Source organism: Aquabacterium sp. (assembly GCF_036273115.1).
In the GTDB taxonomy this organism is placed as follows: Bacteria; Pseudomonadota; Gammaproteobacteria; order Burkholderiales; family Burkholderiaceae_C; genus Aquabacterium.
Genome location: NZ_DASUIN010000004.1, coordinates 1 through 49,924, shown reverse-complemented (window position 1 = coordinate 49,924; position 49,924 = coordinate 1). Strand labels below are relative to the sequence as shown.

The 49,924-nt window shown below is 58.5% G+C and carries 49 protein-coding genes and 1 pseudogene; 42 read left to right on the top strand and 8 right to left on the bottom strand.

Going from position 1 to position 49,924, the window contains the following annotated elements:
• The 28 genes from VFW72_RS03290 to VFW72_RS03155 all read left to right on the top strand — a co-directional run.
• Nucleotides 1-381: hypothetical protein (locus VFW72_RS03290; protein WP_329672844.1), on the top strand; the 381-nt coding region annotated here is incomplete at its 5' end.
• A 290-nt stretch (nt 382-671) separates the two neighbouring features.
• The gene (locus VFW72_RS03285; RefSeq protein WP_329672843.1) at nt 672-1,052 is read left to right on the top strand and encodes a DUF805 domain-containing protein; all 381 of its coding nucleotides are present in this window, start codon (nt 672-674) and stop codon (nt 1,050-1,052) included.
• Between the two features lie 166 nt (nt 1,053-1,218).
• Nucleotides 1,219-1,959 carry a hypothetical protein gene (locus VFW72_RS03280; protein ID WP_329672842.1) on the top strand — a complete coding sequence of 247 codons (741 nt, stop codon included), beginning with the start codon at nt 1,219-1,221 and terminating at the stop codon, nt 1,957-1,959.
• 234 nt (nt 1,960-2,193) lie between these two features.
• Complete coding sequence (locus tag VFW72_RS03275) at nt 2,194-2,883, top strand: hypothetical protein (RefSeq protein WP_329672841.1); 690 nt, start codon at nt 2,194-2,196, stop codon at nt 2,881-2,883.
• Between the two features lie 86 nt (nt 2,884-2,969).
• Nucleotides 2,970-3,557 (top strand): DUF3592 domain-containing protein, encoded by a 588-nt coding sequence (locus VFW72_RS03270; RefSeq protein ID WP_329672840.1) that lies wholly within the window; start codon nt 2,970-2,972, stop codon nt 3,555-3,557.
• A 220-nt stretch (nt 3,558-3,777) separates the two neighbouring features.
• On the top strand, nt 3,778-4,671 hold the full coding sequence (locus VFW72_RS03265) for an energy transducer TonB (RefSeq protein ID WP_329672839.1): 894 nt from the start codon (nt 3,778-3,780) through the stop codon (nt 4,669-4,671).
• A 348-nt stretch (nt 4,672-5,019) separates the two neighbouring features.
• Complete coding sequence (locus VFW72_RS03260; protein WP_329672838.1) at nt 5,020-5,655, top strand: hypothetical protein; 636 nt, start codon at nt 5,020-5,022, stop codon at nt 5,653-5,655.
• A gap of 138 nt (nt 5,656-5,793) precedes the next feature.
• Nucleotides 5,794-6,381: a GNAT family protein gene (locus tag VFW72_RS03255; protein ID WP_329672837.1), complete on the top strand. Its 588-nt coding sequence runs from the start codon at nt 5,794-5,796 to the stop codon at nt 6,379-6,381.
• A gap of 212 nt (nt 6,382-6,593) precedes the next feature.
• Nucleotides 6,594-7,418 carry an MBL fold metallo-hydrolase gene (locus VFW72_RS03250; RefSeq protein ID WP_329672836.1) on the top strand — a complete coding sequence of 275 codons (825 nt, stop codon included), beginning with the start codon at nt 6,594-6,596 and terminating at the stop codon, nt 7,416-7,418.
• A 246-nt stretch (nt 7,419-7,664) separates the two neighbouring features.
• Nucleotides 7,665-8,171: a hypothetical protein gene (locus tag VFW72_RS03245; protein WP_329672835.1), complete on the top strand. Its 507-nt coding sequence runs from the start codon at nt 7,665-7,667 to the stop codon at nt 8,169-8,171.
• Nucleotides 8,172-8,830: 659 nt separating this feature from the next.
• Nucleotides 8,831-9,487, top strand: a complete 657-nt coding sequence (locus tag VFW72_RS03240) for a hypothetical protein (RefSeq protein WP_329672834.1) — start codon at nt 8,831-8,833, stop codon at nt 9,485-9,487.
• Nucleotides 9,488-9,498: 11 nt separating this feature from the next.
• Complete coding sequence (locus VFW72_RS03235; protein WP_329672833.1) at nt 9,499-10,095, top strand: GNAT family N-acetyltransferase; 597 nt, start codon at nt 9,499-9,501, stop codon at nt 10,093-10,095.
• A gap of 187 nt (nt 10,096-10,282) precedes the next feature.
• Nucleotides 10,283-10,945 carry a PEP-CTERM sorting domain-containing protein gene (locus VFW72_RS03230; protein WP_329672832.1) on the top strand — a complete coding sequence of 221 codons (663 nt, stop codon included), beginning with the start codon at nt 10,283-10,285 and terminating at the stop codon, nt 10,943-10,945.
• Nucleotides 10,946-11,216: 271 nt separating this feature from the next.
• The gene (locus tag VFW72_RS03225; RefSeq protein ID WP_329672831.1) at nt 11,217-11,630 is read left to right on the top strand and encodes a VOC family protein; all 414 of its coding nucleotides are present in this window, start codon (nt 11,217-11,219) and stop codon (nt 11,628-11,630) included.
• 123 nt (nt 11,631-11,753) lie between these two features.
• Nucleotides 11,754-11,906, top strand: coding sequence for a hypothetical protein (locus VFW72_RS03220; protein WP_329672830.1), 153 nt, complete (start codon nt 11,754-11,756; stop codon nt 11,904-11,906).
• A gap of 295 nt (nt 11,907-12,201) precedes the next feature.
• Complete coding sequence (locus VFW72_RS03215; protein ID WP_329672829.1) at nt 12,202-12,639, top strand: hypothetical protein; 438 nt, start codon at nt 12,202-12,204, stop codon at nt 12,637-12,639.
• 49 nt (nt 12,640-12,688) lie between these two features.
• Nucleotides 12,689-13,108 (top strand): VOC family protein, encoded by a 420-nt coding sequence (locus VFW72_RS03210; protein ID WP_329672828.1) that lies wholly within the window; start codon nt 12,689-12,691, stop codon nt 13,106-13,108.
• A 101-nt stretch (nt 13,109-13,209) separates the two neighbouring features.
• Nucleotides 13,210-13,563 carry a nuclear transport factor 2 family protein gene (locus VFW72_RS03205; protein WP_329672827.1) on the top strand — a complete coding sequence of 118 codons (354 nt, stop codon included), beginning with the start codon at nt 13,210-13,212 and terminating at the stop codon, nt 13,561-13,563.
• A 77-nt stretch (nt 13,564-13,640) separates the two neighbouring features.
• Nucleotides 13,641-14,033 carry a hypothetical protein gene (locus VFW72_RS03200; RefSeq protein ID WP_329672826.1) on the top strand — a complete coding sequence of 131 codons (393 nt, stop codon included), beginning with the start codon at nt 13,641-13,643 and terminating at the stop codon, nt 14,031-14,033.
• Between the two features lie 90 nt (nt 14,034-14,123).
• Nucleotides 14,124-14,675: a hypothetical protein gene (locus tag VFW72_RS03195; RefSeq protein WP_329672825.1), complete on the top strand. Its 552-nt coding sequence runs from the start codon at nt 14,124-14,126 to the stop codon at nt 14,673-14,675.
• 58 nt (nt 14,676-14,733) lie between these two features.
• Nucleotides 14,734-15,141, top strand: coding sequence for a hypothetical protein (locus VFW72_RS03190; protein WP_329672824.1), 408 nt, complete (start codon nt 14,734-14,736; stop codon nt 15,139-15,141).
• A gap of 71 nt (nt 15,142-15,212) precedes the next feature.
• Nucleotides 15,213-15,749, top strand: a complete 537-nt coding sequence (locus tag VFW72_RS03185) for a DinB family protein (RefSeq protein WP_329672823.1) — start codon at nt 15,213-15,215, stop codon at nt 15,747-15,749.
• A gap of 177 nt (nt 15,750-15,926) precedes the next feature.
• On the top strand, nt 15,927-16,403 hold the full coding sequence (locus VFW72_RS03180) for a GNAT family N-acetyltransferase (RefSeq protein WP_329672822.1): 477 nt from the start codon (nt 15,927-15,929) through the stop codon (nt 16,401-16,403).
• Nucleotides 16,404-16,435: 32 nt separating this feature from the next.
• Nucleotides 16,436-16,858, top strand: coding sequence for a hypothetical protein (locus tag VFW72_RS03175; RefSeq protein WP_329672821.1), 423 nt, complete (start codon nt 16,436-16,438; stop codon nt 16,856-16,858).
• Between the two features lie 17 nt (nt 16,859-16,875).
• Nucleotides 16,876-17,706 (top strand): alpha/beta family hydrolase, encoded by an 831-nt coding sequence (locus VFW72_RS03170; protein WP_329672820.1) that lies wholly within the window; start codon nt 16,876-16,878, stop codon nt 17,704-17,706.
• The gene (locus VFW72_RS03165; protein ID WP_329672819.1) at nt 17,657-17,881 is read left to right on the top strand and encodes a cysteine-rich CWC family protein; all 225 of its coding nucleotides are present in this window, start codon (nt 17,657-17,659) and stop codon (nt 17,879-17,881) included. Before VFW72_RS03170 ends, VFW72_RS03165 begins: the two co-directional genes overlap by 50 nt.
• Nucleotides 17,868-18,671, top strand: a complete 804-nt coding sequence (locus VFW72_RS03160) for a class I SAM-dependent methyltransferase (protein WP_329672818.1) — start codon at nt 17,868-17,870, stop codon at nt 18,669-18,671. The genes VFW72_RS03165 and VFW72_RS03160 overlap by 14 nt, the downstream gene beginning before the upstream one ends.
• Nucleotides 18,662-19,417 (top strand): class I SAM-dependent methyltransferase, encoded by a 756-nt coding sequence (locus tag VFW72_RS03155; RefSeq protein WP_329672817.1) that lies wholly within the window; start codon nt 18,662-18,664, stop codon nt 19,415-19,417. Before VFW72_RS03160 ends, VFW72_RS03155 begins: the two co-directional genes overlap by 10 nt.
• A gap of 22 nt (nt 19,418-19,439) precedes the next feature.
• On the opposite strand, the gene lpdA is transcribed toward VFW72_RS03155, so the two are convergent.
• From lpdA to aceE, 3 genes are read right to left on the bottom strand one after another with little or no spacing between them, the layout of a single operon-like run.
• On the bottom strand, nt 19,440-21,290 hold the full coding sequence (lpdA, locus tag VFW72_RS03150) for a dihydrolipoyl dehydrogenase (protein ID WP_329672816.1): 1,851 nt from the start codon (nt 21,288-21,290) through the stop codon (nt 19,440-19,442).
• Between the two features lie 2 nt (nt 21,291-21,292).
• Entirely contained in the window at nt 21,293-22,645 is a 1,353-nt protein-coding gene (gene aceF / locus VFW72_RS03145; protein ID WP_329672815.1) for a dihydrolipoyllysine-residue acetyltransferase, read from the bottom strand.
• An 11-nt stretch (nt 22,646-22,656) separates the two neighbouring features.
• Nucleotides 22,657-25,350, bottom strand: a complete 2,694-nt coding sequence (gene aceE / locus VFW72_RS03140; RefSeq protein WP_329672814.1) for a pyruvate dehydrogenase (acetyl-transferring), homodimeric type — start codon at nt 25,348-25,350, stop codon at nt 22,657-22,659.
• 151 nt (nt 25,351-25,501) lie between these two features.
• Here aceE and VFW72_RS03135 point away from each other — a divergent pair, with 151 nt between their 5' ends.
• The 6 genes from VFW72_RS03135 (at nt 25,502) to VFW72_RS03110 (ending at nt 33,681) form a co-directional block, all read left to right on the top strand.
• The gene (locus tag VFW72_RS03135) at nt 25,502-28,075 is read left to right on the top strand and encodes a PAS domain S-box protein (RefSeq protein WP_329672813.1); all 2,574 of its coding nucleotides are present in this window, start codon (nt 25,502-25,504) and stop codon (nt 28,073-28,075) included.
• Complete coding sequence (locus tag VFW72_RS03130; RefSeq protein WP_329672812.1) at nt 28,072-28,716, top strand: response regulator transcription factor; 645 nt, start codon at nt 28,072-28,074, stop codon at nt 28,714-28,716. Before VFW72_RS03135 ends, VFW72_RS03130 begins: the two co-directional genes overlap by 4 nt.
• A 64-nt stretch (nt 28,717-28,780) precedes the next feature.
• Nucleotides 28,781-29,641, top strand: coding sequence for a bifunctional methylenetetrahydrofolate dehydrogenase/methenyltetrahydrofolate cyclohydrolase FolD (folD, locus tag VFW72_RS03125; protein WP_329672811.1), 861 nt, complete (start codon nt 28,781-28,783; stop codon nt 29,639-29,641).
• Nucleotides 29,642-29,681: 40 nt separating this feature from the next.
• Nucleotides 29,682-31,721 (top strand): M3 family metallopeptidase, encoded by a 2,040-nt coding sequence (locus VFW72_RS03120; RefSeq protein WP_329672810.1) that lies wholly within the window; start codon nt 29,682-29,684, stop codon nt 31,719-31,721.
• A gap of 11 nt (nt 31,722-31,732) precedes the next feature.
• The gene (locus VFW72_RS03115; protein ID WP_329672809.1) at nt 31,733-32,404 is read left to right on the top strand and encodes a glutaredoxin family protein; all 672 of its coding nucleotides are present in this window, start codon (nt 31,733-31,735) and stop codon (nt 32,402-32,404) included.
• Nucleotides 32,401-33,681 carry a TIGR03862 family flavoprotein gene (locus VFW72_RS03110; RefSeq protein WP_329672808.1) on the top strand — a complete coding sequence of 427 codons (1,281 nt, stop codon included), beginning with the start codon at nt 32,401-32,403 and terminating at the stop codon, nt 33,679-33,681. The genes VFW72_RS03115 and VFW72_RS03110 overlap by 4 nt, the downstream gene beginning before the upstream one ends.
• Before the next feature lies 1 nt (nt 33,682).
• Here VFW72_RS03110 and rpiA read toward each other — a convergent pair whose 3' ends face one another.
• Together rpiA and VFW72_RS03100 are read right to left on the bottom strand one after the other, a co-directional pair.
• Nucleotides 33,683-34,354, bottom strand: a complete 672-nt coding sequence (gene rpiA / locus VFW72_RS03105; RefSeq protein ID WP_329672845.1) for a ribose-5-phosphate isomerase RpiA — start codon at nt 34,352-34,354, stop codon at nt 33,683-33,685.
• Nucleotides 34,355-34,420: 66 nt separating this feature from the next.
• On the bottom strand, nt 34,421-35,185 hold the full coding sequence (locus VFW72_RS03100; protein WP_329672807.1) for a heparan-alpha-glucosaminide N-acetyltransferase: 765 nt from the start codon (nt 35,183-35,185) through the stop codon (nt 34,421-34,423).
• A 92-nt stretch (nt 35,186-35,277) separates the two neighbouring features.
• On the opposite strand from VFW72_RS03100, the gene VFW72_RS03095 reads away from it, so the two are divergent.
• Nucleotides 35,278-37,260 carry a U32 family peptidase gene (locus VFW72_RS03095; protein ID WP_329672806.1) on the top strand — a complete coding sequence of 661 codons (1,983 nt, stop codon included), beginning with the start codon at nt 35,278-35,280 and terminating at the stop codon, nt 37,258-37,260.
• A gap of 17 nt (nt 37,261-37,277) precedes the next feature.
• Here the strand turns inward: VFW72_RS03095 and VFW72_RS03090 are convergent, their stop codons facing one another.
• Together VFW72_RS03090 and VFW72_RS03085 are read right to left on the bottom strand one after the other, a co-directional pair.
• A complete protein-coding gene (locus VFW72_RS03090) occupies nt 37,278-38,213 on the bottom strand; it encodes an alpha/beta fold hydrolase (RefSeq protein ID WP_329672805.1) in 936 nt (311 codons plus the stop codon).
• 103 nt (nt 38,214-38,316) lie between these two features.
• The gene (locus VFW72_RS03085; RefSeq protein ID WP_329672804.1) at nt 38,317-39,495 is read right to left on the bottom strand and encodes a hypothetical protein; all 1,179 of its coding nucleotides are present in this window, start codon (nt 39,493-39,495) and stop codon (nt 38,317-38,319) included.
• A gap of 215 nt (nt 39,496-39,710) precedes the next feature.
• On the opposite strand from VFW72_RS03085, the gene VFW72_RS03080 reads away from it, so the two are divergent.
• The 6 genes from VFW72_RS03080 to VFW72_RS03055 all read left to right on the top strand — a co-directional run bounded on the left by VFW72_RS03080 (nt 39,711) and on the right by VFW72_RS03055 (nt 46,656).
• Nucleotides 39,711-41,282 carry a thymidine phosphorylase family protein gene (locus VFW72_RS03080; RefSeq protein WP_329672803.1) on the top strand — a complete coding sequence of 524 codons (1,572 nt, stop codon included), beginning with the start codon at nt 39,711-39,713 and terminating at the stop codon, nt 41,280-41,282.
• A gap of 2 nt (nt 41,283-41,284) precedes the next feature.
• Nucleotides 41,285-42,208, top strand: a complete 924-nt coding sequence (locus VFW72_RS03075; RefSeq protein ID WP_329672802.1) for a ribose-phosphate pyrophosphokinase — start codon at nt 41,285-41,287, stop codon at nt 42,206-42,208.
• A gap of 49 nt (nt 42,209-42,257) precedes the next feature.
• Nucleotides 42,258-42,569, top strand: a complete 312-nt coding sequence (locus VFW72_RS03070; protein ID WP_329672801.1) for a DUF2322 family protein — start codon at nt 42,258-42,260, stop codon at nt 42,567-42,569.
• 120 nt (nt 42,570-42,689) lie between these two features.
• Nucleotides 42,690-43,970, top strand: coding sequence for a hypothetical protein (locus VFW72_RS03065; protein WP_329672800.1), 1,281 nt, complete (start codon nt 42,690-42,692; stop codon nt 43,968-43,970).
• A gap of 14 nt (nt 43,971-43,984) precedes the next feature.
• On the top strand, nt 43,985-44,422 hold the full coding sequence (locus VFW72_RS03060) for a phosphate ABC transporter substrate-binding protein (RefSeq protein ID WP_329672799.1): 438 nt from the start codon (nt 43,985-43,987) through the stop codon (nt 44,420-44,422).
• Nucleotides 44,423-44,424: 2 nt separating this feature from the next.
• Nucleotides 44,425-46,656 carry a hybrid sensor histidine kinase/response regulator gene (locus tag VFW72_RS03055; protein WP_329672798.1) on the top strand — a complete coding sequence of 744 codons (2,232 nt, stop codon included), beginning with the start codon at nt 44,425-44,427 and terminating at the stop codon, nt 46,654-46,656.
• Between the two features lie 14 nt (nt 46,657-46,670).
• Here VFW72_RS03055 and purL read toward each other — a convergent pair.
• A pseudogene (gene purL, locus VFW72_RS03050) lies at nt 46,671-49,580 on the bottom strand (phosphoribosylformylglycinamidine synthase); the annotation flags it as partial.
• Between purL and VFW72_RS03045 the strand changes: the two are divergent.
• The coding region (locus VFW72_RS03045; protein ID WP_414638770.1) for a hypothetical protein at nt 49,540-49,924 on the top strand (385 nt) is incomplete at its 3' end. The pseudogene purL and the gene VFW72_RS03045 sit on opposite strands and share 41 nt — an antisense overlap.

Below are 49,924 nucleotides of genomic sequence, written 5' to 3'. Positions count from 1 at the left end.
GTTAGGCTCTTCTCTTGCAACCGTCACACCCAGGTCGAAAGGTCGAACTTGCCAAAGAGCACTACTGGAAAATTTGCTTTCGTTCTTTGGCTTGTCGCCGCAATTGCACTTTTGACTTTTGCCTTCGTTCAACGCGCGATTCATGACATGCCGGAGGCATTCATTTGGCTGCTTGTTCTTCTGAACTTCCCGCTGGGCCTCGTAGGTGCCGCAACGGTTGGCCTTACATGGCCCGCAATTTCCGCTTTCCTTGGGCTAGGGTATCAACCCCTCATTGATCTAATCCCCTATTGGGTGCTTGTGACTGCCATTGGCTATTTCCAATGGTTCAAATTGCTACCAGCCATCATCAGGCGCCTGTCTGGCAGCAAAACACAGTGAGAAGGGAACTATGGAAACGCCATTCGTCGTTCAACATATGCGGTCAGGCTCACGTGGCTCAACCCGCTTCCACTACGCGCCCCAGCCTAACTGTGGGTTCAACGCGGACGCCAACATAGGCCATCGCTTCGCGATTTTCATGGCCTATGTTGGTGCCCTCCAGCCTTCGGCTTCCGGCGCCGGTTAACCAGGGCGTTAGGCTCACGCAAACACAAGCTGTAGCGAATTGTTCTACTCTTTCAATGTCACGACCGTTAGTCCCACAACACGACAAATAAAAAGAAAAAGGTATGCACAACCCTATCTTCTGGATCTCCAAAGCAATGAAGCAGTACGCGTCATTCAAAGGGCGAGCACAAAGGGCAGAGTATTGGTACTTCACTCTCTTCTATGCGTTGACATACCTAGCGGCTCGATTCATAGACGAAGCCCTTGGAACAACAAGTCGCCACGAGGGCGGAACCGGTCTCATCACATTCCTTACGAGCTTTGGCCTATTCATCCCGGCTATAGCTGTTAGTGCCCGTCGCTTGCACGACATCGGAAAGTCCGGTTGGTGGCAGCTTATTGCGGTCGTTCCCGTCATCGGGTTTCTTGTCATAGTTGCTTTTGCAATTCGCGATAGCGACCTTGGCTCAAATAAGTACGGACCGAACCCGAAGACAGAATGACGTGCTAGCCAAATCAGCTCGAACGCCCCTCCACTTCGCGCCCCAGCCTAACTGGGGGTTCAACGCGGACGCCAACATGGGCCATGCCTTCGGCATTTTCATGGCCCATGTCGGTACCCTCCGCACTTCGTGCTCCGGCGCCGGTTAACCAAGGCGTTAGGCTTTTATGAAGACCGCTTGGAACGTCAAAGAAGCTCGAGAGCTAATCGCTGAGGCGCACGGACGCGATCAACTCGAACTCGCCCGAACCACGATAGATTCACTTGCCGAAAGGCAAACCTACGCTAGTTATCACTTCCATGAATACCGACGGATACTCCATGAAGCGATTGACGCAAAATTGGCAGAAAAGTCTCTCCTGGAACTGACGCTGCCAATCGAATTGGAAGAACATTGGCGCATCGATAACGCGCTAACGCAGGCCAGCGCAAATGCCATCGCATGCATTCAAAGCTTACATGCGATTATGGATACATTAGCTCATACAGTTTGTTATGCAGCTGGTCTAAATCTAGGCTCAACTCCGATCAAAGAGCGAGATGTTTCGTTGGGTAAAGTCATAAAGGCTTTAGCTGCTGATACCGACTTCCACGGGGTTTGGGATCAACTCAACTTGCTGAACACAGATCAAGTTCTACAGCACCTCTCGGCATTGGTGAATCATAGTAAGCATCGTCGAGTTCTTCGCCCATCACTAAATGTTGACCTACGAACCCCCTCACAACAGACTTATGAGCTTGAGTTCCCCGGGTTTTCACACAATGGATGCAAGTACCCTGCCGTGAACGCGGACAAGATGATGGAGGAGGCTTACTCTGTTTTGTCCCCTACCGTCGTTGCATGTGGAAATGAACTGAATGAGGCCCTTCGCTCAATTGTCTATCGCACGAGGAGTCTCACTGCATGAGTGTGCCTACGCTCTCTAGCCGAGCTTCAAGCATCAAGTGCAACACCTAGAAAATGCAGGCCATACCAGCTACAAAGCCCTTCCACTCCGCGCCCCAGCCTAACTGTGGGTTCAACGCGGACGCCAACATAGGCCATGCCTTCGGCATTTTCATGGCCTATGTCGGTACCCTCCAGCCTTCGGCTTCCGGCGCCGGTTAACCAGGGCGTTAGGCTTTTCACGCGAAAAATGAGAATGACAAAGCGATATACATACATTGGCGTAATTGCTACCCTTGCCTATGTGGTGGCTCTTTCGCTATTTCTCTCCGATCGATTCCTCCAATTAAAGGCCATGCCATTGAATGAGGTCGGAGATTTTCTAGCTGGCGTGTTTGGCCCTGTAGCCTTTCTTTGGCTTGTTCTCGGATACTTCCAACAGGGCATTGAGCTCAAACAAAACACACGGGCACTTGAGCTTCAAGCCGAGGAATTGAAAAACTCAGTTGAACAGCAGAGAGAAATGGTAGAAGTGTCTCGGCAGCAGTTCCAAGCCGAAATCGAGGCAATGCAATTCGAACGTAGTCGAATTGAGGAGGCATACCTACCCCGCTTTGTCTCGGAAGGATTTGGCGGCATGCATCGTGGCGATGGCCACTCACAATTCACCGCAACAATTAAAAACCTAGGAGCAGCAGTAACGAACGTTTCAATCGAGTTCTCAGCCCCAATGGAAAAAGTTATTCCTCAGCAACTTCCTCACTGGATAAATCATCATCAAGTTCGGCTCGAATTTGTATTCGAGAAGCAACGTGTTATCGACTGTGAGTTAAGGCTAACGTACCTAGATGGTGCCGGTCGCCCAGGGTCTTGCACCTTTGCAATAACCGCAGACCTATCTGGTCAACATCCTGCACTGTCTGCAGGTCTAGCACGTTACGGATAGTTTGTGCGACTTAGCTCATATACATTGAGGGCTCAGCACTGTGCCTACGCGCCCCAGCCTAACTGGGCGGTCAAGCGGACGCCAACATGGGCCATGGCTTCGCCATTGTCCTGGCCCATGTTGGTACCCTTCAGTCGCTGCGCTCCTTACGGCGCCGCTTACCTTGGGCGTTAGGCTCTCCAGAGCATTTACCAATGAATCGACGAATCGCCCTTAACCTCACCTGCCTTGTCGCAGGGTCACTGCAATTTGGTTGCTATAACCAGGCGCAAGATCAGCAACACCTGATTGAGCGCGGGACAACCGTTACCGGCTCCGTCTATAAGCTCAACTGCGGTCAACATGGCCAGTTCTGGTACGAGTTCACCTGGAACGGCAAAAGACGTATCGGCAGCAACCCCTATTACGCTGGGTTCAATTGCAACGATGTGCGAGTAGGCGATTCAGTGGTCGTACATGTCGACCCCATGAATCCTAGTGTTCATACGATTGCCGATCCACGAGCCGTTTTTGAACATGAACGCGGGTTTTATTTCCCCGTATGGGCCTACCCACTACTAGGACTACCCTTGATGTTCATGTTCTACTTTCTATCCAGCTTACCCAACCGAAAAGAACCATTGCCCGCCCCAACAAATGAAGGCCATCAAGGCCCCAAATCAGATGGACGTTAACCGCAGGGCACCAGGAGAAACTAGGCCCCAACCTTCAATGCAGACCATATACGTCAAACCGCTCTTCCACTACGCGCCCCAGCCTAACTGTGGGTTCAACGCGGACGCCAACATCAGCCATGCCTTCGGCATCTTCATGGCTTATGTTGGTGCCCTCCAGCCTTCGGCTTCCGGCGCCGGTTAAACAAAGCGTTAGGCTTAATTCGTTACGGATACGGCAGTGACTATTCGATCCCTCTACTGGCATATCGTGCCGCTTCTATGTATCCTAGCCGCATGCCACGTCAATGCTCAGCTCCCAACCGCAGTAAAGCCGCAAACTAGCGAATTGCGGCAAGCAGAAGAAGCTCTTTCGAGGGCACTAACTTACACACCTTCTAAACGTCCAGGCGCATCTCCGACTACAACCATCGAAGTTGTGCAAACAGATGGCGGGAATCTTCAGCAAGCTAGGATTGCCAGCCCATCCACCGATCCCAATTGGGACTCTGCAGCCCTTAAGGCCACGCAGAACACGAAGCTACCGATCGCACCAGAGAAGACGCTCTTCATAAGATTTACAGCTGAAGATGAACCATTGAATTTTGTTAAAGCCCCCGTAGTCGTTGCGCCACCGGCAGCGCTCATTCAAACCCCTATGGGCAAAGTGCGAATCGAAGTCACAGCGACATTGGATGGAACAATTCAAGCAGCCAGAGTTGACAGATCATCCGGCAACAATGAACTTGATGCGGCGTGCCTCGAAGGCGTCAAAGCTGCAAAACTTGCACCACGTAGGCCTTCGACAGTTGGACGTGAAACATTCACTGCTTACGTTCCGTTCGATTTCTCGTTCTATACCCGGCCTAGCCCTGCAGCCATATACGGCCCGCTTGATCCGTCACGAGTTCCGAGAATGTCATGTACCGAAGTGGCTGAACTGGCACGAGCTTTCAACGAAAAATCACCAAATAAGCCGTTTTCTGAGATGGCACTATTCGGTGTCACAAAAGAGTTTCTTCAGCTCATCGCAGCACCACCGTTGACTGAGAAAATTTTCAACAGCGCTTTGGTTCAATGCATCACGTCGCCCGAGAACCTATATCTAAGCACTCTTTCCCAGGGAGCCCAATGACGGCGCACAAATAAAATGGCAGGGCGACTGAGCTAGCCATTCAATCACGAACAAGGAGAGGCTCAGGTGGATCAAACTGCATCGACTACGCGCCCCAGCCTAACTGTGGGTTCAACGCGGACGCCAACATCAGCTATGCCTTCGGCACCTTCATGGCTTATCTTGGTTCCCTCCAGCCTTCCGCTTCCGGCGCCAGTTAACCAAGGCGTTAGGCTCTACCCGAAAGACCGCCATAGCGCTGGCTATAGGCCTTTCATAAAAAGTAGCCAGAGTTTGATATAAGGTGCTTCTGCAAATGTAGCCACTTGCAGAAGCACGATATCAACCATACAAAAAAGGGACTCCAACATGCAAATCAAAACAGCAGCGGCAATCACATCACTTGCCTTGACATTTCTGGCAACGTCCGCACAAGCGGAACTACAGACTTGGCGATTGACATCGATCTCCTACCATGTGCAAGAGGGTTTTACTCCACCAGCTTTTGCAGAAGTTGGCAATGTCTTTAGCATTGATTACGTAATCGATACTCAGACACCCTCTGCGCCCGGATGGAACGGTATGTTCAGTGGTTCCGTTAAATCTTTCTCGATCAACGGTATAACGTCTCTCTCCGAAGGATACATAGCCGCCTGGGGTGGTGGGCTAAACGCAATAAACATTTGGCCATCGACTGGCAGAACAGATGGTATTGATTTCATTTCCTTCAACCACTTTGGCGGAAACGGCGCCACTAGTGTTTCATCAGCACTTGCTGAGTTCTCCCTTGCCGCATCCACAAACGCGGTTGATTTGCGCATTGACTTTGGCGACAAGAGTGTCTGGGCGAAGCCTTCTTCGTTCGCCGTGTCAGCGGTTCCTGAACCCTCGTGTGGCTTGCTCCTCCTAGGGGGCTTACTAACCGTTCTCTTTAGAAAGTCATGCTTCCGTCGTATCCGTCTGGCTGAGGCGGTTGCAACACCTCATCTTCGCACTGCAGCCTAACTTTGGGTTCAACGCTGACGCCGACAGCGGGCATGCCTAAGGCATTCTTATGCCCGCTGTCGGCACCGTCCAGCCTTCGGCTTCCGGCGCCGGTTGACCAGGGTGTTAGGCAACACAGAACATCAACAGGGAACGATAGTGAAGATCGAAAAGTTCACCTTAGAAGGGCATCGTGTTCGGCTAGAACCACTTGAACAACACCATCTATCAGGACTCAGACTCGCGATCGAGGATGGAAAGCTATGGGAAATTCCTGTCACTTTCGTTCCGCATCCTGACAACTTACCAAGCTTCCTAGATGCAGCAGAAACAGCTTTCCGTGCAGGAACAGAGCTGGCATTTGCCACTGTGGACAGGCATTTAGGCAAAGTTGTTGGCAGCACGCGCTTTCGCTGCATTGAGGCCACACACCGTCGGCTCGAAATTGGCTTCACCTTCCTTGCCGCCTCTAGTCAACGAACCCATGTCAACACTGAAGCAAAGTACCTCATGCTTTCCCATGCATTCGAAACTTTGGCGTGTAATCGAGTCGAGCTCCTCACGGATGAGCGCAACACCAAATCCCGAAACGCCATCCAAAGAATCGGCGCCAAGGAAGAAGGTGTGCTGCGCAGTCACATGGTGATGCGCGAAGGGTTCCTCCGAAATTCGGTCATGTTCAGCATCATTGCTACCGAATGGCCTTCAATCAAGGCAAACCTGCATGCAAAAATTTGTGTGGCCTGACTGTGCGGTCAAGCCGACGCCAACACTCGTTTGACCGGAGAGGGTAAACCTCAAACCCTGGGTTTGCAGGGGAATATTGATCGGCAGAGTTATCCAAGTTTGTAGGTACACCGACACAAATCGTTGCTCACGGTCTCTACCCTTCTAGGGTGTCAGGCTCGGGCGTTGAGTGAGTCCTGCATCGTTGTACCCATCAACTACTAGGAATCCTCATGCGCGGCGTCTCGACGGTTTCAGTGTCTGACGGAAAGCACACGGTGATGACCGACGGCTTCTTCTCCCGTCCTGACTTCTTTCACCTTGTGCTGGGTGTTTCGCCCAACGAAAGTCGAATCAACAAAGCGTTGGCCGCAGGGAAAATCACCTCACTCGACGCGTTGCTGGTGGCCCACTCGCATCATGACCATGCAATGGATGTCGGCGTTGTGGCAATGAAGACCGGTGCCATCGTGATCGGCACCAGGTCCGTCGCGAACATCGCACTCGGCAGCGGTCTGCCGGCTAGCCGGACCAAGACTGTATTGGGGGGCGAGACCATCGAGCTTGGCCAATTCAAAGTCCATGTCATTTCATCGCCGCACTCTGCGAACCCAGTCTTTCCGGGCGAAATTACTTCGCCGCTGGATACGCCATCAGGAATCGGCAAGTACAAAGAAGGCGGCAATTTTTCGTACCTCATTGAACACCCGAAAGGCCGCGTTTTGGTCCATGCAAGCGCGAACTACAGGCCGGGCATGTACGCCGGCATGCGTGCCGACGTTGTTTTCCTGGGCGTAGGTCTGCTGGGCAAACAGTCGGATGCCTTCATCAGAGACTATTGGCGGGAGGTGGTTCAGACGACAGGGGCAAAGATCGTTGTCCCGGTTCACTGGGATGATTTCACCGTATCGCTCGATAGGCCACTCAAGCCAACTGGACGACTCTTCGACAAGGTTGATGAGGCACTCGCTGCGGTAGGAAAGCTTGCGACGGCAGATGGTGTTGAAGTACGAATGCTGTCCCAGTTCCAAGCAGTGCAGATACCGGCGCCGCAGTGAGCTCATGCCTGACTGGCCGAGCCAGCATCAGCAGATCATCCGAAAGAGAGTCACCCAGCTTTTCGGCCAGTACACGGTTAAGTCTGATCAGGTAGTGTCCACCCTGTGCAATCCCTAAATTGCAGGTCTATTCACCACGCAGTCAAGGTGCAACCATCGAGGCTTCATGAAGAATTGAAGTCCTCAGCCGTGTCTCAAACCACAGATTGACTCGCATAGGTAAGTGCCTTAACTGGAGCGAATCGAATGAATTTCTTTCCATTGATCTGGCGCTTGGCCATCGCATGGGCCGCGCTGCTTGGATCCCATGCCCATGCCAGCAGCCTCACACTGCGACAGGAGTGCGGATTTGGTTTTGTCTTGTGTGGGCCTGAATTTTCGTTGGTACAAAACGGACCCGCCGCCAACTATCAGAACGACGAAAATGGCAATCCGATCTTTTCGCTGGCTTACATCGACGATCATTTTGTGATGACCGCCCTGATGCCAAATGTGGTCGCCAGCACGGGCGGTACGCCTTATGGATTGGACATTTATCGAGGTGACATTCCACTGGTGCCCAGACAAGACTGTGTTGACTGCTCCAATACATCCCTTGCTTTTTTGCCTTGGTTCACATTCCCGCAGGATCCCGGTTCGCCGTTGTTGGTGCCCATCCCATCGGTTCCAGAACCCACCACACCATTGCTGGTCTTGTTCGGCTTGGCCATCGTCTTGCGAGCCAGAAGCGCGGTCTTCAGGGGTACTCGGTAAACGTCGCCTCAGATTCCTGTCAAGGTTGCTGGCCGGCCGCCAAGCATCATCCCAAATTGCCAACAATCACCCTGTGATTTAGCGCCATTGAGTTGTACTTCGCATGAGGTGCCGCAATGGGACAATTTTCATTTCGTCAGGCGCTGTCACTCGCGGTAATCTGATCTGCGGCACGCCTGAGATGGTTTATCTATCGGGGTACATCGCGCGTGGACATCACCGCAGGCCATCCCTCTTTTCTATGGCCGCTCGAATGATCGGGCATATCTCAAGGCCCCGCCCTCAAGTTCACCGTGGTTCGCATAGGCGTGTGCAAGCTAGGCTCAATTCGCCTGGTGGTCAGCTCACCTATTCAGGTGCTGCAACAGTTCAAACGCCTTGGTTAAACTGGTGCGAACAACAAACGGAAGGCAGGCGCTATGCCAAGGCCCCTGATCCATCCACAAATTCGGTCAGGCTCAGGTGATTCCCGCCGCCTCCACTGCGCCCCGGCCTAACTATGCGTGCGACGCGGACACCAACATAGGCCATGCCTTCGGCATTTTGATGGCCTATGACGGAGCCCTCCAGCCTTGGCTTCCGGCGTCGGTTAACCAGGGCATCAGGCTCAGATCTCAGAACCGCCAGAGGGAAAAGCTTAAGCAAGCAACCGTAAAAAAATGAAGCAGCAAATACTCTCGACATTACTGACCATTTTCTGCATTGCTAGTGTGGCGGCGGAGTCGCCGCCTGAAGACGCGATTTTGGCGGATCTGTCCCGCTGTGATGCGACGTTTTTCCGTACGCTCAAGAACAAATCACTACTAATGGCAGGCGTCTTACAGTACGAGATCAGCGGGAATTACGCGCACTTCAAAGTGCCAAACCGCTTTGCCAACGAAGAAAGCACAAGCAAGCTCACCCCGTCAGTCAAGATCAGCTCCTTCGAAGCTGTAGCGTACTTTGATGAACTGTGGTCCATGAATGCTGGTGGACGCTTTGTCGCTTGGGGTTTTGTTCTCAATGCAAAGCCAGACGAGGTCATGCGTACATTGCGACCACTGATGTGGGACAACCAACGAATCGTTGCAGATGGTCCTGCTTTTGTGCGCTCAGAACTATGGGATAACTCAAAGAGTGAACTGGGTTGGCAAAAGGTTGAGACAGAAAGCGGTGAGCCCAAGCCCGGAACCGTAGAGCGCGTGCTGCTCATAGAGCCCTATGAGCGCACCCCTGGTCAAACAAGAATAGGATGCTCGATCCAAGGCTCAATTTCCAGAGAAATGATTGAGGCCATTCGCCCAGATCTTCCTTTTGGAAAAGCGCCTAAGCAATAACCAATAGGCCCATGCTGGTACCCTCCAGCTTTCTGCTTCCGGCACCGGCAACCTGGGCGTTAGGCTCTCTTCAATACACGATCAACGCGATGCTTAGAGAAGCAACTCAAAGCGATGCAGAGCAGATCGCTAATTTAGTCAACAAGGCGTATCGTCCCGAACCGAGCGAAAGAGGATGGACGCATGAATCAGAACTTGTTTCTGGTCATCGCATCAACGCTAAGCAAGTCGCCAGCTTGATGAGTAAAAACGGTTCCTTGTTGGTAGCCTGCGAAGGCAACAGTCTTGTTGGCTGCGTTCACATTGAACGGGCAGAGCCCTATTGCTACATCGGCATGCTAGCCACCATGCCATCCCTGCAGAACAAAGGCCTTGGCAAGAAACTCCTCGCGGCGGCGGAAGACTTAGCGATTTCTCGCTATGGTGCACATGGGTTCAAAATGTCGGTGCTGTCATCCAGGCCCGAACTCTTGGCCTACTATGAACGTCGAGGCTATCGCCTAACTGGTGCAACACATCCATATCCCACCGAAGCTGGCGTGGGCCAACCACTCGACGCAGAGCTTCATGTGCTCGAACTTATCAAACCGCATCACGCTCTGGCTTGAATAAAGAAGCGTTTGATGAACCACGACCACCATGCCTGCCCGCCCCAGCCTATCTGGGCGGTGCAACGCGGACTCCGACATAGGCCATGACTCATGTTGGCACCCTCCGCACTTTGTGCTCCGGCGCTGGTTAACCAAAGCGTTAGGCTCAGTTACCATCAACTAAACAAAAAAGGGGGGAACCATCATGTATACAAAGAGAATTGTCGCGACCGCACTTTCCTCAATCCTCTCGCTCACTGCGCATGCGAATGACTTGATTGTCGACACCGGAGCGCCATGCCCTCTAGGGTGCATGAGTGGCCTTTTATTTAAACCAGGAAGCGGCATTGCTGGAGAATTTTCTTTAGCTCATGACGAAGTACTTACCAGTGTCACCGCTTGGATGGGCTCGCCCACATACAGCTCAGGAACTGGACTTGTCTTAAGTATTTATTCGGATAACAACGGGCTACCCGGGGTAGAAATATTTTCTCAAACCATTGCATTGAGTGCACCCACCAAATCCAGTTGGTTTGGCGCTACTGACTTATCGCTTGAATTGGCCGGCGGGCAGTATTGGGCGGCCTTTATATCGCCATCCGGGGGAAACTTCTCGACCTTGGTTGGTGGTGACGGATTGGCCGGATCTACGATTCCTAATCGACTTTCAAAATACGCGTATCTAAGCAACGCAGAATGGCACGAGAACAACGAGTCTGGGTTTGGCTTGCAAATTCGAGGCTACACAAATGCTGTGCCTGAACCAACGACAACTGGACTGATGCTGCTGGGTATTACGCTGTTGGTGTTTCAGCAGCTGCGCTCAGCTTGCCGAACCGAAAACCGCGGAAGCAAGGTGACGATATAAAACTCATGCGACATCCTTCCCGCAGTTATCCGGTGTCAATTTTGGATTTCGGACAAATATACTGCCTGCGCGCCCCAGCTTAACTGGGGCCAAAACGCGGACGCCAACATGCTCTAGCCTTTGGCATTCTCATGGCCTGCGGCGGTACCCTCCGCGCTACGCGCTACGGCCCCGGTTAACCGGGGCGTTAGGCCTCTTGCAAAGAAGAACTGTATACGCATACAGTTACTGGGTGCCATCTTGCACACACAAACAACTTCAGGAGCCCCGCATGCTTGACCACATGACATTCCGCGTAACGGACATTTCTAGGGCCAAAGCGTTTTACAGCGCAGCCTTGGCGCCGCTAGGCTACACCGTCTGCTTTGAAGGCAACTATGGCTCAAACATACTTGGTCTTGCCTACCCAGATGCATCTGAGCCAGACGGAAAGAAAGCCGATGTGTGGTTCATTGATGGGCCATCCCCATATGGCGGCCCAACCGCAACATCCGGTTGTCACCTTGCATGGCGAGCAAAAAATCGTGCGCAAGTAGATGCCTTCCATCAGGCTGCCATTGCCGCTGGTGGAAAAGACAATGGAGCGCCGGGCCTACGCCCGGACTACCATGCCAACTACTACGGCGCGTTTGTCATAGATCCCGAAGGCAACAACATTGAAGCGGTCTGCCATCTGCCTGAATAGTCAAAATATGGGTTTGACGCGTTCTCAACGCCCTCGCCCGCACGCTGCCGGTTAACCAAGGCGTTAGGCTCTTCGCACACTATGGTGTTAAGGTGAGCAAACATCATCTAGAAAGCAAGCACTATGGCAAAGCCCAATTACCAGTTCGAGAAGCGCCAGCGCGAGCAGCAGAAAAAGCAGAAGAAGGTAGAGAAGGCACAGCGTAAAGCGCATGCGTTGCCAACGGAGCAATCACCCCATACGCCGCCAGTTCACGGTGATCCCTCCTTGGAATGATCTAACCCGCCAAGGGGGCAGCACGTCAATGCTGCCCCCTTGCTGTTCGCACACCCCTCGAAATAGGGCTGATCTGCATATCGAGAACCATGGGAGGACGACACCGGCGTTCACATGGAATCGGCTTTCACTACGATCCCGAGCCTAGCTGAGGGGTCAACACGGACGCGAACACAAGCCAGGGCGATAGACTCTGGTCCCTCTGAAGTGGGGATCACGACCACAGCCTCAAATTGCTACCATTCCCCACCGCCCGTCCGAAGTGAGTCTGGGCGATCAAATAGAAGGTATGGGAATGGGAACGGTGCTGGTCGGTCTGAGTTTTCTGGTTCTTTTCTTAATCGCGCCGATCAAGGTTACCGCCATTGTTTGCGGCAGCTTATTGCTTTGTGCACTGGTCGTTCAAGCAACGACGACAACACTCTCAAGAGTTAACGTAACGCTGTCAGATTCATTCAAGGCAATCATCTATTCCTTCTTTTTCTCAATCATTGCCTTCTTCACAATTTTTAGTTTTCTGATTGGTGGCCCGAGGGAGATCTTCATGAACCCGGCCTCGGCTCGTGCAGCTGCGATACCGCTAATACTGCTCCAGCAAGGCGCCTACATACTGGGCTTCAAGCTAGCCCTAGGATTGACGCTCATTCACGCCTTCATCGTCGCAGTAGCTTCATCATTTATTACGTCAGGCGCATTCTGGTTCATCCTGACCATGGCGAACCTTTCCAATTAAGAGAAGGTTCAATGCAGACGCCCCGTCGCTGCGCATCCTGCTCGCTCAAATGAAGCCATCAATCACAGTTATCACCCTTGGCGTCGATGACCTTGAACGCGCAGTTGCGTTTTATCGCGATGGCCTTGGCTTCCATACCAATGGCATTATTGGTGCTGAGTTTGAGTACGGTGCTGTGGCGTTCTTTGAACTTCAGTCAAACCTGAAGCTCGCGCTTTGGCCGCGATCAAGCATCGCCCACGACACCGGTCTGCCTCGTTCTGACAAAGCCCCCACGGGGCTGACTTTGGGCCATAACGTTTCATCTACGCGAGAGGTAGATGACATCCTGGCAAAGGTGCAACTCGCAGGTGGAACGATCATCAAGCCCGCGCAATCCACCTTCTATGGCGGCTATGCAGGCTACTTTGAAGATACAGAAGGGCATATCTGGGAAGTCGTTTTCAACCCGAACTTTGAGTCACTATGAACATAGCCTCGGTATTGTCATGGCCCGTAGCGGTGCCATCGGTGCTACGCCCTGCGGCACAGGCTAATTGAAGCGTTACACAAACCCACTAGTGAGATGCTATGGACAGAGAATCTGCTGAGCAATTTGCGACTGAATGGATCACAGGGTGGAACGCCCATGACCTTGAAAGCATTCTGTCTCACTACAGTGACGACTTCGAAATGTCATCGCCCGTCATCACCCAAGTAACAGGCAACCCTGATGGCGTACTCAAGGGAAAGCAAGCTGTTGGCGAATACTGGGCAAAAGCGCTAAAGCTGTTCCCCAATCTCAAGTTCACTCACATCTGTACGTTGCTGGGCATGAACAGCGTGGTCATTCATTACTATGGCGCAACAGGCAAGCGTGTAGCAGAAGTCTTCACATTCAATGATGCCGGCCTGGTTTGCAAAGCACATGCGCATTACGAGTAACGCAGCACCCCACACTATTAGTTGATGAAAATCAGGACCAAGCGTGCTGATTACCCCCAACAAGCGCTTACAAGCAAATGAAAAATAAAGTTGCACTACTGGCCAGTTACTTGATCGTCGCCATCATTGCCGCGGCAATTGGGGTGGGCGTGTCGCTGATGTATTTAGCCAAGCCGTTTCAAAAATGGCAGGTCGAATTTTCTGAAACATATCTGCCCATTCAGGCTGAGGCACTAAAGCAGTTAAGAGAGGGGAACCCAGACAAGGCCACCCGCTACCTAGAGATGGCTTCGACCTTCAGTCTCATCGCCATGGGCGAACAAAGGGACGAAGGAGCCAGAGCACCAACAGCACACCAAACCGTGGAGGCGATCCAGTATCTGTGCGGTCAGCCGCCAACCACGGCGTCGCGTAACACATCAAGCAAACTGACATTTGCTGAGTCGTGCGCTCTGCTCTTGAAACAGTGACTTAGTTCCATCCTGTTCGAAACATTCGCCTTCAAAATATGCTGACGGCTGCCCCTAAAGGCTTTGCCAATTTCTTGTCGAGGAGTGAAAATGAAGCGATTCTTATTGGTTATTTTTTCAGCCCTAAGCATGAATGCCTGGGCTCTTGGCGGCTATGGCACGTTGTCTGGAGATGACAAGAAGGTCACTGACAATGTCAAGACAAAACTAGAGATTTCGGAAGATGATGCATTCAGAATCTATGAAGCGTTTCTGAAGAGCCACCTCAACTCCAAAAACTGGCAATACAACCTCTACAACAACGAAAGCCTGGACTCGACAAAGGTTGGGAAATCACCGAACAAGACTTTGATGGTCAACTTCGTCACCGACAACAGATACATCAACCTCACATTTGTGAAGTACCCGGCAGAAAAGCAAATACTGATTCAATCCATAGAAACACTCCCAAGAGGGAGTCAAGCTGCAATAGACAAATACAGCTCATTGAAAGCTGATACTGCATGGAGTGTGGATTCTGATGAAACCGAATTCTCGGCCTTCACAAAAAAGGGATCCACAGAAAAAGTCAAAATACTGGTTAACTCCGGTGTGGGCGGGGTTCAATACATTGACTTTTACACCTTTGACTTAAAGAAATAGTCCCGGACTGGTCCAGACACCCGCATAGGCGAGGCATTCGATTCAAAGACGCGTGCGTATGACGACTGAAACATTGATTCGAGTTGCCTCCTTATGCGTGCTGCTCGCCTGCGCTGAAACACTGCATGGCATTGCTCGTACGGTGCTGGTGGTTCCGCGCATTGGCAAAGACCGTGCAATCAAGCTCAGCGCGCTGACCGGATCGATCCTGGCGTTCATGATTTGTTATGTCTTCGTTCCAGCCATCGGTCTGCAGGGGCCTGCTCAGCACTTGGCATTGGGCTTGTTGCTTGCAACATTCATGGCACTGTTTGACATGGGCATGGGCCTGCTTGTCATGCGCAAATCCTGGCGCAAGGTCATGACTGACTTCGATCCACGAACTGGGAACTATCTGGTTTTGGGCCTGGCCTTTTTGGTGTGGGCGCCTACGCTTGTTTTCTTGCTCGAAGTCTGCTGCGGCTGATTCTTAGCAGCCACAGTCATTGGATTCGGTATGCTCTGCCACTGGGCAGTTGGCTCTCATCCATTGCGGCTATGACTTGTACTTCTTACTTCACTCATCTGGCGTCTTACAACCAATGGATGAATCGCAAGCTCTACAACGCAGCCTCCGTTCTGTCCGATGAGCAACTGACTCAAAACAGAGGCGCCTTCTTTGGCTCAATCCTTGGTACGCTGAATCACATCGCGGTTGGAGACATCCTGTGGCTTAAGCGAGTTGCAAACTGCTTCCCCAACCTTTCGTCTCTGGCGCCATTGCACGAATTGAAGGCGCCGACGGATCTGGATCAACAGCTTTGCACGGACTTTGCCACGCTGACCAATCTGCGTGCATCACTTGATGAGGTCATCGTGAATTTGAGCAAGGAACTGTCTCAAGAGCAGTTGGATGCACCGTTTGAGTACACCTCGACCAAAGGCATCAAAAGCAAGAAACTTCTCGGCGAAGTTCTATTGCACTTCTTCAATCACCAGACTCATCACCGAGGCCAGGCGACAACGCTGTTCTCACAGCTAGGCATCAATGTGGGTGCGACAGACCTGATCTTGCTCATTCCAAATCAGGCATGAAGCAGCGCATTAAATTGATGCGCCAACTGCTTTGCAACCTTTGACTTCTGGCGCCGGTCGCGCTGCTTCCAAGATGCGTAAGGGGATCGCTGGAAGGTTGTTTTGAACTGCCCATTTGCGAACCTCTGCCTCACGATACAGTTCTCATCTCGACGCCGAGTCTTTTGAGAGCCCCAGATGCAGATCGAAACCAACAACCGAGGTCACCTTGCGGAGTTCGTGCGCCTGAACGAGTTGTGGATAGCCGAGCACTTCTCGATCGAGCAAGCGGACCGGGACCTCGCTGCCGATCCGGGCAAGATCATCGACAACGGTGGTTTTGTTTTCAGTCTCAGCCACGAGGGGCCAGTCGTTGGGGTGTGCGCGCTCTTTAAAGAGTCTGATGAGCGGTTTCAACTGGCACGCATGGCGGTGGACCCTGCCGTGCGTGGTAAAGGTTATGGCCGAGCGTTGATAGAGCACGCGATTGCACAAGCAACGCTTCAGGGCGCCAAATCGCTATATTTGCTGTCGAACACCGTTTTGGCACCCGCTATTTCTCTGTACGAGCAGTTCGACTTCAGGGTCACTGCTCGAGGCCAGCAGCCTGTTTATGCGCGGTGCAATATCGTCATGGAACGTACATTGCCAATGGGCCCGCGACATCTGTCTTGATCGCGGGCTTTCATGGATAGAAAGGTCATACCTTGAGAAAGCATTTCACGTTTATTTTCCTTCTGGCTTGCCTTGGCACGTCACATGCCAGAGAGCCTTTCCACGGGCCGGATCTGTCTGGGGAATACGTTTGCAAGGGAGACGATTCACATGAAGGTGGCTATTCGGCCACAGCCATCCTTGAGCTGATTCCCTCACAAAGCACGGGCAAGTATGGCGCCTATGCCTTCAAGCTGAACGTTCCAGGCTATGGCTCTTACCCTGGACACGCGGCAAGCGAAGGCACCCACGCGGCGATCTACTTCGCCCATACCGACGCCAGCACCAAAGACTACGGTACCGGTATTGCTTCGTTCAAGAAAAACAAGCAGGGCAAGTGGAGCTTCAGAAAGTTCTACTACGAACCTGATTTCAAAGGTGGGAACTTCGGCTTTGAAAGCTGTACACAGAAGTAAAGGATTCGAGATCGATCATGCACCGTGATCTGCGCGTGATGCGTGCCGGCGAGGCGTTCATACATTCAGTGAATTGGCGTGAGCCAAGTGCGCCGACCGTGTTTGTTCTGGGGCGGAATGACTTCAGACGGCGCTCGGCCATGATCGACGCCTTGATTGATCACCTGGTTGACTGCGGTGTGGCCGTTTGCTGGTACGAGCACCGCTGGCAACGGCATGCTCGGCTGAAGGAAGCTGCGTACTATCGAATCTGCGACGCGTGGTTGCATGCGCTGGTGTTGGCTCACCCCCGGATCGGAGCGTGGAGCCGGCGCGCCGTGCAATGTTGGCTCAGACTACGGTATGGTGCAGCAGAACAATTGGTGGAGCAATCGCCCGAGGCGGTGCACGCAGCGGCTGCGAAATGCTTGAGTGACTTCATCAACAAACATGCCCTGCGACAGGTCTTTCTGGTGGCCCACTCGGCAGGCGGCATTACTGCAGCGTTGGTACAAGCACAAACGCGCATTCAGAAAACGGTTTGCTTCGGCTATCCGTTCAAGCACCCCGAAAGAGATGCCGAGCCCTACCGCACAAGCCCCTTGCGCAACATCGTCACACCCTATTTGATTGTGCAAGGCGAGGCAGATCGATACGGCGCACCGGGCACCTTCTCGCAATGCGCTGCAAGCCCCGCAGTTGAGCTTCTTTCCATTCAATCTGACCACGACTACCAATATGCGTGCCCCGCAACGCTAAGCCGTGTTTTATCCTTTCTCGGTATTGCACCATTTCAGCATCAGGGCACTCCTACGTCATATGCAAGCTCTTCCCAACCACATCTGCCCGCTGTGCGGGGGGGCCAATGAATGCATGGCAGCGCAAACGGGGCGGCTTGATGTGGATTGCTGGTGCAACCACACGCGCGTTTCTCCGGGCGCACTGGCTCGCGTTCCTCCCGATATGATCGATCGATCTTGCCTATGCCCTCGATGTGCGGCAGGATTCGATCAACCCAAGGGCTTCAGCCATGAGCAGCAATGAACCGATCCGCTTCAACGATGGCGCCGCCTATGAACGTTTCATGGGCATCTGGAGCCAGAAAGTAGGGCAAGCCTTTCTGCAGTGGCTGGCGCCCGCGCAAGGGCTGCGGTGGCTGGATGTGGGGTGTGGCAATGGGGCGTTCACCGCCATGGTGGCCCGTGATTGCGGGCCAACGCTGATGGCCGGCGTAGACCCTTCAGAGCCACAACTGGCCTACGCGCGCCAAAGACCCGACCTGGCGGGTGCCCAATGGATGCAGGGCGACGCCATGGCACTGCCCTGCCCCGACAATGGGTTCGACGTGGCGGTGATGCCCTTGGTGATCTTTTTTGTACCGGATCCGGCCAAGGGGGTAGCAGAAATGGTTCGCGTGGTGAGCCATGACGGCACCGTTTGTGCCTACGCCTGGGACATGGAGGGGGGCGGCTTCCCTTATGCCCCGCTGCAGTCGACCATTCGCAAAATGGGTTTTACTGTGCCCATGCCGCCCAGCCCGGAGGCCTCTAACCTGGAGGTACTGACCCAGTTGTGGCAACAAGCCGGGTTGACTGCCGTTGAGACCGCCACTTTCACGGTTGAGCGGCGCTTCGCCAGTTTCGACGAGTACTGGGAAATCATTCAAGGAGGGCCTAGTGTCAAGGCCCAACTGGCGGCCATGAGCCCAAGCGAGATCAACACGCTTCAAGCCACGGTGCGTGAATTACTCAAACCCGATCAGGCTACGGGCCATATCGTTTGCACGGCACGCGCCAACGCCATCAAGGGCAAGGTAGTGAAGCCATGGCGTTGATTGGGGGTGAACTGGGATACCGACTGCTGCGCCGGATTGCACCGCGCGACGCACACGATGCGAATGCGCCCGATCCCAGCGAGGCTGACACCAAGTTGAAGCAGTACTTCGGTGCGGATTTGTTCGATCAGATCGCTGGCAAGACTGTCATCGACTTCGGGTGTGGCCGAGGCGGACCTGCCGTGGAAATGGCTGCAAACGGCGCTGGCAAAGTCATTGGGCTGGACATTCAGGAGCGTTTGCTTGAAATCTGCCGGGATAAGGCTGATCGCGCCGGCGTGAGCGACCGATGCCATTTCACGACCTGCGCCAGCGAGCGCGCCGACATCCTGATCAGCAAGGACGCGTTCGAGCACTTCGAGGACCCTGGCGCCATTTTGCGCATCATGGCGGGGCTGTTAAAGCCCGACGGCTATGTGCTGGCGGCATTTGGCCCGACTTGGCTGCATCCCAAAGGAGGCCATCTCTTTTCGGTGTTCCCATGGGCGCACTTGATTTTTTCCGAAACGGCCTTGATCAGATGGCGAGCCGACTTCAAAGCCGATGGTGCCACCTGTTTCAAGAACGTGGCGGGTGGCCTGAACCAGCTGACAATCGCCGAGTTCGAGCGCCTGGTAGCGGAAAGCCCTTTTCAGATTGAATGGCTCGACACGGTACCCATTCGGGGCATTGGCCTGCTCAAGGCCAAGCCGCTGCGCGAGTTCGGCTCATCGCTGGTACGCTGCAAATTGAGCCTGAAACGTTGAGTGCTTCGTCGCTTCGTTGACCTCAACGCTTCCTCACTGGCATCAGGTCAGTGCAGCTGCCGTGCGCTGCTTCAGCCGCCAAGCCCACACTTTCACCCAACGTGGGATGGGGGTGAATGGTTTTGCCGATGTCAATTTCGTCGGCGCCCATTTCAATGGCCAGGGCCACTTCGCTGATCAGGTCACCCGCGCCCGTGCCAACGATGCCGCCCCCCACAATGCGATGGGTTTGGGCATCAAACAAGAGCTTGGTGAAACCCTCCGAGCGGCCGTTAGCCAAGGCCCGACCAGATGCCCCCCAAGGAAACAAGCCCTTCTTGATGGCCACGCCTTGCGCCTTGGCCTGCTCTTCGGTCAAGCCCACCCAGGCAATTTCAGGATCGGTGTAGGCCACACCAGGAATAACTCGGGCGTCGAATTCGGTGCGGGCCAACGCTTCGTCGCCGAGCAGTTCGCCGGCGATCACCTCGGCGGCCACATGCCCTTCGTGCACGGCCTTGTGGGCCAACATGGGTTGGCCCACGATGTCGCCAATGGCAAAGATGCTGCCCACCGACGTGCGCTGCTGGCGGTCTACGGTGATGAAGCCCCGCTCATTCACCGGCACACCGGCCTTGTCCGCCCCCACCTTGCGGCCATTGGGGGTGCGCCCGACTGCTTGCAAGACGAGGTCATAGGTTTGGGCATCAGGCTTCGCCTGGCCGGGATCGACGGGGTCAAAGCTCACTTCGATGCCATCGGGCTTGGCGTGGGCGCCCACCGTGCGGGTATTGAGCAAGATGCGATCAAATCGATGGGCATTGAACTTCTGCCAGACCTGAACCAGATCGCGGTCAGCCCCGGGAATCAAGGTACCACTCATTTCAACCACATCCACCCTGGCCCCCAGGGTGGAGTAAACCGTGGCCATTTCCAAGCCGATGATGCCGCCACCGATGACCAGCATGCGCTTGGGCACGAACGGTAAAGCCAAAGCGCCTGTAGAGTCAACCACCCGTGCATCGTCTGGCAGGAAGGGCAAACGCACGGCCTGCGATCCGGCTGCGATGATGCAGCGTTTGAAACTGACCGTTTGCTTGCTTCCGGTCTTGTCCTGTGAGGCACCCGTGGTGAGTTCAACCTCGAGGTGATGCGCGTCGATCAGGCTGCCATAGCCCCGCACGATCTGCACCTTGCGCGCCTTGGCCATGCCTGCCAGGCCCGTGGTCAACTTGGATGTGACGCCGGATTTGTGCGCTCGAAGCTTGTCCAGATCGAGTTGCGGTGCCGAAAAGGTGATGCCCAACTTGTCGAAGTGGCGAACCTCGTCCATCACGGCAGCCACGTGCAGCAAGGCTTTCGAAGGGATGCAACCGACGTTCAAGCACACGCCACCCAGCTCGGCATACCGCTCCACGAGGATGACTTTCAGCCCCAGATCGGCCGCGCGAAACGCTGCGCTGTAGCCGCCAGGCCCACCGCCCAGCACCAACAGATCGCAGTCTGTTTGCTCAGGCACTGGAGCAGAACTGGCCGTCGTGCTCATGGTCGTGGTCGCGGCCTGAACCGCAAGCTCTGGCACAGCAGCCGCAGGTGCCGGGGCTGCGCTGGCCGTTGCCGCAGAGCCAGAGGCCGGCGAGGCAGGCACCGAGGCCTCGTCCACGGTCAAGGTCAGGATCAGCGAACCGGTCGAGACCCGATCACCCAACTTCACCTTGATGTCAGACACCACCCCGGCTTGCGGGCACGGTACCTCCATGGAGGCCTTGTCTGATTCCAGCGTGAGCAGGCTTTGCTCGGCGGCCACGCTCTGCCCTGGCTTAACCAGAATTTCGATGACGGCGGCATCTTTGATGTCGCCAATGTCGGGTACACGAATGTCGATCGGTGCCATGTTTACACCAGTGCGCGGCGGAAGTCCGCCAGAAGTGAACCGAGGAAGGCATTGAAGCGGGCCGCGGCGGCGCCGTCAATGACGCGATGGTCGTAACTCAGGCTCAACGGCAGAGTCAACCGTGGCTCAAACGCAGAGCCATTCCAAACCGGTTTCATGGCCGCGCGGCACACACCCAGAATGGCGACTTCAGGCGCATTGATGATCGGGGTGAAGGTGGTGCCACCAAAGCCGCCCAAAGACGATATCGAAAAGGTACCGCCTTGCATTTCCGCCGGAGACAGCTTGCCGTCGCGAGCCTTGGCCGCCAAGGCGGCCGTTTCCGAAGCCAGGTCCGTCAGCGATTTCTTGTCGGCATCTCGTATGACGGGCACCACCAAGCCATTGGGCGTGTCTGCCGCAAAGCCAATGTGCACGTATTGCTTCAACACCAGATCATCGCCATCGAGGGAGGCATTGAACTGCGGGAAACGCTTGAGCGCCACAGCACAAGCCTTGATCAGGAAGGCCAACAGGGTGAACTTGACACCCGCCTTGGCGTGTTCCTCATTGAGCTTGAGGCGAAAGGCTTCCAGCTCGGTGATGTCGGCCTCATCGCAGTTGGTGACATGGGGAATACGCACCCAGTTGCGATGCAGGTTGGAGCCGCTGATTTTTTTGATGCGCGACAGCGGTTGTCGTTCGATGGGACCGAACTTCGCAAAGTCGACTTGCGGCCAGGGCAGCAGATCGAAACCAGCACCGGTACCGCCAGCACTGGCGCCAGACGCAACCGCCACATCAGGACGGCTGAGCGCGGCTTTGACATAGGCCTGAACGTCTTCATGGGTGATGCGCCCCTTGGGGCCGCTGCCGGCCACCTTGCTCAGCGACACACCCAGTTCACGTGCAAACTTGCGAACCGACGGCGAGGCATGGGGCACTGCGCCGGGTGCAGCAGACTCGGCAGGCCCCAAAGACGCGGTGGGGGCCACCCTGGACGGCAGGGGCGAGACAACGGCTTCCGCAGCCACCGCCACAGAGGCAGAGACCGACGGTGCTGCCGCCACGGCAGGGGCAGCCTGGGCTGTGGGCGCAGGTTGGGCGGCGGCGACCGGTGCCGGCGTGGCGGCATCGGCGGCGGTTTCCAGCACACCAATGACGGTGCCCTGGCTGACCTTGTCTCCCAACTTCAGGCGCAACTCAGTCAAGACGCCTGCGTGCGAGGACGGCACCTCCATCGAGGCCTTGTCAGACTCGATGGTGATCAAGCTTTGCTCTGCCTTGATGGTGGCCCCAGGTTGCACCAGGAGTTCGATCACAGCGGCGTCGTGGACATCACCGATGTCCGGAACGGTCAATTCAATGCGTGCCATAGGAGCGGACCTCAGGCGTAAAGCGGATTGATCTTGTCGGCCTGGATGCCATAGCGCTCAATGGCCTGGGCCACCACGGTCGCCGGCACAGAGCCTTCCTCGGCGAGCGCCTTGAGCGCTGCCACCACAATGTAGTGGCGGTCAATTTCGAAGTGCTCGCGCAGACGGTAGCGGAAATCGCTGCGACCGAAACCGTCGGTACCGAGCACCTTGTAGCTTCGGCCTTTGGGAATGTAGGCACGAATTTGCTCTGGCAAGGCCTTGACGTAATCGGTCGAGGCCACCACAGGGCCTGGATGCCCCTGCAGTTGCTGAGTCACGAACGGCACACGCGGCGTTTCGGTGGGATGCAGCAGGTTCCAGCGCTCGCAGTCTTGGCCGTCGCGCGCCAACTGGTTGAAGCTGGGGCAACTCCAGACGTTGGCTGCCACGCCCCAGTCTTGATCGAGCAATTCACGTGCCGCCATCGATTCGCGCAAGATGGAGCCCGAACCCAGCAAATTCACCCGAGGGGTTTTCACCGGGCCCTCTTGCAGCAGATACATGCCCTTGATGATCTCGGCCTCGGTGCCTTGGCGCAAACCGGGCTGGGCGTAGTTCTCGTTGAGCAGCGTGAGGTAGTAGAAAACGTTTTCCTGCTTCTCGACCATGCGCTTGAGGCCATCTTGAATGATCACGGCCACTTCATGTGCAAAGCTGGGGTCGTAGCTCATGCAGTTCGGAATGGTGCTGGCAATCAACTGGCTGTGGCCGTCTTCGTGCTGCAACCCTTCCCCGTTGAGGGTGGTGCGCCCCGAGGTGCCGCCCAGCAGGAAGCCACGCGCTTGCATGTCGCCGGCCGCCCAGGCCAGGTCGCCCACCCGCTGCAGGCCGAACATCGAGTAGTACACGTAGAAAGGAATCATCACGCGGTTGTTCGTCGAATACGACGTGGCCGCGGCAATCCAGGAACTCATGCCCCCAGCTTCGTTGATGCCCTCTTGCAGAATCTGCCCCGCCTTGTCCTCGCGGTAGTACATGACCTGATCGCGGTCCACCGGGGTGTACTTCTGACCTTCTGGCGCGTAAATGCCGATCTGGCGGAACAGGCCTTCCATGCCGAAGGTGCGAGCCTCGTCAACCAGAATGGGCACGATGCGTGGGCCCAGGTTGGCGTCACGCAGCAATGGGGTCAGACAGCGCACAAACGCCTGCGTGGTAGAAATCTCGCGGCCCTCGGCCGTAGGTTCCAGCACCGACTGGAATGCAGACAGATCCGGCACGGGCAGGGTCTCGTCGGCCTTGACGCGCCGCTTGGGCAGGTACCCGCCCAGTGCTTGACGCCGCTCGTGCAGGTATTTCATCTCGGGCGTGTTGTCGGCCGGCTTGATGAAGGGCAGCTTGGCGATGTCTTCGTCGGGCACCGGGATGTTGAAGCGATCGCGGAAGGCCTTGATGTCTTCGTCGGTGAGCTTCTTGGTCTGGTGCGCGGTGTTTTTGCCCTCGCCACTCTTGCCCATGCCAAAACCTTTGACGGTCTTGATCAGCAACACGGTGGGCTGCCCGGTGTGGTTCACCGCGGCGTGATAGGCGGCGTACACCTTTTGTGGGTCATGGCCACCGCGGTTCAGACGCCAGATGTCGTCGTCAGACAAACGAGCCACCATTTCCAGGGTGCGAGGGTCGCGTCCAAAGAAGTTCTTGCGAACAAAGGCACCGTCGTTGGCCTTGCAGGCCTGGTAGTCGCCGTCGACCATTTCCATCATGATCTTGCGCAAGATGCCGTCTTTGTCGCGCGCAAGCAATGGGTCCCAATACGAGCCCCACAACAGCTTGATCACGTTCCAGCCGGCTCCGCGGAATTCACCCTCGAGTTCTTGCACGATCTTGCCGTTGCCACGCACCGGACCATCCAGGCGCTGCAAGTTGCAGTTGACCACGAAGATGAGGTTGTCGAGCTTTTCGCGTGCCGCCAAGCCGATGGCGCCGAGGGACTCGGGCTCATCCATTTCGCCGTCGCCACAGAACACCCAGACCTTGCGCTTGGACGTGTCGGCAATGCCTCGGGCGTGCAGGTATTTCAGGAAGCGGGCCTGGTAAATGGCCATCAGTGGCCCCAGCCCCATGGAAACGGTGGGGAACTGCCAGAACTCAGGCATGAGCTTGGGATGCGGGTAACTGGAAAGCCCCTTGCCACCCACCTCCTGGCGGAAGTTCTCGAGCTGCTCTTCGGTGATGCGCCCTTCCATGAAGGCTCGCGCATAGATGCCAGGAGCGGAATGGCCCTGTACGTAGAGCAAATCGCCACCGTGACCTTCGTGATCACCATGCCAGAAGTGGTTGAAGCCGCACCCCAGCATGGTGGCCAGCGACGCAAAGGAGGAAATGTGTCCGCCCAGGTCACCACCGTCTGCCGGGTTGTGGCGGTTGGCGCGCACCACCATGGCCATGGCGTTCCAACGCATGTAACTGCGCAGTCGCTCTTCGATTTCCAGATTGCCCGGGCAATGGGCCTCGTCTTCAACCGCGATGGTGTTCACATAGGCGGTGGTGGCCGAAAACGGCATGTCGATGCCCGACTGACGCGCGTGGTCGAGCAAATGTTCAAGCAGGTCGTGCGCTCGGGCTCGGCCCTCGGTTTCAATGACCCCGCTGAGGGCGTCGAGCCACTCACGGGTCTCCTGGGGATCCAGATCCATCGACGACACAGGATCATTCGCTGACATAAGCAAGCCTCCAAGGTTGGGCACTGACGGCCTCCTTCAGTATGAGCGACAACGACTGTGAGTGGGAAAATTTGAACAAAACGATAAAAGGCAATTTGCCCACCAATTCCGCGGCATCTCTTTCGGGCGTCGGCACACCGATAATCACGCCATGCCGTTCTCTGCTTCAACCAATACTTCCACCACTGTTGCTACGCCGGTACAGCCCCCCGCAAGTCGGCTTTTCTGGCGTTGGTGGCGCAAGCAATCGCCCAGCCAACAAGACCGCTACGCCACCCTGGGGCCCCTGGTATCGGTGCTGCTGTTTCTGGCCGCCATCATTGCCGCGTTCTGGTACCTGCGCAACGAAGAGCTGGAACGGGAGCAGGAGTCGGTTCGCCGCGACACGGAAGTGGTTCAGCAGCAACTGCGTTTGCGGCTGGTCGAAAACCAGGAGCAGCTGCTGCGCATGGCCCGCGAGATCAGCCTGCGGCAGGTCAACCCTGAGCAGTTCATGCATCAGGCCAGCGACTTCGTGCGGGCACGCCCGGAAATCATCAGCCTGACCTGGATGCAGGCCGACGCCAGCGTGAAAGCAACGCACCTGGCGCTGAACCTGCCCATGCAACCGCTGCAAGGGCTGGATCTGAATGACACACGGGAAGACATCTACGACCCATTGCAACAGGCCCTGGAACCCAAGAGTGCGTTCAAGCTGGCGCGTGAGCGTGGTCAGCCGGTCTATACCCAACCCTACACGAATCAGCTGGCCTCCAAGGTCATCTTGCTCCACATTCCCCTGATTGACCGCAGTGGCTTCAATGGCACCCTGGTGGCCGAGTACTCGCTGGAGGCGCTGATGCGCTATCTGGTGCCACGCGATGTGGCCAGCCGCCATGCCATGAGCCTGGTCCAGATCAGTGGCCAGGTGCTGACCAGCACGATTGGCAGCAACAGCGACACCCGCCCTACCTTCGTCCATGAAGTGATGGTGACCCCGGTGGGCAACGGGCTGATCTTGCGGGGCATGGGCTACCGCACCTCGTCGAAGCTGATCGGCAACACCCTGTTCTGGATGGTGATGGCCTTGTCGGCCTTCACGGTGTGGACGCTGATGGGGACTTTGCGCCACATGCGCCGCCGCGCGCAGATTCAGAAAACGCTGGTGCAGGAAACCAATTTCCGCCGAGCCATGGAAAACTCCATGCTCACTGGCATGCGAACCATTGACCTGGAAGGCCGCATTACCTACGTGAACCCGGCTTTTTGCGCCATGACCGGGTTTTCGGAAGAAGAACTGATTGGCTGCGTGCCGCCCTACCCCTACTGGCCCAAAGACCGCCTGGACGAATTCAACCGCATGTTCCAGCAGGAACTGCTGGGCCGCAGCCCCATGGGCGGCGTGGAAGTGGTCATGCAACGACGCGACGGCAGCCAGTTTGATGCGCGTCTGTATGTGTCGCCCCTGATCGACGCCCAAGGCGACCAGACCGGCTGGATGACTTCGGTCACCAACATCACAGAGGCCAAGCGGGTGCGCGACCAGCTGACCGCCGCCCACGAACGCTTCACCACGGTGCTGGAGGGCGTGGACGCAGCCGTGTCGGTGGTCTCCGTTCACCGGGGCGAGTTGTTGTTCGCCAACCGCACTTACCGACTGTGGTTCGGCGCCAACCCCGACGCCCACAGCCAGTTGACTGGCGGCGAGGCCCCTTTGAACATCTTTGGCGAAGATGAAGCGGTTGACGGTTTCGGCGGGCTGCCCAGCCAGGAGCTGACCGACGCAGGCAGCGACTCACGCGAAGTGTTCATGGAGAACGTGCAAAAGTGGTTTGAAGTTCGCGCCCGCTATGTGCAGTGGACCGACGGCCACCTGGCCCAGATGCTGATTGCCACAGACATCACCGCCCGCAAGCAGGCTGAAGAAGCGGCCGCCCGTCAGGCGGAAAAGGCCCAGTTCACCAGCCGACTGATCACCATGGGCGAAATGGCTTCCACCGTGGCGCACGAACTGAACCAGCCGCTGGCGGCCATTTCCAACTACTGCAGCGGCATGATCAGCCGTGTGCGTTCGGGCAACATCGAAAACGAACAGCTCATCGAGGCCCTGGAAAAGACTTCTCGCCAGGCACAGCGTGCGGGCCAGATCATTCACCGTATCCGCCAGTTTGTGAAGCGCAGCGAACCTCAGCGCCAGACCACACGGGTTCGAGACATCACCGACGCGGTGATCGAGTTGGCCGGCTTCGAGATGCGCCGCCGCCGCGTCACCCTCAATGCGGTGGTGGCCAACCGCCTGCCGCTGCTGCAGGCCGACCCCATCCTGATCGAGCAGGTTTTGTTGAATTTGCTCAAAAATGCAGCAGAAGCCATCGACTCCGCCAACATGCCGCAGTCGCGGCGCCTGGTGGAATTGCGGGTGCAGACTCGCAAAAACGAGGAAGGCGATCGCGTGGTGGAATTCGTCGTCTCAGACACCGGCCCGGGCATGAAGGAAGAAATGCTGAGCCGCCTGTTCGAGGCATTCCACTCCACCAAGGCGGAGGGGTTAGGGATAGGCCTGAGTCTTTGCCGCTCCATCATTGAGTCACATCACGGCCGGATCAAGGCCGAGAACATCTACAATGGCTCTGACGTGGTTGGGTGCCGCTTTGTCTGCACCCTGCCCGTAGAAAGCGGGGCGGCTTCGGATTTCACCGATACCGTTACCCCACCTGCTAACGACCTGCTTGCCGATAACCCATGAGTCTGATTCCCAAAAAAGGCACCGTGTACGTGGTTGATGATGACGAGGCCGTGCGCGACTCGTTGCAGTGGCTGCTGGAAGGCAAGGACTACCGTGTCCGCTGCTTTGAATCAGCCGAGTCCTTCCTGGCCCGTTTCGACCCACGCGAAGTTGCCTGCCTGATCGCCGACATCCGCATGGACGGCATGAGCGGTCTCGAACTGCAAGACAAACTGCTGGAGCGCAAGTCGCCTCTGCCCATCGTGTTCATCACCGGTCACGGCGACGTGCCCATGGCAGTGAACACCATGAAAAAGGGCGCGATGGACTTCATCGAGAAGCCCTTCAAGGAAGACGCCTTGGTGGCACTGGTCGAGCGCATGCTGGAACAGGCCCGTTCGTCGTTCTCGCAATCGCAGGAAGCCGCAAGCCGCGACGCGCTGCTGTCTCGCTTGACCACCCGCGAAGCCCAAGTGCTGGAACGCATCGTGGCCGGTCGCTTGAACAAGCAGATCGCCGACGATCTGGGCATCAGCATCAAGACCGTTGAAGCTCACCGCGCCAACGTCATGGAAAAGCTCAACGCCAACACCGTGGCCGATCTGCTCAAGATCGCCCTGGGCGCCAGCGGCCAACCCGGCGCCGCCCCAGCCAAGAGCTGAGCCTGCACCCACTCCACAAATCAAAGGCCGCCTGTGCGGCCTTTTTCCATCAAGAGATACCAACATGACTGCACAACTGATTGACGGCAACGCCCTGTCCAAACAACTGCGTGGTGAAGTGGCCCAGCGTGCCGCCGCCCTGACGGCCAAGGGCGTCAAGCCCGGTCTGGCCGTGGTGCTGGTGGGCGACAACCAGGCCAGCCAGGTTTACGTGCGCAACAAGGTCAAGGGCTGCGAAGAAGCAGGCATGCATTCCGTACTGGAAAAGTACGATGCCACCATGACCGAAGCCGAACTGCTGGCCCGTGTCGAAGCCCTGAACAACGACCCCAGCATTCACGGCATCCTGGTGCAACTGCCCCTGCCCAAGCACATTGACGACCATAAAGTCATCGAAGCCATCTCGCCCGAGAAAGACGTGGACGGCTTCCACGTGGCCAGCGCGGGAGCCCTCATGGTGGGCCAAACCGGCTTCAAGGCCTGCACCCCCTACGGCTGCATGAAGATGCTCGAATCCATCGGCATGAAAGACCTGCGCGGCAAGCACGCCGTGGTCATTGGCCGCTCCAACATCGTGGGCAAGCCCATGGCCATGATGCTGCTGCAAGCCAATGCCACCGTCACCATCACCCACAGCGGCACCGCTGACCTGGGTGCCATGACCCGCCAGGCCGACATCGTGGTCGCCGCCGTGGGCAAGCGCAACGTGCTGACAGCAGACATGATCAAGCCCGGTGCCGTGGTCATTGACGTGGGCATGAACCGCGACGACGAAGGCAAGCTCTGCGGCGACGTCGACTTCAATGGCTGCAAGGAAGTGGCGGGCTACATCACCCCTGTTCCAGGCGGGGTTGGGCCCATGACCATTACCATGTTGCTGGTCAACACCATCGAGTCAGCCGAGCGCGCTGCTGCTGCCCGCTGACCCGAGTGTTGAACTGCCTGCCACGCTGCTGAAAGATCTCATGAGCCAGAACCCATTGCTTGACACCACCGGTTTGCCTCTGTTTGATCAGATCAAACCTGAACATGTCACCCCAGCCATCGACGTCTTGCTCAAACAAGCCGAAGAGGCCCTGGAAAAAGTCACCGGCCCTCATGTGCCGGCTGACTACGATGCCCTGTCTTTGCTGCTGGACGTTTCCACGGAAAAACTGGGCCGCGCCTGGGGCGCAGTGGGGCATCTCAACAGCGTGGCCGACACCGCCGAGTTGCGCGCGGCGTTCAACGAAAACCTGCCCCGTGTGACCGAGTTCTACACCTGCCTGGGTGCCGACGAACGCCTGTACGCCAAATACAAGGCGCTGGCACAGTCCGAGCAGGGGCAAAGCCTCACGCCCCCACGCAAGCGCGCGCTCGACAATGCCCTGCGCGGTTTTGTGTTGGGCGGGGCAGAACTGCAAGGCGCGGCCAAGGAGCGCTTCGCGGCGATTCAAGAACAGCAGGCTGCACTGTCGCAGTCGTTTTCTGAACACGTGATGGACGCCACCGACGCGTTCGCTCACTACGCCACCACAGAAGAACTGGCCGGCGTGCCCCAAGACGTGCAAGACGCCACGGCCGCTGCAGCCAAAGCCGAAGGCAAGGACGGCCACAAGCTGACCCTGCACATGCCATGCTACCTGCCGGTCATGCAGTACGCCACCCACCGCGGGCTGCGCGAAACCATGTACCGTGCCTACAGCACCCGCGCCAGCGAATTCGGCCCAGCCGAGCGCGACAACTCTGCCTTGATGCAGCAGATCGTGGCTTTGCGCCAGGAGGAAGCCAAGCTGTTGGGCTACGAGACGTTTGCCGATGTGTCGCTGGTGCCCAAGATGGCAGACAGCCCCAAGCAAGTCATGGACTTCCTGCGCGACCTGGCCCAACGCGCCCGCCCCTTTGCTGAAAAGGACATGGCCGAGTTGCGCGATTTCGCGCGCACCGAGTGCGGCATTGCCGACCTGCAGGCCTGGGACGTGGCTTTCGTGAGCGAAAAGCTCAAGGAAGCCCGCTACGCTTTCAGCGACCAGGAGGTGAAACAGTATTTCACCGAGCCCACCGTGCTCAAAGGCCTGTTTGGCCTGATCGAAACCCTGTTTGACGTGACCATTTCGCCTGACACCGCCCCGGTGTGGCACGAGTCAGTGCGCTTCTTCCGCATTGAACGGCGCGGTGAGTTGATCGGCCAGTTCTACCTGGATCCCTATGCCCGCCCAGGCAAGCGCCCCGGAGCCTGGATGGACGACGTACGTGGCCGCTGGAAGCGCCCGGACAACCAGCAAACCCAAACCCCGGTCGCACACCTGGTTTGCAACTATGCCAAGGGCGTGGGCGACAAGCCCGCCCTGCTGACCCACGACGATGTCACCACCCTCTTCCACGAATTCGGTCACGGCCTGCACCACATGCTGACCAAGGTTGAAGACATCGGTGTCTCGGGCATCAGTGGTGTCGAATGGGATGCCGTCGAGTTGCCCAGCCAGTTCATGGAAAACTTCTGCTGGGAGTGGGATGTGGTGCAAAAGCTCACCCACCACGTGGACACCGGCGCTTCCTTGCCCCGAGAGCTGTTCGACAAGATGACCGCCGCCAAGAACTTCCAAAGCGGCATGATGACCTTGCGCCAGATCGAGTTCTCGCTGTTTGACATGCGTTTGCACGCCGAACCCGGTAACGACCAGCGCGTCCAAGCCGTGCTTGACGAGGTGCGCCAGGAAGTGGCGGTGAACATTCCGCCTTCATTCAACCGATTCCAGCACAGCTTTTCACACATTTTTGCTGGCGGTTATGCTGCGGGCTACTACAGTTACAAGTGGGCAGAGGTGCTGTCTGCTGACGCGTATGCGGCATTCGAAGAAGCTGCCGACGGTCAGTCAGGCGTGCTCAACACCGATGTGGGTCGCCGCTACCGCGAAGCCATTCTGGAAGCAGGAGGCAGCCGCTCTGCGATGGAAAACTTCAAAGCCTTCCGTGGCCGCGAACCCCAGATCGACGCCTTGCTGCGTCATCAGGGCATGAGCTAAAAAAGCAGGATATGACTTCAACTCGCCCGTTTCGCTCACATTTGTCCTCTCGTGTCGGCTTGCTGGCCCTGGGTTTGACGCTGCTCGCAGCATCTACCCCCAGTTGGGCTCTGTACAAGGTCGTGGGGCCGAACGGCGAGATCACGTACACCGATCGCCCACCGGCCGACGCCAGGAAGGCACAGCCCCTCAAGGGCGCCAGCAGCGGTACGGTAGAAGCCAGCAACCTGCCCTACAGCCTGCAGCAAGCCGCTACCCGCTACCCGGTGACGTTTTACACCAGCGCTCGCTGCTCGCCCTGTGACCAGGGGCGACAGTTTCTGACACGCCGCGGCATTCCTTTCGTTGAAAAGACGGTCAACACCTCGGCGGACATCCGCGCCTACAAAGGCCTGACGGGAACCGAAGAGTTGCCGACCTTGAAGATTGGCAACCAGCAAATCACAGGCTTCGGTGAAGGGGAATGGTCTTCCTACCTCAATGCGGCAGGCTACCCGCAGGAAAGCATGCTGCCTGCCAATTACCGCGCGCCAGAAGCCACCGCCTTGGTGCCTTTGGGCTCGTCAGGCTCGTCCGACCCGTCGGGCAGCGCTGGTGACAGCCGCACAACAGCCCCCACAGCCTCTCCATCGTCCTCAGCCAAGCCCCCTGCGGGCAACGCCCCCCCTGGTTTCCGCTTTTGACTGACTCGCGCATTCTTGACACCACCGTGGCCATCGTTGGCGGTGGTCCGGCTGGCCTCATGGCAGCCGATATCCTCTCCCGCCAAGGCGTGCAGGTTCATTTGTTCGACGCCATGCCATCAGTGGGTCGCAAATTCCTGCTGGCAGGCCGCGGCGGCCTGAACCTGACCCACTCCGAACCGCTGCCCGCCTTCATTTCGCGCTACAGCGAGGGGCAAGAACGCCTTCGCCCCCTGCTGCAAGACTGGGGCCCCGATCAGGTGCGTGAATGGGCTCAGGCCTTGGGGGTAGACACCTTTGTCGGCACCTCGGGCCGCGTGTTCCCCACTGACATGAAAGCCGCCCCGCTGCTGCGCGCCTGGCTGCACCGCATGCGAAGCCAGGGTGTGCAGTTCCACATGCGCCACCGCTGGCAAGGCTGGGCTTCGGACACCCAAAGCGCCGACGCGCCCCCTGCGCTGGTATTTGACACGCCCGATGGGCCCCGCCAAGTGCGCGCGCAAGCGTGTCTGCTGGCCCTGGGTGGCGGCAGTTGGTCTCGCCTGGGGTCAGACGGCCGCTGGGTGTCATTGTTAGAAGAACGGGGGCTGAGCGTGTCGCCCCTGCAAGCATCCAACTGCGGCTTCGATACGCCCGAGGGCTGGACCGAGCACTTGCGCACCCGCTTTGCGGGGCAACCTATCAAGCCTGTGGCGGTGTCCTTCCGACACGACGACGGCCGGATCGACCGTCAACAGGGCGAATTCGTGCTGACTGAAACCGGCGTGGAAGGCAGCCTGATTTATGCGTTTTCCGCCCGCGTTCGACAAGCCATTGCCCAACACGGACAAGCCACGATCGAACTGGATTTGCTGCCCGCCCATACACCAGACCAGGTTCTGGCCGAGGTGTCTCGCCCCAGAGGGCCACGCAGTCTTTCCACCCACTTGAAGAGCCGACTGGGTCTGCAAGGGTTGAAGATGGGATTGCTGTTTGAACTGCTGGACAAAGCCACGCTGAACGACTCAGCCGCTTTGGCTCACGCCATCAAGGCCCTGCCTCTGACGCTGAAGCAAGCCCGCCCCATGGACGAAGCCATCAGCACCGCAGGCGGCGTGCGCTGGAGCGAACTGGATGAGCAGCTGATGGCGAAGCAGCACCCCGGGCTGTTTCTCGCTGGCGAGATGCTGGACTGGGATGCGCCAACGGGGGGCTACCTCTTGACGGCCTGCCTCTCGAATGGCGTGGCGGCTGCCCAAGGCATTCACGGCTGGCTGGCCAGCCGCACCGCCTGCTGAATCAGAATTTCAGGGTTTTGACGCCAGTGGCGGTGCCCAACAGGCAAACCGACGCCTTGTTGCGCGCAAACACACCCACGGTGACCACACCGGGGATCTGGTTCACATCCGACTCAAACTGAGCCGGGTGGGCAATTTGCAGACCGGTCACGTCCACGATGATGTTGCCGTTGTCGGTCGTGCAGCCTTCGCGCACCTTGCCCGTGCCACCCAACTTGGCAAACGCACGGATCACTTGCGCGGCAGCCATGGGGATCACTTCAACGGGCAAAGGGAACTTACCCAAAACCTGCACGAGTTTGGATTCGTCGGCAATGCAGACGAACTGCTCAGCCAGATCGGCCACGATCTTTTCGCGGGTCAGGGCCGCGCCGCCGCCCTTGATCATGTAGCCGGCGTGGTCGATTTCATCGGCTCCGTCGATGTAAACGCCCAATTGCGTCACCGACTCGGCGGGCAGCACCTTCACGCCCAGCTTTTCCAGGCGCTCGGTACTGCGCACGGAACTGGACACGGCACCGGCAATGAAGCTGGGGTTTTGCGCCAAGGCAGCCCCCAGTGCGTCGATGAATTTGTCGACAGTGGAACCTGTGCCCACGCCCACAATGCTGCCAGGCTGAACGTAGTCAAGGGCGGCTCGCCCCACCAGGGTTTTCAGTTCGTCTTGGGTCATCGGGGTGCTCATTCGGACGGTTCCAGATCAGATTCGTATGGGTCTTGCTAAAGGCCTCAGCCTGCATCAAGGCAGGGGCCGGCCCTGCCACAGCATCCAGGCTGACAGCGCGCCAATGAGAATGGGTTGGTGCGCCATGTAGAAAGTCAGGCTCCAGCGGCCCAGCAAGCTCAACAAAGCAGCTGGCGCCAGATGGGCGACCATACCACGCCCCTCAGGGTTTTTGCCAGGGTCGCCCACGAGCCACTGCGGCCGATTTGCCAAAACCCACTGGGTTGCAGCCAGCCCCCACAGCATCACCCCGATCCAGGGCAACAGGGGCACGTAGTCTTCCGTAATGGGCTTGTGGGTGATCAGGCCCACCCAATTGGTCCAGCGGGTGTCAAAAAACGGATGCTGAATCAGCGTGGGCAAAGCCACCGCCGCGGCCCCGACTGGCCACAGCCAACGCCCCTTGAGCCAACCAAAGTGGGCCACCACGCGGGTCAGCAGCAACATCACGGCCATGCCGTGCAGTACGCCAAAGTAAATGAAGGAGTTCGGAAACATCAGCATGCTGCCGGCCGTCACGGCCAGGGCACAGCCCGCCACCTGCGCCCAGCGCTTCCAGAAACGGGCCCAGGTCTGCCCCTGAGCAGTGGCCACGGCCTGCCCGGCCCCGGCGCACAACAGGAACAGTGAAAGAATGAATGTACGCTGCGAGGTCCAGAAGGAATCCACATAAAAATTGGCATTGATCAAGCCGTAGTGGCTGAGATCGAAACAAAAGTGGAAAATCGCCATCCACACCAGCGCCAGGCCCCGAATTCGGTCCAGCCGCGCGTACCGCATAGTCGTCCTTTCATTCATGGCGATAGTATCGGCGCTGTTTTGCCCGCCCCGGCCCAGCTGGGGCACCGACCTCACTGCTCTTTTTTCAGACCATGTCCCTCGCTCGCCACGAAATTGAACTGCTCGCACCGGCCAAGACTGCCGACATCGGCATCGAAGCCATCAACCACGGTGCAGACGCTGTCTACATTGGTGGGCCCTCTTTCGGTGCCCGCACCAATGCGAGCAACGAGGTGGCAGACATTGCCCGCCTGGTGGCCCATGCGCACCGCTACAACGCGCGCATTTTCACCACGCTCAACACCATCTTGCGCGATGACGAGCTGGAGCCCGCCCGCAAGCTGATCTGGCAACTCTACGACGCAGGGGTCGATGCCCTGATCGTGCAAGACATGGGCTTGTTGGAGCTGGACCTGCCCCCCATTCAGCTGCACGCCTCCACCCAGACCGACATTCGCACGGTGGAGAAAGCCAAGTTTTTGCAAGATGTGGGATTCAGCCAGATCGTGCTGGCCCGAGAGTTGACGCTCAAACAGATTCGCACCATTGCCGTCAACACCCATGCGGCCATCGAGTTCTTCATTCACGGCGCCTTGTGCGTGGCCTACAGCGGCCAGTGCTTCATCAGCCATGCGCACACCGGCCGCAGCGCCAACCGCGGTGACTGCTCACAAGCCTGCCGCCTGCCTTACAACGTGTTGGACGACTCGGGCCAGGTGGTCGCCTTCGAGCAGCACGTGCTGTCTATGAAAGACAATGACCAGAGCGCCAACCTGCGCGCCCTGATCGATGCGGGTGTGAGCTCCTTCAAGATCGAGGGCCGCTACAAGGACATGGGCTATGTGAAGAACATCACCGCCCACTACCGCATGCTGCTCGACGAAATTCTGGAGGAGCGCCCCGAACTGGCGCGGGCATCTTCGGGCGAATGCACCTTCTACTTCCAGCCTGAACCCGAGCGCAACTTCAACCGCGGCAGCACCGACTATTTTGTGAACGGTCGCAAGGAAGACATTGGCGCCTTCGAGTCGCCCAAGCATCTGGGGCTGCCCGTGGGCGAAGTGGCGAAAGTGGGCGACCGCTGGTTTGATGTGGCCATTGACGATGCGGAGACCCAGGAAGCAGGCGGCATTCACAACGGCGATGGCCTGAACTACCTGACCCTGACCAAGGACATCGTAGGCGTGCAGGTCAACACGGCCGAGCCCATTGGCAAGGCAGGCCGGATCTGGCGCGTGTTCCCCAACGAAGACATCAGCGCCCTGCCTGACCTGAAACCCGGCCTGGCCATCAACCGCAACCGCGATCGGGCCTGGGAAAACCTGCTGTCGAAGAAGTCGGCGGAGCGCCGCATTGGCGTGTGGATGGAGTTGAACGACACCCCTGACGGTCTGAGCCTGACGGTGACCGACGAAAACGGCCACGTGGGACAGGCCACCGTCAGCTGCGAGAAGCAGCCGCCCCAGAACCCAGACAAGGCCGAAGCCAGCCTGCGCGAAAACCTGACCAAGCTGGGCAACACCATCTTCCATGCAAATGATCTGAGCTTGTCGACCGCGCAGCCGTGGTTCGCGCCGGCATCAGCCATCAATCAGTTGCGCCGCGACGCCTTCACGTCCTTGGAAGCGGCTCGTGCACAGTCATATCAGCGCCCCGAGCGGGCGGCCGCAGTCGAGCCGCCTGTGCCGTATCCCGAGGACTCTTTGAGCTATCTGGCCAATGTGTTCAACCACAAAGCGCGCGACTTCTACGCCAAACACGGGGTGAAGGTGATCGATGCGGCCTACGAAAGCCATGAAGAGCTGGGCGAAGTCAGCCTGATGATCACCAAGCACTGCGTGCGCTACTCGCTGAGCTTGTGCCCGAAGCAGGCCAAGGGCGTAACCGGGGTGCAAGGCACCGTGCGGGCCGAGCCGTTGCAGCTGATCAACGGCAAGGAAAAGCTCACACTGCGTTTTGACTGCAAGCCCTGCGAAATGCACGTGGTGGGCAAGATCAAGAAATCGGTGCTGAACCAGGTTCCGGCCTCGCCCATTCAGTTCTACAAGACGCGCCCCACCCCAGCGGCGAGTTGATCGTCGCCGAATCCAGTTCAGCGCCGGGCCGCATGCATGCGCAGCGGCAAAACCGGCGCACGGTCGGCTTCCACCCACTCGGTGAACTCGCGCACATAGCGGGCGATCAGCTCCGGCCGCTTGCGGACCACCCAGTGGGTGTCAGCCACATCGCGACGCCACAACACCGACGCAAATGGCATGGCCGCTTCGGCCACCTGGGGGCGAACATAGCGATCATGCGTGGGCACGATGATCTGAACCGGGGCGTGCGCCATGCGCATGCGAGGGCGGAACATGGCTTTGAGCACATTGGCCCGGTACATGCCCAAACCACTGCAGGCATCGGCCACGAACGTATCTGAAGCCTCCGCCTCAACGCCTTCGGTCCATTTCAGCCAGCGTGGCCACATCGATTTTCCGCCCGCGCGCCAGACCAACTCCGGCAACCAGGGCAGCTGGAAGAAAACGACGTACCAAGACGCCAGCGTTTGCGACAACACCTGCCCCAGGTGCCGCAAGGTGGGGCGAGCCCATTTGCTGCGACTCCACAGGGCAAGTTGGTCCAGACAGGGGCCAGAGATGCTGGTGAACGACGCAATTCGGCCTTTCAGCTTGTCGTCGGTGACCGACTCCCAACTGTGAACCGAACCCCAATCGTGTCCAACCAGGTGAAAGGGCCGATGGGGCGAGACCAGGTCAGTCACGGCCACCAGATCGTCCACGAAACGCGCCAGCACATAGTGTCGGCTGCCTTGTGGATGACTCGATTGGCCTGCCCCACGGCAGTCGTAGGTCACGACCACATGGTCTTTGGCCAGCTGTTCACGCACATCGCGCCAGACGGCAGAGGTGTCTGGGTAGCCATGAACCAGCACGACAGTAGGGGCATCCGGTAGGTCGGGTGGCATGGAGACCTCGACCGACAGATTCACCCCTCTTGACCGCACCCAGATGTGCTGAACTGGCACCATCCTCACCCCCTGAACCTCATGCTCGTGCGAATACCGAGGCAAGCTCGGCTCTAGCCGATGTTACGAGGCCAAAGGGCGAAGCGAGAGATGGTTTACACCATGCTCAGCGGAGCTTCACCCCTGTGTCGGTCAAGTCGCTCAGCAGCGTGGCGGTGTTCGCTGATGTCACTTCAGACTGTGCGTTACGGCCCCAACCAAATACCTTGCCATCGCCCGAGAGGATCAAGGTCTGGCCGGATTCAGCCGAAGCTGACACCACCTGCTGAACCTTGAAGTTCGCATTCAGGATCGGTGTGGGTGCCGTGCCTGGCGCCCCAGGTACCGTGGCCTTGACTCGGCCATCCAAGCGCCCCCAGCCGTACAAGGCACCGTTTTCGCTCAACGCATAGGCTGCGCCAGCCTGGGTCAGCAACACCTGGCGGACTTTGGGCGTGACCCCTGCCGTGGCCAGCAAGCTCAGGTCGACCTGAGCAGGCGCAACGCGGGCATCGACCGTTTCATCGCCCATTTGACCCTTGGCATTGCTACCCCACCCCCAGACTTGGCCCTCGTCGGTCACAACCAGGCAGTTGTCCGAGGCACAAGAAGCTTGCGCCACGCGGCTCAGGCCGGCGACCAACACGGCTGACGCTTCTGTGCCACCGACTTGCAGTTGCGAAACCAGGCCATTGGCCCCCACGGCCAACACGTTGTTGCAGGAGGCGTCGCCGCCATCCACCAAGGCTTTGACTGCGCTCAGCCCAGCCACGGTCAAGCCCTGAGTCGACGCGCTCAAACCAGCGGGGCTCACCACTCGCACGGTGCCATCGGTCTTCAAAGCCACCAGACGCGCGTCTGCGCCCTGCCCGCACGCCCGCAGCGCGGCGACTCGGCCCAGGCCGCTCAAAGACACAGCCGACGCATGGCTGAGTGCACCGCTGGCATCGTTGCCCCAGTAAAGGGCGTCTCCCGTCGCCAGCACAGCCCAGTTCCCGCCCCAACGCGTAGCCCCGACGGCCTTCACATTCGCCACGGCAGGCGCAGAACCAGCCATGCCGGTGCCCCACACCTGAACGGCCCCCGAAGCATTCACGCCCAGCGAATACCCCACACCCGCCGCCACAGGCACGTCCTGCACATTGACCACATCGGGCTGCACCACGGGCTGTGGATTTCCGCCCTGACTGGCAGGCGCCGCGCTCGCTGGGTCATTGCCACCGCCACCGCAACCAACCAGAGACAACATCAGGGCGCCGGCCAGCCCCATGGACCAGGCGTGCTGGTGTTGAACCCACTTCTTCATGTCATTCCTTTCGCGTCCACACTGCTGCGGGCCCCATCGTCTGATGGGATCACGCGGGCTGACGGTTTCGTGACGCCCCCCACAGCCCACTTGTCGGGGGTCAAGAATGATGTGAAATTGTTACGCTGCCATGACCAACGGTTTCCAAAGCCTTGCGCTTGCCCGCAAACTGGCGGGAGCCCCCATGTTCCCGGGGGCTCAGGATGACCGAAAACATGAGTTCAGTCTCTTCCCCACCCGCCTCCAATACCCCCCTGCTGCAGGTGCGCCGAGTCGGCATTGACACCTACCGCGAAAACGTGGCCTACCTGCACCGCGACTGCGCGGTTTACCGGGCCGAAGGGTTTCAGGCCCTGTCCAAAGTCGAGGTCCGCGCCAATGGGCGACGCATTCTGGCCAGCTTGAATGTGGTCGATGACGACGGCATCGTGGGCTGCAACGAACTGGGGTTGTCAGAAGATGCGTTCGCCCAGTTGGGCGTAGAGGAAGGGCACCCCACCTTCATCAGTCAGGCGGAGCCTGCCTCCTCCATTCCCGCCTTGCACCGCAAGATTGCCGGTGAGCGGCTGACGCAGAACGACTTCCAGGCGATTGTTCGCGACATTGCCGAACACCGCTATTCGAAGATCGAGCTGACCGCGTTTGTGGTCGCCTCCAACCAAGGGCAACTGGACCGCGAAGAGGTTTACTACCTGACCGAAGCGATGGCCGCAGTTGGGCGAAAGCTCGACTGGCGCGAACACCCTGTGGTGGACAAACACTGCATTGGCGGCATACCAGGCAATCGCACCTCCATGCTGGTGGTGCCCATCGTGGCAGCACACGGCATGCTGTGCCCGAAAACGTCGTCGCGCGCCATCACGTCACCAGCCGGCACAGCTGACACCATGGAAGTGCTGGCCGAGGTCGAACCGCCCTTCGAGCGACTGTGGGAAATCGTGCGCGAGCACCGCGGATGTCTGGCCTGGGGGGGCACCAGTGAGCTGTCGCCCGCAGACGATGTTCTGATCGCGGTCGAGCGCCCTTTGTCCATCGACTCACCCGGGCAGATGGTGGCCTCCATTCTGTCGAAGAAGGTGGCCGCTGGCTCCACCCACCTGCTGCTAGACATCCCGGTGGGCCCCACTGCCAAGGTGCACACCATGCCCTCGGCGCAACGCCTGCGCAAACTCTTTGAATTCGTGGCCGGCCGCCTGGGGCTGACACTGGACGTGGTCATCACCGACGGGCGCCAACCCGTGGGCAACGGCATCGGCCCCGTGCTGGAGGCACGCGACGTGATGCGTGTGCTGCGCAACGACCCACGTGCGCCCAGCGACTTGCGCCAGAAGGCCCTGCGCCTGGCCGGTCGGATGCTGGAATTCGACCCCGATGTGCGAGGCGGCGACGGCTACGCCATTGCCCGCGACATTCTCGACTCCGGCCGTGCGCTGGCCAAGATGCAGGCCATCATCGAAGCGCAGGGCGCCAAGCCCTTCGACCCCGATGCACCGGCCCTGGCCCCCTTGAGCTTCGACATCGTGGCCGACCAAACCGCGGTGGTCACCGGCATCGACAACCTGCAGTTGGCTCGCATTGCCCGTCTGGCAGGCGCCCCCAAGGTGCAAGGCTCTGGGGTGGATTTGCTGCGCAAACTGGGCGACCCGGTGGCGGCGGGCGAGCCCCTGTACCGGGTGTATGCCGCCTATCCAGCCGACCTGGAGTTCGCTCGCCAATCGGCCCTCAAGCAAAGTGGCTTCCGCCTGGGGCATGCGGATGAAGTGCCCCACCTGTTCGTGGAGTTCTGACCTTGGCCACCTTGCTCTACTTTGATGACGAACGCGAGCCCGCTCAGCGCTTGGCTCAACTGTGCAAGCTGCCCAGCGCTTGCATCGAATCGCACCGGTTCCCCGATGATGAGCTACGACTTCGGCTGCCGGTCAACGCCTCAGGTCAGGTCGATTCCAGCCTGGTGATCTACCGGGGGCTTGACCATCCGAATGACAAGCTCATCTCGCTGCTGCTGGCCGCCAGCGAGGCTCGCAGCCTGGGCGTTCAGCGCATTCTGCTGGTCAGCCCCTACCTGGCCTACATGCGGCAAGACATCGCTTTCCACCCAGGGGAGGTCATCAGCCAGAAACGCATTGGACACTTTCTGAGCACCCTGGTAGATGGCATCGTCACCGTCGATCCACACCTGCACCGCATCAGCCGCCTGGAAGAAGCCGTGCCCTTGCCCTACGCCGTCACCCTCAGCGGCGCCCCAGCCCTGTCCGACTGGATTGCAAATCAACTCCGCAGCCCACTGCTGATCGGGCCCGATGCCGAGTCAGAGCAATGGGTGCAATCGGCCGCGGCGCGGCACGGCTGGGACTTTGGCGTCTGCACCAAAGTTCGACGCGGTGACCACGCGGTCGAGATCGAACTGCCAGACTTGTCCGTGAAGGACCGTGAGGTTGTACTCCTGGATGACGTGGCCAGCTCTGGCCGAACCCTGGCCGTCGCGTGCCGGTTGCTGCTGAACGCGGGCGCCGCCAGCGTGGATGTGGCCGTCACCCACGCTTTGTTTGCCCATGATGCGCAGCACATCATTCACCAGGCGGGCGTGCGGCACATCTGGAGCACCGACTGTATTCCCCACCCCAGCAACACCATCACGATGGCGCCCCATATCGCGCAGGCAGTAAACGATTGGGTCGGGGAATCGTCGCCGAAAATACCCCACGCCTGCTGAATCCGTTTTTGGGACAATTAGGCCTGATTACTTTTCTCTATTTCATCTCATGGCATTTGCAGACAACCTCCAGAATCTTCCCGCCGTTGATGGCGTTCAAGCCATTACCCTGAAAGATGCGGCTGGCAATACCGTGGCCACCATTGAAAACAAACCCGGCCAGGCGGGCTCCCTGCGCGTTTACGCCGCTTTGGCTGACAAATTCGGCGCCATCACGCCGCAAGCTGCCGCTGAAGGGCTGGAAATCTACGCCGAGCACACCGCAGATGCCAAAGCCAACCCCGGCAAGCACCCCAATATCGATCGCCTGATTCAGGCCATCGATGCCGGACTGACTTTCAGCGTTGAGCGTGTGGCGTAATCACTCGGGAAAAGTCAGGCATATACAACGATATGCATCAGACGTTATGTTGCGTGCCTGACCGAATTACTCGATACTGAAATGCGATTGACATAACGACATTCGCTGGGGTTGCCAATCATGCGTTCGCTCAGACAACTGGCTGTGATTTGTTTGCTGAGCGGTGGTGCCGCAGCGTACGCTCAAACCCCTTCTGAACCCTGGCTGCTGCGTGGGTTCGGCACCCTGGGTGCCACTCGCACCGACGACAGCGGCACAGGCTATCTGAGTTACCCCCAGAACATCAGCCGCGCGAGTCGAAACAAGTGGTCGATCCACAACGACTCCCTCCTGGGCGTGCAGCTCGACGTCAACCCTGACCAGCAGCTGTCGGCCACGGCCCAAGTCATTGCGCGCTACCGCGCTCACGACCGCATCGAGCCCTTGCTGGAATGGGGCTTCGTCAAATACCGACACGACGATCATTGGACCGTGCAGGCTGGGCGTTTGCTGACCCCGGTTCAAATGGACTCGGAAAATCGCTTTGTCGGCTACGCCAACACCACGGTTCGCACCGACCTGTCAGCCTACAGCCTGTACCCTCTGTCCAATCACGACGGCGTCAACCTCACACACGAACGCATGCTGGGTGACACCCATCTGGAAGTGCTGGGCTATGCCGGGCGAGCCAGCATCGAATTGCCTGGCGACGCGGAGGGTGACACCGTGTTTCGCTACAAGGCACACTGGATCAAAGGCCTGCGCCTGAGTCTGGAACACGACCGGTTGGCCTTCAGGATGAGTTACACCACCTTCGACGACTACGTTGACGGCCCACCCACCGACTTTTTCAAGCTGATGCTCGGGCAGGCCCGCATGGCCCAGGCCAACGGATGCAGCAGCTGCCGGCTTGTGGCTCAGGCCCTGCAAAACACCCTCACCGACATTGGGAGCACCCTGCTGGATGTCGGTGTGCGTTACGACTTCAAGCCGTATGCCATCTGGGGCGAGTACTTCACCAACTCGGCGCGGGAGTCCCTTCGCAGCAGCTATCAAGGGGTGGCCCTGGGTGCCAGTGTCAGGCAGGGCCAATGGACACCGTACGTAACGTATGGCCTCCAGAAACTCAAGAAGGTCAAAGCACACCGGATCAGTGACGCCGACCTGCCCAACGTCAGCCCGCTGCTTCGCGCTTTCAACAAAGAGCCCTTGTTCCCCAGCAACTCAGGACGCCAAACCTGGGCCATCGGCACCCGGTATGAAATCGCCCGCAACGCTGCTTTGAAAGCCGAAATGCTTCAGGTCAGGCTTGATGACCCTGCACGAGCCTACCCCACCTCGTTTCCCAAACTGTCGCCAGCCACCGAGCCCCGCACCAAGTCATTTGGTCTGTACACGCTCGCGCTGGACTTCATCTTCTGATGGGGGTACGCCAAATGACATCCCTCCGTCGCTTTGCCCTCCTCACGCCCCTTGTCGCCGCCTTGATCGGGGGCCCTCAGACCGAAGCGCGAGCTGAAGTCGTGGTCATCGTCAGTGCCAGGTCTCCGGTCAACACTCTGAGCCGCCAGCAGGTTTCCAACATTTTCCTGGGGCGAGCCCACACCTTTCCAGATGGTTCGCCAGCGATTCCCGTTGACCTGCAAAATGGCACCGACCTGCGTGACGAGTTCAGCGAAAAGGTGCATGGCATTGCCTCCTCGCAACTGAATGCTTACTGGTCTCGCATGGTTTTCACAGGCAAGGGCAACCCGCCGAGAGAAGCCATTCCGCCAGAAATCGCCGTGAAGCTGACCGCAGCCAACCCTCGACTGATCAGCTACGTGGACCGCAGCTGGGTTGACGGCAGCGTCAAGGTCATTCTGGTGCCCTGAATATGCCAAGCCGGCTTACCCGACCTGTGCTCGTGTTGGCCCTGCTGGCCACATTGGCCGGCCTGCTTGGGGTGCTGGTTTTCAAACGGCCGGCCGCTCTCTTTCTGCTCGACAACCTGCACTGGACTGCCAGTTATTTGAGCGCATCCATCTTGGTCTACCAACGATGGGCACAGACCCAGGACCGGACCATGCGCAAGGGTTTGGGCTGGTGCCTGGCGGGGGTTCTGAGCATGCTGCTGGGTCAGCTGCTGCAAGACGGGATTGCCTGGAGTCGCTGGCACGCCATGTCGTTGCTGGCGGACGCCTTCTTCCTGGCTTGCGGACCCTGCTTGACGATTGGGCTGGTCTACATGACCCTCAACCGTCTCAAGCCCGATGACTGGCGAGCCGTGGCCCTCGACTCCGCAGGGTTTCTGGTGGCCACCCTGGCGGCCACTTTGGCGCTGTTCATTCCTCGCCAGGGCGAGGGCGACCTGTTGTTGGTCAGCATGCTGGCCGCGTATCCCCTCAGCCTGATGGCGCCCACCAGTCTGGGCCTGATCCTGCTGCTCAAACTCCGGGTTCGCGCCCAATGGCAAAGCTTGCTTCTACCGGTGAGCACCGGAACACTGATGGTGCTGTGGAGCATCTGGAATCTGGACTCGCTGACCTTGAGCAATACCGACGGCAGCCTGGTGAACATGGGCCTGTCTGTCGCCGCACTTGGCATGGGCGTGGGCCTTCGGGCCTTGCGCCTCGACACCCACGACAGCCCGCAATGGGATCGCCAATGCGAAGGGGTTTTGCGCATGTTGCCCCTGGTGCTGGTGCTACTGGCTGCGCTGGGCGTGACCCTGACGGCGTCGTTGAACAACCTGCCCGAATCCACACGCTCGATCGTCCAACTGGGAGCTGCCATCGTGGTCATGCTCGCCTTCATCCGCCAGGGCGTGCTGTTGCGAGAGAGAGATCGGCTCATCATCGTCGAGCGGATGCTCCGCCAACGTGAAGCAGAACTGGAAGCACGTGTGGCCGAACGTACTCGCGATCTGGAAATTTCACGACAGCAAGCTGAGACCGCGCGTGCGGCAGCCGAAACGGCCAGCCAGGTCAAAAGCGAATTTCTGGCCAATATGAGCCACGAGATCCGCACCCCACTGAACGGCGTCATCGGGTTTTCGCAGTTGGCTTTGATGACCACCGACAACCCAGATCAGCGGCGGTACATGACCAACATCCAGCTGGCGAGCAACCAGCTGCTGCGCTTGATCAACGACATCCTCGACATGTCCAAGATCGAAGCCGGCAAGCTCCAGCTGGAACGCATTCGGTTTGACCTGGGATCGGTGATTCAATCGGTCGCCACACAGATCTCACCACGTCTGACCGCAAAAAATCTGGCTTGGTCAATGGATGCGCCACCCGCAACGGCCATTCCCATCTGGGGTGATCCGCTTCGGGTTGAGCAAATTCTGCTGAACTACGCCAACAACGCCATCAAGTTCACGGAACAAGGACGGGTCGGGATTGAGGTGCGACTGTTGAGCGAAACCCCAACCCACGTGACCATCAAGGTCAGCGTGACTGACACCGGCATTGGCATGGACGAGCCGACCCGCCAACGTCTGTTTGCTGCATTTGAACAAGCTGACAGTTCCACGACCCGTCGGTTTGGTGGCACCGGCCTGGGTCTGGCCATATGCAAGCAACTGGCGGCGATGATGGGAGGCGAAGTCGGTGTGGAGAGCCAGCTTGGCCAAGGCAGTCGCTTCTGGTTCACGCTTCACGCCGAAAAGGCCGCTGACACCAGCCCGCCACAGCAGAGCCCAAGCAGTGGCGAAGTGCGCACTCAAACCACACAACTGAATGGCAAGCGCATTTTGCTGGCAGAAGACAACGAGCTCAATGAGATCCTGGCTCGCAGCATTCTTGAGCAGCACGGGTATGTGGTTCGCGTGGCTCGAACAGGACAGCAAGCGCTTGACCTTTGGCACACAGAGCCGTTCGACTGCATTCTGATGGACATGCACATGCCCGTGATGGACGGGCTGACCGCTACACGACACATGCGTCAAGACACACAGAGGCCGCGAACCCCCATCATCGCGATGACCGCCAGCGCCCGAGCTGAAGACATGCAAGAGTGCCGTGCCGCTGGAATGGATGACTTCATCAGCAAACCATTCCAGGTGGCCCAATTGGTGAGCACACTGGCGCACTGGACTCGCCCGCCTGAACAAGCGGGCGCGTGATCACCCCTGCGTGATCAGCCTACCCACTTGCGGGCATTGCGGAACATGCGCAGCCAGGGGCTGGCATCGCTCTTGTTACCGCTGGTCCAGCTCATCTGGATGTTGCGGAACACGCGCTCGGGGTGCGGCATCATGGCCGTGAAGCGACCATCGGCCGTGGTCACGCCGGTCAAACCGCCGGGCGAGCCGTTCGGGTTGAACGGATACACCTCGGTGGCGGCACCGGTGTTGTCCACGTAGCGCAGGGCTTTCTGCACCTTGGCGATGTCGCCACGCTGCGAGAAGTTGGCAAACCCTTCGCCATGCGACACGGCGATCGGCATGCGGCTGCCGGCCATGCCCTGGAAGAAGATGGAGGGGCTTTCCAGCACTTCGACCAGGCTCAGGCGAGCTTCAAAGCGGGTGCTCTGGTTGTGCGTGAACTTGGGCCAATCTTGCGCACCCGGAATGATCGGGCTGAGCGCCGCCAGCATCTGGCAGCCGTTGCACACGCCCAGCGCGAAGGTGTCCTGGCGACCGAAGAAGGCCAGGAACTGCTCTTCCAGCTTGGGGTTGAACATGATCGAACGTGCCCAGCCTTCGCCGGCACCCAGGGTGTCGCCGTAGCTGAAGCCACCGCAGGCGATGAAGCCCTGGAACTGATCCAGGCTGACACGGCCGGCTTGCAGGTCGCTCATGTGCACGTCAAAGGTGTCGAAGCCACCTTGGGCCACGGCATACGACATTTCCACATGCGAGTTCACCCCCTGCTCACGCAGGATGGCGACCTTGGGGCGCGCCTTGTTGATGAAGGGCGCAGCCACGTCTTCCAGCGGGTCGAACGTCAGGGCCACGTGCATGCCGGGGTCAGCAGCCTTGCCAATGGCTTCGTGTTCGCTGTTGGCGCAAGCGGGGTTGTCGCGCAGCTGGGCAATGCGCCAGCTCACGTCGTCCCAGGTCTTGTGCAGTTGCTCCACGGGCGCGGCAAACACGGCCTTGGCATCGCGCCACACTTCCAGCGTGTGCTTGGTGTTGGGCTTGCCGATGACGTGGCTGTGCTTGCTCAGGCCATGCTCGCGCAGGGTTTGCAGCACGGCGTCGCGGTCAGCGGTACGCACTTGCAGGACCAGGCCCAGTTCTTCGTTGAACAGGGCCTTCAAGGTCAGCTCGTTGCGGCGTTCGCCCACTTGGCCCGCCCAGTTCTTCGAGTCACCGAAGTCAGCTCGACTGTCGTCCACGCCGGTGCCCTCGGTCACCAGCATGTCCACGTTCAGGCTCACGCCAGTGTTGCCAGCAAAAGCCATTTCAGCCACGGTCGCCCACAGGCCGCCGTCACCACGGTCGTGGTAGGCAAGCAGCTTGCCTTGTGCGCGCAGGGCGTTCACGGCATTCACGGCGGCTTTCAGCATCTCGGGGCTGTCGCAGTCGGGCACCTCGTTGCCAAACTGGTTCAGCACCTGGGCCAGCATCGAGCCGCCCATGCGGTTCTTGCCTTCGCCCAAATCCACCAGGATCAGGCTGGTGTCCAGCGTTTGGCCGTTTTCCGACGTCACCAGTTGCGGAGTCAGCGTGCCACGCACGTCCGCGATCGACGCAAACGCCGTCACGATCAGGGACACGGGTGCCGTCACTTGCTTGGTTTGGCCGTTGTCAGACCACTTGGTGCGCATGGACAGCGAGTCCTTGCCCACAGGGATCGACACGCCCAGTGCCGGACACAGGTCCATGCCCACGGCCTTCACGGTGTCGAACAAGGCTGCGTCTTCACCGGGTTCGCCACAAGCGGCCATCCAGTTGGCAGACAGCTTGACGCGCGACAGCTCAATGGGCGCGGCCAACAGGTTGGTGATGGCCTCGGCCACGGCCATGCGACCGGAAGCGGGCGCATTCACGGAAGCCAGCGGGGTGCGCTCGCCCATGGCCATGGCTTCGCCGGCAAAGCCCTTGAAGTCAGCCAAAGTCACAGCCACGTCGGCCACGGGCACTTGCCATGGGCCGACCATCTGGTCGCGGTGGTTCAAGCCGCCCACGGTGCGGTCACCGATGGTGATCAGGAAACGCTTGCTGGCCACGGTGGGGTGACGCAGTACGTCCAGTGCCACGGTGTCCAGCGACACGCCGGTCAGGTCCAGCTTGCCGCCGTCCCACTGCACGCGCTTCACATCGCGGTGCATCTTGGGTGGCTTGCCCAGCAGCACTTCCATGGGCATGTCCACGGCCTTGTCTGCGCCAGGCTGAGTGGTGTCTTCCAGCACCAGTTCCAGTGCTTCGGTGGCCACGCCAATCACGCCGAAGGGGCAACGCTCACGGTTGGCCATTTCGGTGAACATGGGCAGCGATTCGGGCGCAATGGCCAGAACATAACGCTCCTGGCTTTCGTTACACCAGATTTCCTTGGGCGCCATGCCGGACTCTTCCAGCGGCACCTTGCTCAGATCGAAACGCGCGCCCTTGCCTGCGCCGTCCACCAGCTCGGGGAAGGCGTTGGAGATACCGCCCGCGCCCACATCGTGGATGGCCAGGATGGGGTTGTTGGCGCCCAGGCCCCAACAGTGGTTGATCACCTCTTGCGCACGCCGCTCGATTTCAGGATTGCCACGCTGCACGGAGTCAAAGTCCAATGCGGCCGAGTTGGTACCCGCCGCCATGGACGACGCAGCCGCGCCAGCCATGCCGATGCGCATGCCAGGGCCGCCCAACTGAATCAGCAAGGTGCCAGCGGCAAACTGGATCTTCTTGGTCTGCTCGCTGCTGATGGTGCCGATGCCACCGGCGATCATGATGGGCTTGTGGTAGCCGCGGGCGACGTCGCCGGCCTGTTGCTCGTATTCGCGGAAGTAGCCCAGCAGGTTCGGCCGGCCGAATTCGTTGTTGAAGGCCGCGCCGCCCAGCGGGCCTTCGATCATGATCTGCAGCGGACTGGCGATGTGGTCCGGCTTGCCGCCCGCCTCGTCCGACCAGCCTGACGGCAAACCGGCGCATATTGCCAGCCCTCTGCAGATCATGACCGAGGGACCGCTGGGCGGTGCGGCCTTCAACAACGAGTTCGGCCGGCCCAACCTGCTGGGGTATTTCCGCGAGTACGAGCAGGTGGTGGGCGGCGTGGAGCGGGGCTACCACAAACCGATCATGATCGCCGGCGGCCTGGGCACCATCGCCGCCGACCAGACGAAGAAGATCGAAGTCCCGGCCGGCAGCCTGCTGATCCAGCTGGGCGGCCCCGGCATGCGCATCGGCATGGGCGGCAGCGCCGCCAGTTCGATGGCCACCGGCGCCAACGCGGCGGAGC

What these genes read in the sequence shown, in the direction of transcription:
- VFW72_RS03285 (WP_329672843.1), top strand. Translation starts at nt 672, where the DNA reads ATGCACAACCCTATCTTCTGGATCTCCAAAGCAATGAAGCAGTACGCG.
- VFW72_RS03280 (WP_329672842.1), top strand. Translation starts at nt 1,219, where the DNA reads ATGAAGACCGCTTGGAACGTCAAAGAAGCTCGAGAGCTAATCGCTGAG.
- VFW72_RS03275 (WP_329672841.1), top strand. Translation starts at nt 2,194, where the DNA reads ATGACAAAGCGATATACATACATTGGCGTAATTGCTACCCTTGCCTAT.
- VFW72_RS03270 (WP_329672840.1), top strand. Translation starts at nt 2,970, where the DNA reads ATGGGCCATGGCTTCGCCATTGTCCTGGCCCATGTTGGTACCCTTCAG.
- VFW72_RS03260 (WP_329672838.1), top strand. Translation starts at nt 5,020, where the DNA reads ATGCAAATCAAAACAGCAGCGGCAATCACATCACTTGCCTTGACATTT.
- VFW72_RS03250 (WP_329672836.1), top strand. Translation starts at nt 6,594, where the DNA reads ATGCGCGGCGTCTCGACGGTTTCAGTGTCTGACGGAAAGCACACGGTG.
- VFW72_RS03245 (WP_329672835.1), top strand. Translation starts at nt 7,665, where the DNA reads ATGAATTTCTTTCCATTGATCTGGCGCTTGGCCATCGCATGGGCCGCG.
- VFW72_RS03240 (WP_329672834.1), top strand. Translation starts at nt 8,831, where the DNA reads ATGAAGCAGCAAATACTCTCGACATTACTGACCATTTTCTGCATTGCT.
- VFW72_RS03235 (WP_329672833.1), top strand. Translation starts at nt 9,499, where the DNA reads ATGCTGGTACCCTCCAGCTTTCTGCTTCCGGCACCGGCAACCTGGGCG.
- VFW72_RS03230 (WP_329672832.1), top strand. Translation starts at nt 10,283, where the DNA reads ATGTATACAAAGAGAATTGTCGCGACCGCACTTTCCTCAATCCTCTCG.
- VFW72_RS03225 (WP_329672831.1), top strand. Translation starts at nt 11,217, where the DNA reads ATGCTTGACCACATGACATTCCGCGTAACGGACATTTCTAGGGCCAAA.
- VFW72_RS03220 (WP_329672830.1), top strand. Translation starts at nt 11,754, where the DNA reads ATGGCAAAGCCCAATTACCAGTTCGAGAAGCGCCAGCGCGAGCAGCAG.
- VFW72_RS03215 (WP_329672829.1), top strand. Translation starts at nt 12,202, where the DNA reads ATGGGAACGGTGCTGGTCGGTCTGAGTTTTCTGGTTCTTTTCTTAATC.
- VFW72_RS03210 (WP_329672828.1), top strand. Translation starts at nt 12,689, where the DNA reads ATGAAGCCATCAATCACAGTTATCACCCTTGGCGTCGATGACCTTGAA.
- VFW72_RS03205 (WP_329672827.1), top strand. Translation starts at nt 13,210, where the DNA reads ATGGACAGAGAATCTGCTGAGCAATTTGCGACTGAATGGATCACAGGG.
- VFW72_RS03200 (WP_329672826.1), top strand. Translation starts at nt 13,641, where the DNA reads ATGAAAAATAAAGTTGCACTACTGGCCAGTTACTTGATCGTCGCCATC.
- VFW72_RS03195 (WP_329672825.1), top strand. Translation starts at nt 14,124, where the DNA reads ATGAAGCGATTCTTATTGGTTATTTTTTCAGCCCTAAGCATGAATGCC.
- VFW72_RS03190 (WP_329672824.1), top strand. Translation starts at nt 14,734, where the DNA reads ATGACGACTGAAACATTGATTCGAGTTGCCTCCTTATGCGTGCTGCTC.
- VFW72_RS03185 (WP_329672823.1), top strand. Translation starts at nt 15,213, where the DNA reads ATGACTTGTACTTCTTACTTCACTCATCTGGCGTCTTACAACCAATGG.
- VFW72_RS03180 (WP_329672822.1), top strand. Translation starts at nt 15,927, where the DNA reads ATGCAGATCGAAACCAACAACCGAGGTCACCTTGCGGAGTTCGTGCGC.
- VFW72_RS03170 (WP_329672820.1), top strand. Translation starts at nt 16,876, where the DNA reads ATGCACCGTGATCTGCGCGTGATGCGTGCCGGCGAGGCGTTCATACAT.
- VFW72_RS03165 (WP_329672819.1), top strand. Translation starts at nt 17,657, where the DNA reads ATGCAAGCTCTTCCCAACCACATCTGCCCGCTGTGCGGGGGGGCCAAT.
- VFW72_RS03160 (WP_329672818.1), top strand. Translation starts at nt 17,868, where the DNA reads ATGAGCAGCAATGAACCGATCCGCTTCAACGATGGCGCCGCCTATGAA.
- VFW72_RS03155 (WP_329672817.1), top strand. Translation starts at nt 18,662, where the DNA reads ATGGCGTTGATTGGGGGTGAACTGGGATACCGACTGCTGCGCCGGATT.
- lpdA (WP_329672816.1), bottom strand. Translation starts at nt 21,290, where the DNA reads ATGGCACCGATCGACATTCGTGTACCCGACATTGGCGACATCAAAGAT.
- aceF (WP_329672815.1), bottom strand. Translation starts at nt 22,645, where the DNA reads ATGGCACGCATTGAATTGACCGTTCCGGACATCGGTGATGTCCACGAC.
- aceE (WP_329672814.1), bottom strand. Translation starts at nt 25,350, where the DNA reads ATGTCAGCGAATGATCCTGTGTCGTCGATGGATCTGGATCCCCAGGAG.
- VFW72_RS03135 (WP_329672813.1), top strand. Translation starts at nt 25,502, where the DNA reads ATGCCGTTCTCTGCTTCAACCAATACTTCCACCACTGTTGCTACGCCG.
- VFW72_RS03130 (WP_329672812.1), top strand. Translation starts at nt 28,072, where the DNA reads ATGAGTCTGATTCCCAAAAAAGGCACCGTGTACGTGGTTGATGATGAC.
- folD (WP_329672811.1), top strand. Translation starts at nt 28,781, where the DNA reads ATGACTGCACAACTGATTGACGGCAACGCCCTGTCCAAACAACTGCGT.
- VFW72_RS03120 (WP_329672810.1), top strand. Translation starts at nt 29,682, where the DNA reads ATGAGCCAGAACCCATTGCTTGACACCACCGGTTTGCCTCTGTTTGAT.
- VFW72_RS03115 (WP_329672809.1), top strand. Translation starts at nt 31,733, where the DNA reads ATGACTTCAACTCGCCCGTTTCGCTCACATTTGTCCTCTCGTGTCGGC.
- rpiA (WP_329672845.1), bottom strand. Translation starts at nt 34,354, where the DNA reads ATGACCCAAGACGAACTGAAAACCCTGGTGGGGCGAGCCGCCCTTGAC.
- VFW72_RS03100 (WP_329672807.1), bottom strand. Translation starts at nt 35,185, where the DNA reads ATGCGGTACGCGCGGCTGGACCGAATTCGGGGCCTGGCGCTGGTGTGG.
- VFW72_RS03095 (WP_329672806.1), top strand. Translation starts at nt 35,278, where the DNA reads ATGTCCCTCGCTCGCCACGAAATTGAACTGCTCGCACCGGCCAAGACT.
- VFW72_RS03090 (WP_329672805.1), bottom strand. Translation starts at nt 38,213, where the DNA reads ATGGTGCCAGTTCAGCACATCTGGGTGCGGTCAAGAGGGGTGAATCTG.
- VFW72_RS03085 (WP_329672804.1), bottom strand. Translation starts at nt 39,495, where the DNA reads ATGAAGAAGTGGGTTCAACACCAGCACGCCTGGTCCATGGGGCTGGCC.
- VFW72_RS03080 (WP_329672803.1), top strand. Translation starts at nt 39,711, where the DNA reads ATGAGTTCAGTCTCTTCCCCACCCGCCTCCAATACCCCCCTGCTGCAG.
- VFW72_RS03070 (WP_329672801.1), top strand. Translation starts at nt 42,258, where the DNA reads ATGGCATTTGCAGACAACCTCCAGAATCTTCCCGCCGTTGATGGCGTT.
- VFW72_RS03065 (WP_329672800.1), top strand. Translation starts at nt 42,690, where the DNA reads ATGCGTTCGCTCAGACAACTGGCTGTGATTTGTTTGCTGAGCGGTGGT.
- VFW72_RS03060 (WP_329672799.1), top strand. Translation starts at nt 43,985, where the DNA reads ATGACATCCCTCCGTCGCTTTGCCCTCCTCACGCCCCTTGTCGCCGCC.
- VFW72_RS03055 (WP_329672798.1), top strand. Translation starts at nt 44,425, where the DNA reads ATGCCAAGCCGGCTTACCCGACCTGTGCTCGTGTTGGCCCTGCTGGCC.